Source organism: Sinorhizobium sp. GQ132 (assembly GCF_059758575.1).
Map to the genome: position 1 here is coordinate 1 of NZ_JCAXDX010000017.1, position 55,000 is coordinate 55,000.

Below are 55,000 nucleotides of genomic sequence, written 5' to 3' on the forward strand. Positions count from 1 at the left end.
GCGGATAGAGTGGGGTTTAGGGCTGCCCGCAGGGGGTCTTCCGGGCCTTGCGGAAATGCTGGCGGAACTGCGGGAACCGAGATCGCCGCGATCGCTGTCGGACGCCTGGGGAAAGCTGCCCCTGCTGAAGACCGCGTTTGCGATGCGGCCGCGAAGCGTCGCGCGACCGCCGGCGCAGGCAACGGTGTGGCGCGGCGCGGAGGCCGACCTTTCGCGGCTGCCGATCCAATGGTGCTGGCCGGGAGAGCCAGCGCCGCTCGTCACCTGGCCACTGGTGATCACCCGTGCGCCGGACGATCCGAGCGACGTCAATGTCGGCATCTATCGCATGCAGGTGCTCGGACCGAACCGGCTCATCCTGCGCTGGCTCGCGCATCGCGGCGGCGCTCGACACCATCGCATGTGGCAACAGCGCGGCGAAGCCATGCCGGTGGCGGTCGCCATCGGCGCCGACCCGGCAACGACCCTCGCCGCGGTGATGCCGCTGCCGGAAGGCATGAGCGAGCTTGCCTTCGCCGGGCTGCTGAAGGCGGAGCGGCCAGCGGTCGCGGCGGCGGTCACGGTGCCGCTGTCTGTTCCGGCCAATGCCGAGATCGTCCTCGAGGGGGTCGTCGCGGCAGACGACACCGCCGAGGAGGGTCCCTATGGCGATCACACGGGATACTACAACTCCGTCGAACGTTTTCCGGTGATGTCGTTGTCGGCGATCACAATGCGCCGCAGGCCATTCTATCTCTCGACCTTTACCGGCCGCCCGCCCGACGAGCCGTCGAAGCTCGGCGAGGCTATGATGGAGCTTTTCCTGCCGCTGGTGAAGCGGCAGTTCCCGGAGATCGTCGATCTTTACCTGCCTCCGGAGGCCTGCTCATATCGTGCGATGGTCGTCTCCATCGACAAGCGCTACCCCGGTCAGGCGAAGCGTATCATGATGGGGCTCTGGTCGATGCTGCCGCAGTTCAACTATACGAAGCTCATCGTCGCGGTCGACCCCGATATCCACGTCAGGAACTGGAGCGACGTCATCTGGGCGCTGTCGACCCGGTTCGACGCCAGCCGCGACGTGACCATCCTCCACGACACGCCGATCGACTATCTCGATTTCGCGTCTCCGAAGCCGGGGCTCGGTGGCAAGCTCGGTCTCGACGCGACGCGCAAGCTCGAGCCGGAGACAACCCGCGAATGGGGACGCGTGCTTGAGATGTCGGCGGAAGTTGTCGGGAAGGTCGATCAAGTTTGGACTGAACTGGGCCTGGGAATAACGCGATGAGTAAGAAACGGGTCGTGGTCGGCGTCTCGGGGGCATCCGGTGCCGCGCTGGCGCTCCGGGTCGTCCAGCGCCTTGCGGAAATCCCTTCCGTCGAGACGCATCTGATCGTCTCGGATTCCGCAAGGCGCACGCTGCTCCACGAGGTCGGCCCGCACGCGCTGCATCAATTGCTGACGACCGCCGATCGTAGCTATCAAATACGGGACATCGGAGCGGCAACGGCTAGCGGCTCGTTTAGGACTGCAGGTATGATTGTCGTCCCCTGTTCGATGCGGACTCTGGCGGCGATCGCTGCCGGTCTTGCGGACAATCTCATCGTGCGAGCGGCGGACGTGCACCTCAAGGAGCGGCGAAGGCTCGTGCTGATGACGCGCGAGACGCCGCTGCATCTCGGTCACCTGCGCAACATGACGGCAGTTACCGAAATGGGAGCGGTCGTGATGCCGCCGGTGCCGGCCTTCTATCAACGGCCGCAAAGCGTCGAAGAGATCATCGACCATCTTGCAGCGCGCGCGATCGATCTGGTCGGCCTGCCGTGGGAGCCACTTACAACCGAATGGGATCCGCAGTCCCACCGTCAGCACACTGCGGCGAGATAGGGTTCCGGGTGGACAAGCGCCGCATTACCGCTGGTGGCGAGCGGCATGAAGCCAAGCAAGACGGTTGAATCCGCTACGTCCGAAGTTCGGGTCGGGAGGCCACTGAGATGGACTGAGGCATGGCCAACTATTGTGCCGTCGCGAGGAGGAGAGGGTCGGCATAGAACAGGGCGGCATGGCCTCCGGCAAGCAGCCACAGGGTCAATAGTGCCGTTGCCGCGGTGGCGATGGCGATTGGCGTGTCGCCGGACAAAAGGGTGCGCCCTGAGAAGAGGGCGGCGAACGGAAGAATGGAGGTCTTCGCAGACTGGTGCTGCCATTGATCTCCAAGTCGGCGCCGGGCGCGCTTTTCGATCATAGGTATGGTGCCGAGAGCAAAAAGCGCAAAGCCGCCGAAGAGGATCAGCGAGCGCACGTCGCCGTTGGCGACGAGATGGCCGATCGCCCAGATGGCGAACCCCCAGAGAACCGGATGGCGAGTAACCGAGACGATTGAGCCCACTCTCTGTCCTTGGCGGATCGAGACCGATAGCGGATTGATACTGAAGAGACCGGCAAGCACGAGAAACACGCCGACTGGAGCGGCAATCAAGGTCACCCAGGCCTGCCAGGCGGCAGGCTGCCAGAGCGGGATATAGTCGACGTCAAGCGCTGCGTAGAGCACCCAAGCGAGTGCGAGTATGGAAGCGAGCGAATAGATCGAGAAATAGGCCGCCCTGCCGAGCAGGATCAACAGCCGCTCGCGGATGGCGGGGATCGCCGGAACCGAGTGAAGGATGAGAAAGACAAACAGTGCCAGAAGGAACTCGGCCATAGTCGTCTTCCTCAGTGCGCTGTATTCGACCGCTTTATCGCGGCGATGATTGCCTGTTCCGCTGCAACATGGTGGCGGAGCCCCTCGAGGAAAGCGTGTAGCATCAAAGCGACTGTCTCCCAAGAAACTGCGCATCGATCTGATGCGGCCGATCGGAGCGTGTCTGCGACGTGGCTACCGTCTAGGGCGACTGCTCGACCCGCACGGGTCGTACGTACATCAAGTGCCGAAGGCTGCGGCTCATTGGACGTTTGTCCAAGGCTCAATGATCGGATCTTTGCCGCGGTCGCTATGCAGAGGTCCCGGTCCATGGGGCCCCCAAGCGAATCGATGATGGACTCGACCGCATCGCAAAGCGCGAGCAACTCGCCATACTTCGCCTCAAGACGATGGAGCGGAGATGAGATAGCCACGTTGTTTCTCCCGCATTCAGCGTTCAATGAACAAGACGGCGGCGCAGGCGAGTGACGCCAGCACGGCGGCGGCCGTTCCAGTCCGTTGCAGGACACCCATGCGATAGAGCACGAGCGCGAAGATGATGATGATCGGGGTGGCTACCGAGATGCCGATCTGCGCATCAGACATGGTGATCTCCTTTTCGTCGGAACATAGCGGGTCGGCTGGACCGGTCTTTGATCGAGAGCAAAGAACCGGACGCTCCTTTCTCCTATTCCGCTTCGGCAACCGATGCGGAGATGGGGCATGGAAAACGCGATGACGGCCGGCGCGGCCGACGAAGAGGAAGCCGATACGTTCATCCTCTGGGTCCTGATCTGGAGCGAGCTCGCCGCCTTCGGGATCCTTATCGCCGCCTTCCTGGTCGCCTCGCTGATTGCTGCCGACGATTTCGCCGTCGCACGGCTGCACCTCAAACCGGCTATAGCCGCCTTCAACACGCTCGTCCTGCTAACGAGCGGCTGGCAGGCGGCGGTTGCGGCAGGAAAGGGCGCGTCAGTCGCCAGGCGGCGCCGGGCACTTGTGCTGGCGGCGCTTCTCGGCTTCGCCTTCGTTGCCATAAAGATCTACGAGTACGGCACGGAGATCCGTTTTGCTGGCGAGGTCGCGTTTCACTCATTCTTTGAACTCTATTTCCTCCTGACCGGCTTTCATCTCGTCCATGTCGGCTTCGTCGCCATCGTGCTGCTCGTCGTCGCCTGGAAGCCGCGCCGCGCCAATGTCGACCTCGTTACCACCCTCTGGCATGTGATCGATCTCGTCTGGATCGTCATGTTCCCCATTCTCTATCTGGTTTGAGCACCATGACCGACCACGACCCCCGACAGTTGCAGAGGACCTGGATGGTCCTTGTCCTGATGGTTCTCGCCGGCATGCTGCTCTCCCTCAAGGCCCAGGATCCCGCAGCTCCGCTGGTGGTCACGCTCGCCTTGCTGACGCTCGCGTTGTTGAAAGCCCGTCTCGTCGTGCTGGACTTTCTAGGCTTGCGTTCGGGACCGCGGGTCTTGCAGGTCGGCCTTATCGCCTGGCCGTTCTTCTTTGCACTCGCGGCTGCGGCAAAAGCGCTCATCGCGACCGTCTCGCCCGGCGGTTGAAGGGCTCTTCGTCACTTGTTTGCCGAAACGCAAAGAACGCCGGCGCGCAGACCTTAGAAGAGATCGCGTTTACCGGTGGGCGGGGGGATCCGCGGCCGACCGGCGGGAATTGCTCAGGCCGGCCCGCGCAATGCGGCCTGCGGGAATTGAAAGGACCACGGGATGGCAGAACGCCTTACCAAGACAGGGGCACGCAACGTCTTCTACGGCGGCTCCATCTTCTTCTTCGCGATCTTTGTCGGCCTGACGGCCCACAGCCACTACTACATGAGAACCGTATCCACCGACGAGTCGACGCTGACCGACTCCGTGGCGCGCGGCAAGCACGTCTGGGAGAAGAACTCCTGCATCAACTGCCACACTCTCCTCGGCGAAGGCGCCTATTTCGCGCCGGAGCTCGGCAATGTCTGGAAGAGGTGGGGCGGCGAGTCCGACCCGGAAGGCGCGCGCGAGACGCTCAAATCCTGGATGGCGGCGCAGCCCTCCGGCGCCGAGGGGCGGCGGCAGATGCCGCAGTTCGATCTCACCGAGCAGGAACTGAACGACCTTGCCGATTTCCTCGAATGGACGAGCCGCATCAAGACGCAGAAGTGGCCCCCGAACGAGGCCGGCTGAGACGACGGGACAAGGAGAAAAGACATGAAATATCAAACCCAGAAGGTCGCGATGCTGTATTTCTACGGTGCGCTCGGCCTGTTTCTCGCCCAGATCCTCTTCGGCGTGCTCGCCGGCATCATCTACGTGCTTCCCAACACGCTCTCCGAACTGCTGCCATTCAACATCGTCCGCATGGTGCACACCAACGCGCTGATCGTCTGGCTGCTGATGGGATTCATGGGTGCCACCTATTACCTGCTCCCGGAAGAGGCGGAGACGGAGCTCTATAGCCCGAAGATTGCGGTCGCACAGTTCTGGATCTTCCTGGTGGCCGCGGCCATTGCGGTCGTTGGGTATCTCCTCCACATCCACGAAGGCCGCGAATTTCTTGAGCAGCCCTTCGCGATCAAGGTCGGCATCGTCGTAGTAGCCCTGATGTTTCTCTTCAACATCACCCTGACCGTGCTGAAGGGCCGCAAGACCACGGTTACGAACATCCTGATCTTCGGCCTCTGGGGCGTGGCGATCTTCTTCCTCTTCGCCTTCTACAACCCGGTCAATCTCGCGCTCGACAAGATGTACTGGTGGTACGTCGTCCATCTGTGGGTCGAGGGCGTCTGGGAACTGATCATGGCCTCGGTTCTGGCCTTCCTGATGATCAAGCTCAACGGCATCGACCGCGAGGTCGTCGAAAAGTGGCTCTATGTCATCGTCGGCCTGGCGCTCTTCTCCGGCATCCTTGGTACCGGCCACCATTATTACTGGATCGGCGCACCGGGCTACTGGCAGTGGATCGGCTCGCTCTTCTCCACGCTCGAGGTCGCTCCTTTCTTCACCATGGTGGCCTTCACCTTCGTCATGACCTGGAAGGCCGGCCGCAAGCATCCGAACAAGGCCGCGCTCCTGTGGTCGATCGGCTGCTCGGTGATGGCCTTCTTCGGCGCCGGCGTCTGGGGCTTCCTGCACACGCTTTCGTCGGTCAACTATTACACCCATGGCACCCAGGTCACCGCTGCGCACGGGCATCTCGCCTTCTTCGGCGCATATGTGATGCTCAACCTCGCCGTGATGGCCTATGCCATCCCGGAAATCAAGGGACGGGCGCCCTATAACCAGTGGCTGTCGATCGCCAGCTTCTGGGCCATGTGCAGCGCCATGTCCGTCATGACCTTTGCGCTCACCTTCGCCGGTGTCGTCCAGGTCCACCTGCAGCGCGTCCTCGGCGAGAGCTTCATGGCCGTGCAGGAGCAACTGGCCCTCTTCTACTGGATCCGCCTCGGATCCGGCGTCGTCGTACTCATCTCGGCGTTGATGTTCTTCTGGGCAGTCCTTGTACCCGGCAGGAGCGCCAGCGCGGCCCTCAACCAAGCCGTCCAACCCGCCGAATGAAAGGAAATGGCCGGCCCACTTGGCCGGCCGCCTCGTTTGAAGTTCGAACTCGGAGATTGTTCATGAACATCGCCCTCAAGGCTCCGCCCATTCCGGACTCGGCTATCCCGGCCTATTCCCCTTCAGGACGGGAATGCGAGCTCTTCGAAAGCGCCTGGACGCGCCAGCTTCCGCTTCTGCTGAAGGGTCCGACCGGTTGTGGAAAGACGCGCTTCGTAGCCCATATGGCGGCGAAGCTCGGCCTGCCGCTTTCGACCGTGTCGTGTCACGACGATCTCGCCGCCGCAGACCTGACTGGCCGCTATCTCCTCAAAGGAGGCGACACCGTCTGGGTCGACGGCCCCCTGACCAGGGCCGTGCGCGAGGGCGGCATCTGCTACCTCGACGAGATCGTCGAGGCCCGCAAGGATGTCGCGGTGGTGCTGCATCCGCTCACCGACGACCGGCGCATCCTGCCCCTCGAACGCACCGGCGAGCTCCTGGAGGCGCCGCCCGGCTTCATGCTGGTGGTCTCCTACAATCCCGGCTACCAGAACCTGCTCAAGGCCCTCAAGCCGAGCACGCGGCAGCGCTTCGTTGCCATCGAGTTCGACTTCCTGCCGAGGGCGAGCGAGATTGCCGTCGTTTCCGAGGAGAGCGGGCTCGACGAGAGCCGGGTTGCCCAGCTTGTCGATCTCGCACATCGGCTACGGGGTCTTAAGGGGCATGATCTCGAGGAGGGCGTCTCGACGCGCCTGCTCGTCTATTGCTCCAGCCTTATCGACAACGGAGTGTCGGTGCGCGACGCCGTCCTGGCGACGATGATCGAACCGCTCACCGACGAGCCGGACGTCAAGGCCGCGCTCATCGAGATCGCGGACGCGGTCGTCCGCCAGGGATAAGAAAATGCTGGACTTCCTCGAACTTGAAGAAACGGTCGGCCGCGCCTGGCACCGCTTGATCGGCAATACGCGCACCTGGCCGCGCTTCCCGGACGAGGTGGTCCGGCTCGATGAGGTCCAGGCCGTGCTCGCGGTATACTTCCGCGGTCTTGGCGGCGAGCGGGCGGTGCAGATCGCACCCGCCCGCGGCCGGACCTCCGCGCATCGGCTGCGCTTGCGCCAGCGCATGGGCCTTGGCGAGGAGAAGCTCGTGCAGCCGGCGCGCGACCATGCGACGTTGATGATGCCAGCAGAGGTCGATCTCTTTCCCCTGCGGCGTCTCAATCGCGACCTGTATTTCTGGCTGGCGGCGATGATGGCGGTCATGCCGCTCAAGCCCGTCGGCGCCGCCGACCCGCTATCGCGCGATCTGGCACTCCTTTCGCGTGCCGGTGAGACGGTAAGGTCGGTGCTCGCCACCTATCCCGCCATGCGCCAACGCTATCGTCGTCTCTGCAGGGCGGTGCTCAAGGTCCGACAGCGGCGCTCGCTTCCTTCGGTCGAGCAGCATGTCGAAAACCGGATAATCTACATGCTGAGAGACGGCGCCGGCCTGAACGACGACGTGCCGCCGGTCATCTTTCCCCGGAATGCGCCACCCGGCTACCTGCCGATGCTTCCAGTGCCGCTCTGGCCCGACGCGCTCCTGCGTGAAGAGACGGAGCGGCGAAACGGCGAAGACGAGCCCGCTCGCGGTGGCGACAGAGTGGGAGGGCCGGAGACGACGCGCCATGTGGCGACACGCGAGGCACAGCGCCAGTCCGAGCGGAGCCCGTTCATCCTCAACCGCTTCGAAAAGATCCTCGCCATGGCCGAAATGGTCAATGTCGATCGTCCGGCGGACGACAGCGATGACCACGACGCCAGCGCCGCCGACGAGCTCGACGACATGACACTCGGCGAACGCAACGGGCGCCCGGCCGCTCGCTTTCGCTTCGACCTCGACCTTCCCCCGGAAGCGCTGGACCGCACGCCGCTCATGGCGGAAGTCACCTATCCCGAATGGGACTATCGCAGCGGCGGCTACCTTAAGGACCATTGCCGGGTGCTTGCGGCGCCCGCCTCGGCGGAAGGCCTGCCGGGAGAAGCGAATCCGACGACGAAGAGCCTGATCCGGCGTGTGCGTCGTCAGTTCGAGGTGTTGCGGCCGCGACACGAGATGCTGAGGGCGCAGATCGACGGCGCCGATCTCGATCTCGATGCGGTTGTCCGGGCTCGCACAGACCTGAGAGCCGGTGGGCAGGGCAGCGACCGCATCCACATGATGAGCCGCCCCCAGGCGTACGACCTTGCGGTGACGATCCTCGTGGACGTGTCGCTCTCGACCGACGCCTGGTTCGATGATCTTCGCGTCCTCGATGTCGAGAAGCAGGCGCTTCAGGTGCTGGCGCATGGGCTTTCGGCCTGTGGCGACGCCCATGAAATCCTCACCTTCACGTCCCGACGGCGGGATTGGGTGCGGATGGAGACCGTGAAGGCCTTCGACGAGGTGATGAGCGCGACGATCGAGGCGCGTATCGCGGCGCTGAAACCCGGCTACTACACCCGAATGGGCACGGCCATCCGCCACGCCGCAGCGGGGCTTATCGAACGGCCGAACCGCCGCAAGCTCCTAATCGTCCTGACCGACGGCAAGCCCAACGATGTCGACCACTACGAGGGGCGTTTCGCGCTAGAGGACAGCCGCCGCGCAGTCGGCGAAGCGCGCCGCTCGGGCATCAGCGTCTTCGGGGTGACAGTGGATGGCGAGGCGAGATCCTATCTACCGGCCATATTCGGTCAGAACGGCTACGCCGTCGTCAGTAACATCGGCAGGCTGCCTGCAGCCCTGCCGGCGATCTATCGCGGCCTTGTAAGATAGGCGGGGGCAGGCCGCGAGACGGAAGGCCCGGTATGCGCGTACATGCCGGGCCTCTCTGTTCTCAGCTTGAGGCGGCCTTCACGCCGCCTTGCTATGCGTCCGTCCCGATTGATCGATATAGGCGTCGAAGGCCGCAGCGGCGGCACGGACAAGGAAGCGTCTCCCTTCGCGCAGCCGTATGACGCCGTCGGCGATATCAAGGATGCCGTCACTTTGTAGCATTGCGAGCCTGGTATTGCCGCGGAGCAGCATCTCCGGATCGAAGCCGTGCGCGGTGGCGAGAGCGGGAACATCGACGCCGAAGTCGCACATCAGCCGCTCGATGATGCTTGCCCGCAACCTATCCTCTCGCGTCATCCGGTAGCCTTTCACCGTTGCAAGCCGACCTGAGGCAATGTGTTGCGCGTACAGGCCCGGCGGCACCTCGTTCTGCACATAGCCGTCGTCCATCCGCCCGATCGCCGACGCACCGAGGCCGATGAGAGTCTCGCAGGCATCGGTCGTGTAACCCTGGAAATTTCGGTGCAATCGACCGCTCGCCTGCGCGATCGCCAGGCTGTCGTCCGCGAGGGCGAAATGATCGAGTCCGATGCGGCGGTAGCCGGCGGCGGCAAGTGTCGCCGCTATGGCCTCGGCCTGGGCGACGCGGCCCTCCGCGTCAGCAAGCGCCTGCTCGTCGATCAGCTTCTGGTGCTTCTTGAACGAGGGGATGTGGGCGTATCCGAAGACTGCGAAGCGCTCGGGTCCCATCCGGATCGCCGCCTCGGCGGTCGCGATGCAGGATTCGACAGTCTGGTGCGGCAGGCCGTAGATGAGATCGAAATTGATGCTGTCGATACCGGACTGACGCAGGCGCGAAACGGCCTCCATCGTCTGCTCTTCGCTCTGGATCCGGTTGATCGCCTTCTGTACCACCGGATCGAAGCTCTGCACCCCGAGGCTTGCCCTACGGACACCGGCTTCGCCCAGGGCCGTCGCCATTTCCGGCTCGAGGGTTCGCGGGTCTATTTCCACGGCGATCTCAGCAGTGCTCGCGAACTGGAAATGCTTGCGCAGCAGTGCTATCAGCGCCCGGAACTCCTCCGGCTGCATGATTGTCGGCGTGCCCCCGCCGAAATGCACGTGGTCGATGCTGAGCGGCGCACACGTGTTTGCCGAGACTATACGGACCTCCTCACGAAGCATGTCGAGATAATCGAGGATTGGCTGGTCGCGCTGCGTAATTGTGGTATGGCAGCCGCAGTACCAGCACATCGATCGACAGAAAGGAATGTGCAGGTAGAGCGACGTCGGCTTTCCCGGCGCGATGGCTGCGAGCCAGTCGCCATAGGTGCTGGCGTCGACGGCGGGCGAAAAGCGGGGCGCCGTCGGATAGCTTGTGTAGCGGGGCAGGCGTGCCTCGCCGTATTTTGCGACAAGAGCCGGTTGCATGGAGAATCCTTCTGGTGGGTCGAACCTTGATTGGGGCCATTTTAGGGGCGAACCGGAGCCTCCTCTTTGAGCGATGTCAACGATGTCGACTGCATAGTGGGAACGGCCGCATTCAGCGTCGGAGCAGGTGTCGTGATCACCGAGGCGACGCCGATGTTTCCGGCATCCGTCAGCGCATCGCCGAAGCAAGGCGAGCCAGGCCGACACCGGTTCATCCAGCACCAAACCGGTCTCCGGGTGGTCGAGGCACTCGTCGGGTCGATGGGTAAGATATGCCGAAGGGTTTCGCGCAACTGAAGCACTTCCGGCGTATATTACACCATTCGAAGACTTATACCCCGCGCGCAGGCCGAGTGGACCTTGGAGCCCGGTCCGCGAGGGAGAGAGCGGCCATGTTCGATCAGCGGGAGAAGATCGCGCTCCTCATCGGCGGCAACGTTTACACAGCCTCGAAGGCGCTCGGCTTCGCACCACCGCAAGTTAACTGGCCGGACTACAACGGATACCAGGTGTCACCAAGCCGGTCAGAGAATTCACCGACAGCTCGGGCGACGCAAAATTGAAAAAATATGGATGTCGAGTTGGCGGTTGACGCCATCGGAACTGGCCAAGAGTGCGGATCATCTCCGGCGACATTAACTTCACAAGCCTTGTCGCAGCCTTGCAGCGAAAGGGCTGCAAGGTCTCGGTGGTGTCGACCATGGCGACGCGGCCGCCAACATTTTCTGCCAAACTACTGCGGAAAGCCGATCATTTCATCGACTTGGCAAACTCCGGGGCGAGATAATTCGGGAGCACGCAGAAGGCGGCCCAGTGTGGGAGAGAAATGCCATTAGGAACGTAGAAACTGAGGTGTGACTTGCCCTCAGCTCTCGCCGACCAGGAAACGTAAAGTACAAATTATCGATAGACTCTTACTTTATCGCTACAGAATTCGGATAACATCCTTTCGGCGACGGCACACCTTCCCCATATTTCTCTTAGAGCCTTCTGTTTGGCGAGGGGGGAGAAGTATTTCAGTGTCGATGCTTAGTATTTCGAAAAATGCAGTTTGAAGATGATTAAGCTCGGAACGCCAGGATCCGGGCTTCCTTCGATCCTGGATTGCCGGTGCCCTGCAGGAAATCAGTCGGTCGAGGCAAACCTGAGGTAAGGGCAGTGTTCGGCTTACCCCTTCTTTGCGCCTTCTCGTATGTATGCTGCGGGCTGTACCCGTTTCACGGGACTAAGAGGCTGGCCACTTAGGAAGACTGCCTCCAATTCCGCAGTTGTCTCCATTTCTTCAGCACTCGGATGAGGATGGCTGGTGGGATTCTTCGGTGGTCGCCCACCGTCCCCTTCCGCGCGATCGGTGCGTCAGGATCGATCAAGAATGCGATAGCAAGGCTCCGGGTCTTCGATTCTAGCAATAGCGCCCGATCGGAAAGCAGCAGACCTTGCTCGCCCTCGGCAAACGTCTGGTCCTCCGCAAGCAGCAACCCGCTGAAAACATAGAAGTAGAGGTTGCGACCTCGCATATGCGGGAATACTAACCTCGCACCTGGCTCGAGCCGGATGTCAAACAGGTCGATTGTATTACGAACGTGGAAAGGGGCGTCGCCTTCTTCAGAGCCGACCAGGTGTCGCCAGGTGTTTGGGCTCTGCGAGGGGATCGGCCCGTGCTGTATTCGGGGATCAAGATCGACTGCACGCGGCCGGACAAAGATCTGAAGCATGCGCAAGGGCGGATCGGATGACAACGTCTCTTCAGAATGCCAGAAACTGCGTCCGGCGTTCATCACCATTAAATGCCTGCTGTCCGTTACCAGGCGGCCGGTAGTCTTGTCGTCGTGGCGCATGACGCCGTCGGGCACCCACGAAATGATTTCGTCATTCCGGTGCTCGTGCATTGCGATGAGTCGTCCGGGATCAAGGCTCGATTCCACGATCATGGCAAGCGGACCGTGACCGTGATCCGTTGGCCTCGGTTTCAGCCATCCGGGCATGTTGACGCGAACGACAAAACCTCCCATGTCGCGCACAATAGACGTTCGATCGCCTTTGAGCAGCACGGAATCCTCCAGCGTGGACAACACCCCGATCATTAGCCGCCCGCCGGAAGGTCCCGTCAATCGAAAGCAGCAGCGTTTCGTCGATTGGGGCGTCCGTCGCGGCTGGTTACGGACTTCATAGCCGAATCGCTGAATGGTGCCGGACTTGCGTGTCGAGCCGAATTCGAGGCCCGGAACACAGTCTGAGACCGTTTCTCCAATTATTTGCTCCCCGTCAAAGTGTGACTGCCCTCGCAGGGATAAGGTCAGCAAGTTCCGATCCGGTTCCAGCCGCCGCCGCATCGGAATGCACGAGGGGCGGTCGACAGAGAACTCCACCACAATGACAGAAACACAGCCGAAACCATCCATCGACGTCCGCACCGTCCCGCCGCGCGAGCGTCATCCGCGCATCTTCGAAATGCTCGGAACGCTTCGGGCTGGCAGCTCTATGCTGATCACCAGCGACCATGATCCGCGCCCGCTCCACTACCAGTTGGAAACGAATTTCCGAGGCGAGTTCGGCTGGGATTATCTGGAAGAGGGGCCCGAAGTCTGGCGAGTCGAGATCGCCCGTCTGGAGAGCGGTTCCGGCTGCGAATGCTGCTGCGGGTCGGATCATTGATCCGGCCGCTGACCCGCTAGCGAACACGGTGATTTTAGATGCCAGGAACCACGCTTTCCCCATGGACGATGTCCTATTTCGCCGCCGCCTGTATTTTTCTGGTGGTCGGCCAGGGCGCGATGGTCGCGGGCTACGGCTACCCATTCGCCGCCGTCGAAGCCCCCGGCACCTTGGCGGTTGTGCACGTCGTCGCCATCGGTTGGCTCGGCCTGCTGATGGCGGGGGCGCTGTTGCAGTTCGTGCCGGTGCTGGTTGCAGCGCCACTTCGGGGCGGGCGGCTCGCACCCCCGGCTTTGGCGCTGCTCATTCCCGGACTTCTTTTGCTCGTCGGCGGCTTTGCCGCACTTGGCGGTGCTGAAGGAGTTTCGCCAGCCATGTTGCCGTCTGGCGCGCTACTTCTGGCGATGGGCTTTGGTCTCGTTATCATCATGCTCGCGACGACGCTCCTTATGGTGCGTCCGCTGCCGCTTCCCGCGCGCTTCGTGGCCGTGGGTCTCGGCGCGCTGATCGCCGCGGTCCTCGCCGGCGCCGCCTTCACGCTTGTCCTTTCGGGCACGGTCACGAATCACGCGGCGATCGCGCTTCTCCTCAATGGAGTGCCGCTGCACGCGGCGCTTGGCCTTGGAGGCTGGCTGACCTTCACCGCGATCGGCGTCAGCTATCGGCTGCTGCCGATGTTCATGCTTGCGCCGGATGACACGCGAGCCACAAGCAGGGCTGTCTGGTGGACGGGCGCCGCGGCACTGGCGATCGTCGTTGCCAGCATCGTCTCGATTGCAGTGGACAGCGACGGCATGGAAGGGGCGAGGAGCGTCGCAACATTTCTGGCCGTCTCCGCCGCCGTCCTCTATTCCGCCGACGTCTTGCGCCTGTTCCGTGAGCGCCGCCGCAAAATCGTGGAACTCAACATCCGCGCGAGCTATGCGGCCTTTGCTGCACTTTTCGCTTCCGTCGTCATGTTCGCCCTGCCAATCACACGGGCCGCGGCCGGCGAAGGCGCCGCGGCTCTCGTCTACCTTTTCGTCTTTGGTTGGTTGACCGGCCTCGGCCTCGCGCAGCTCTACAAGATCATTCCGTTCCTGACCTGGCTCGAATGCTATGGCCCCGTTCTCGGGCGGAGCGCAGTGCCGCGTGTTCAGGACTTGGTCGAGGAGAAACGTGCAAGTATTTGGTTTTTTGTCTACTATTTGGCGGTGATTGCGGCTACGCTTTCGCTCTTTGCCGAAAGTCCGGCGGCGTTCCGCGTCGCCACGCTAGCGCAACTCTGCGCGACGGTCGGCCTGATGGTGGAGCTCGTCCGCGCCCGCATGCTCTCCTACGTCGCAGCGCCCCTGCGCCTTCCCGCGGGCGCGCCAAGGCCGCATCTCTTTCTCCCCATCTCTAGACCACAGGAGTAATCAATGACTATCGAAACCCAGAACCCAGCACCAAGAGAATTCGACGTCCGACCTATACTGAGGAGCGGCGGCGAGCCGTTCCAGGCGATCATGGAGGCGGTGAACGGGTTGAGACCAGCCCAAGCGTTGCGGCTTCTTGCTCCCTTTCGTCCGCAGCCGCTATTCAAAGTCATGGAGGGCCGCGGCTTCAGCTACCAGGCACAGGAGATACAAGACGGCGACTGGGAAATCTTGTTCACGCCAAAGGCAGCAGGAGCCTCCGTCGAGGTCTCTGCAGATGCCGACAATCCGGCCTCCTGGCCCGATCCCGTCGAAAACCTCGACCTGACCGAGCTCGATCCCCCGGAGCCCATGGTCCGCATCCTCGCGGCTGCAGAGCGGCTGCAGCCGGGCGACGTGCTGTTCGCGCTTCTCTCCCGTGAGCCCATCTTCCTCTTCCCGGAGCTTTCGAATCGGGGGCACCAGTGGGCGGGCAATTTCGACGAAACACGAACCACTTTCCGTATCTTCGTCCGCATCGGTGATAAGGGGCCGAAGCTATGAACGAACGTGGGAACGCGACTACCTGCGATGCAATCCGCGATGCACTGCGCATGGTCATCGATCCTGAACTTGGCCGCAACATAGTCGATCTCGGTCTTATCTACGATGTATTCGTCGAGGAAGGCGGCATCGCCCATGTGACGATGACAACGACCACGAAGGGCTGTCCGGCCAGCGAATATCTAAAGGAGGCAGTGCGCAACTGCGTCTGGTATGTGCCGGGTGTTGAGTACGCAGAAGTCCGGCTAACCTACGAGCCGGCTTGGACGCCGGATATGATGGCCGGCTGACACGGTAGGCTTGCTGTTTGGAAAGCAGAGGCAAGTGCTAATGACGACGTCGATAACGGGCATCTACGGAAGGATGCAGAGGACGGTGAGATCGTACATCTCATCGCCCAGCGTCGTTTCGACTTCTACGCTGATCTCCGAAGCCTCGGCGATGGCGGACTTTCCGGTGCCGCATGGTCACGGCGACCAGGTCAGGCGTGGTGGCGCCCCGGATCCTCGGGACAAGGCCAACCTGCAGTGCAGGCGAGGGACATCCACCTCCCCGACCTCCCATCGCCACGCCGAAGGTACGAAGCCGGAACTCGGCCGGAAACCTGAAGTGCAATTCAAGCCTGCTCTGCGTCCAACCGCTGCGCGCAGGGAAAGAGGACATTGCTGTGCATGTCGTCAAAGGGTCACGGCAATGGCCGGACTATAGGCTCTCGGGACCGGCGGCGACTCCAAAGTGTTAGCCAGCATGGCCGCAACTCTCCGGCGCCCGTCGCGGAGAACCGCGATGTCCAGAATGAACCGCAAATCCGGCGCCAGGAGTGACCGGACCAATCTCTATTCCGAGGTCATCGACAAGATCATCACCGAGCTGGAGGCCGGGCGCGTGCCCTGGGTCCAACCATGGGGCACGGCGGCGGCGAAGGCACCGCTCGGCCTTACGAAGAACGCCTCGACCGGCCGGACCTATTCCGGGATCAACGTGCTGCTCTTGTGGGGCGCGGTAATCGAACGCGGCTTCTCCAGCCAGAGCTGGCTCACCTTCCGCCAGTCGCTGTCGTCGAGCTCGAGCGGCTGATCGAGGTCGGCAAGAGCCTCATTGAACGCCGCGACAGCCTGGAGGTCTTCCGCGAAAGTGCCGCCGAGCATTATCTACGCACCACCGGCACGCCCTGGTCACCGCGTACCGGATCACGGGTCAACCATCGCGCGCTCACGTCGGCAATGGTCGACAGCCGCGACTATATTGCTGCCCGGAAACGCGCCGACGCACAAGTGCTTCTGCCCGATGGACCGAAGGTCGCCCTCACCGGCCGGCTCGACTTCATCGACCACAGGCTGATCTGGGACAAGCTCGACCAGGTTCATACCAAACACCCCGACATGGTGCTGATGCACGGCAAGTCACCGAAAGGCGCCGAGAAGATCGCCGCCCGCTGGGCCGATCACCGCAACGTGCCCCAGATCGGCTTTGCGCCCGACTGGACGAAGCACGGCCGCGCAGCGGCGGCACGTGAGCGCCGCTTTCGGAGCGATTCGCTGTCGCCGGACACGATCGCGGCGGTCGGGTTGGCTACCGAATGGCGCTCGATCATCCCGGCAGTGTCTCGCGGCTCGCTGTTCTCGATATCCTACCGACGGCCACCGTATGGGATCGTGCCGACGTTCGTCTGACGCTCGGGTTCTTGCCGTGGAGCCTACTGGCGCAACCCGAACCCTTGCCAGAACGTCTCGTCGACGGTGCGGCCGAGGCGATTATTGCGAACGCCATCGATCAGTGGGGGTCGCGAAACGAAGCCTTTCCATCCGCAGTCCGCGAGGCCTATGTCGACGCGCTGCGAGATCCTAGCCACGTCCATGCAATCTGCGAAGAGTATCGCGCCGCCGCGAGCATCGACCGCGATCATGACGCTGCGGACGAGAAGGTGGGAAACAAGATCTCATGCCCTGTACTCGCGCTTTGGAGCGCCGAGGGAGGGCTGCAGAATTGGTACGCTGACGAAGGCGGCCCCTTAAAGCTTTGGCAGACATGGGCCGATAACGTGAGCGGCGGTCCTGTCGCCGGGGGGCACTTCTTTCCGGAGGAGTTTCCCCGGGATACCGCAGTGGCTTTGCAGGAGTTTATGGAGCGCGGCCACTAGGTTGCCGTCGAAAACGCGCCGATGTCTTGCTTGCGACCTCCCACCTGTCGCGAAGTTATGCATCTCGGCATCCTGGTCTGGAAGTTCGGAAGCGGCGGCGCATGAGCGCCGCCGTCGCCTTATCGGTCGCGCCGAGACGGGGCGGATTTCCACTCCCGCTTTCCGGCGCTTCGGCCATATGTTCAATGCGGTGGTGGTAGGCGCGGCCTTTCGATCATTCGTCAGGGAGGCACCACCATGATGATCCTCAGCATTTTTCTCGGCATAGCCGCCATCGGCTTCTGCTGCTGGCTGCTATTTATCCTTGCCATATTCGCGCTACCGGCCTTTGCCGGCGTCACCATCGGCCTATGGGCGCATCATGCCGGCGCTGGCGTTGCCGGGGGCATTGCCGTCGACGCCTTCCTCAGCCATAACTGGCGCGCAAACATGAGGCCGACCTGCAGGACCACGAACGTGGCCCTTGCCCCGGCCTTGGTGGTCTTTGCTCATCGACGTGCTGCTTGGTCTGAGGTCGCTTCCAATAAAGCGCCCGCTGGCTAGCTGGCGCTTTTGTGAGGCGGTTGGAAACCAACGCTCTACTGCACTACCCGGCGCTTGCGCGCCAGGATCGGGCCATACTCAATGCAGAACAGCGCAAAGGCCAGGATCCACGCGCTTCCGGAGACGGCATAGAGGCTCGCTGCAACGGCGGGAACTATTTCCGCCAGCGGGCGCAACAGCGCCGACGTCACGACCGCGGCGTAGGAGGCGGTCGTCAATCGCGATGCGGTAAGCGGATATCCCGTGTGGCCGCGGCTCGCACGGGTCATGACCGCTAGCATCATCGCGGCGATGGCGCCCACCGTGAGCAAATGCATGACCGAACGTTCTTCGACGAAGCCGAGCGCGCCGATGCCGATTGTGGCGAAGCCCAGGGGAACGAAGGCATAGGCGACGTGCAGTATGACGAGCAGCATTTCCGGCCAGGTAGACCAACCGCGCCAGCGGGCGAGTCGGACGGTGTGCAGCAGTGCGGCGGCAAAAGCCGCCACCGCCGTGAACGAATGGTCGGGAACAAGCGTCCATGCGCCAAGCGCCGCGATGCCCGCAAGAATGGCGACTGTGTCGAATTGGTTGTAGGGAACCGGAAATTCGGTCCGGCCGGCACGGTTCAGCCAGTTGCGGGTGAAACTCGGCAAGATCCGACCGCCGATGATGGTGACGAGTACCACATAGGCGGAAATGCCGAGGCGCATCGCGATATGGACATGGTCTCCCGTGATCACCGCGAAATGAAAGCAGGCGTTGGCGAGCGACAGTGCGAGGAGACCGCCCAGCACCTTCAGATCCTTCCATTTGCGACCGGCGATTACCTCGCGGGCGCAGATCAAGAGCAGCGCCGGGAGGAAGAGGCCGTCTATAGCCGCGGCGGGCGGGATGCCGATCATATCCGGGGAAAGCAGCGCAGCGCGTCCCGCCAGCCAAAGCGCGAACAGTCCGGCGAGCGGCCAACCGGAGACGGGGAGGCGGCCCGTCCAGTTCGGTACCGCGGTCAGCAAGAATCCGGCAAGGACAGCCGGGGCGAAGCCAAACAGCATCTCGTGCGCATGCCAGGCATGAGCCCCATAGCTGCCGGCGACTTCGAGATGACCCGCGAGGGCCGCAACCCAGAGGGTCATGGCGACGACCGCCCAAACGGCGGCGCCGAGAAAGAAGGGTCTGAATCCGTATGAAAAGAGCACCGGGCCCGTGCGGGCGAGGCCCCGCGGCACGTAGCCTTCCCGCTTGGCCACCTTTGATCCATTCATGATTCAACTCCTAATGTCTGGGTCGCCTCTGACTACCGGAGTTGAGCAATGTCTTCTTTGACAATTGGCAAAGACATGGCAGCTGGGTACCGGCGGAAACGCCGTACGGAGTTGTCGCGCTGCTGGCCAAAATGTCGCACCAGGGCAATTTGCCTGTTTGCTCCACCTCAAAGAGCCTGCCCGCCACCACCCTAGAATGAGCATGACCGGGCGATATTCGCTCCGTCTTCTCAAGGAGAGGTTCCATGTCTGAGCAATTCCAGATGACACGTCGCAGCATGCTGGCCGGCGCCGCGATCGCAGGCGCACTGACGCCGCTGGTTGGCGCCGTATCGGCCCATGCGGAAGAGGCGGTAGCCAAGGTGGCCTCCCTCGACGTCGCGTCGCTGCCGCGCGTCAAGGTAGATCTCGTCAAACCGCCCTTCGTCCACGCCCATGCGCAAAAGGCCGAAGGCGGCCCGAAGGTCGTCGAGTTCACGCTGACGATAGAGGAAAAGAAGATCGTCATCGACGAGCAGGGTACGGAGCTCCATGCCATGACCTTCAACGGTTCGGTTCCCGGTCCGCTGATGGTCGTGCACCAGGACGACTATGTCGAGCTGACGCTCATCAACGCGGACACGAACACGCTGCAGCACAATATCGACTTCCATTCGGCAACCGGCGCGCTGGGGGGCGGCGCACTGACGGTCGTCAATCCGGGCGAGACCACGGTGCTGCGCTTCAAGGCGACCAAAGCGGGCGTTTTCGTCTACCATTGTGCACCTCCCGGCATGGTTCCGTGGCACGTCACTTCGGGGATGAACGGTGCGATCATGGTGCTGCCGCGCGAAGGACTAACCGACGGCAACGGAAAGCCGCTTACCTATGACAAGGTCTACTATGTCGGTGAGCAGGACTTCTACGTGCCGCGCGACGCAAGCGGCAAGTTCAAGAAGTATGAAAGCGTCGGGGACGCCTATGCCGATACGCTCGAAGTGATGCGCACGCTTACCCCGTCCCACATTGTCTTCAACGGCGCGGTCGGGGCGCTCACCGGCGACAACGCGCTCAAGGCCGCCGTCGGCGAGAAAGTCTTGATCGTCCATTCGCAGGCGAACCGCGACACGCGCCCGCACCTGATCGGCGGCCATGGCGACTATGTCTGGGCGACCGGCAAGTTCCGCAATCCTCCCGAGGTCGATCAGGAGACCTGGTTCATACCCGGCGGCACGGCGGGCGCTGCCTTCTACACCTTCGAGCAGCCCGGAATCTATGCCTACGTCAACCACAACCTGATCGAGGCGTTCGAGCTCGGCGCTGCCGCTCATTTCGCCGTCACCGGCGATTGGAACGACGACCTGATGACCTCGCTCCTTGCTCCATCGGGTACCTGACTGAAGCAGGTCGCTCCGATGGCCCGCATCGGAGCGACCGGCACCCTCGCCGCCAGATCTCTCGGTGAGACCGGCAAGGAACGACAGTCGAAAGGAGGCCGCCATGGACGCACTTCCAAAAGGCAGAGAAGTCGCTCCCATCTCGCTTGCAATACCCTCCGCGGTCTTTCTGATACTCGCCGGAATCCTCGCAATTGAGACAGGGCTGCTGGGCAGCGCTTCGTCGGGCAGCGCCCTTGATGAACCGCCCGTCGTAACCGTAGCTCCGAGGGATTTCCGGTATCGTGCAGCCGGGGAGTTCTTCAAGAACGGCTATGCCGTCGACGGGCCGGTGGAGACTGTGCGCATGAGCGCGCCGCTCATCATCATGAAATATCAAGTAACCGCCGCAGACTACGCGCGCTGCGTCGCGGAACAGGCGTGCCCGCCCGCCGAACCCGAGCACGTACCCGCAGATCCTGGAAGCACGCCGGCAACGGGGGTCAGCTTCGACGACGCGCAAGCTTATGCCGCCTGGCTCAGCCGGCGAACCGGCACGATCTGGATGCTGCCGACGGACGAGCAGCTCGCCTTTGCGGCCGGCAGCCGTTTTCCCGACGACGCGCTCGACGTCGAGGACGACGGCTCCAATCCAGCCTTGCGGTGGATTGCCGACTACTACCGCGAGACCGCGCGCAAGGCCTCCCGCGAGCCGGAGCCGCAGCGACTCGGACATTTCGGCGAAAGCGAGACGGGCCTCACCGACTTTGGCGGCAATGTCTGGGAATGGACGACGACCTGCGTTAGGCGTGTCACGCTCGACCGCACAGGAAGCATTACCAGCGACACCTCATCCTGCGGCATCTACATAGCCACGGGCAAGCATCGCGCCGCGCTCAGTTCCTTTATCCGCAAGCCCAAGGGGGGCGGCTGCGCCGTCGGCGCGCCCCCGGACAACGTCGGCTTCCGTCTAGTGAAGAATACCCGTTGGTATGCACGCCTGCTGCAGGCGCTTCGCGAGAAGGGCCTCGACGTCTGAGGTGCATCGCATTGAAGGGTGCTTCTCAAGCACTCACGACAACCGCGTTCTGTCGCGCCGCGGATACTCTGCTTTGTTCCCTCCTTCCGCCATGATAGTGAGATCATGGTCGCGTTGGTTCCGATCCAAGGACTCTGCAGTAGGAAAATCGAATGAAGATCGACCGGAGTGTCGTACGGTCGCTTGCCCTGTTCGACAGGATGAGCGACGCGGATCTGGACAGGATGCTCGCCCATGCGACGGCAAGGCGCGTGCCCCAAGGTGACGCTGTTTTCGAGCAAGGTCAGAGAGCCACAAGCTTTTTCCTGCTCCTGCACGGGCGGCTGAAGGTGACCCAGGTCACCGAGGACGGTCAGCAGATCATCGTGCGCGTCGTCCATCCGGGTGACCTCTTCGGATTTGCAAAGGCGCTGCAGCGTTCGGATTATCCCGGTACTGCGACGGCCGTTACGGAAAGTCTTGCTCTTTCCTGGCCTACGGATCTCTGGCCGCAATTCGTCGAGCAGAATCCGCATCTAGCCGTCAGCACCATGCAGACGATCGGCCAGCGCCTCGAAGAGGCACACACGCGGATTCGCGAGATGTCGACCCAGGAGGTGGAGAGGCGCGTCGCCCATGCGGTGCTGCGCCTTTCGCGGCAGGCGGGCAAGCAGGAAAAAGGCGGTGTCCGCATAGACTTTCCGATCTCCCGCCAGGACATAGCTGAAATGACGGGAACCACACTGCATACGGTATCGCGCATTCTCAGCGCCTGGGAGCAGAAGGGGCTGGTCGAGGGCGGGCGGCAAAAGCTCATCATCTGCGACCTACCAGGCCTGGCGGCGCTCGCAGACGGCGGGCGCGACTAGGCAGATTCTCGCAGCTGTTTGACAAGCATCAAAGAGCCGGTGCTCTTTCTATTCTATCTCCTTGCCGCAAGAACCGAACAGGGTTCTGAAACCAAGGAGAATTTCAAGTGCGCATAATCGCAAAGGGCATGGCAGTCGCCGCAGTTCTTGCCGCCTTCACCGGTACAGCATTCGCCGCCGACTTCGAGGTCCGCATGCTAAACAAGGGCTCCGAGGGAGTGATGGTCTTCGAGCCGGCATTCGTCAAGGTTAATCCGGGCGACAGCGTCACGTTTGTTCCGACCGACAAAGGACATAATGTCGAGACGATCAAGGACATGATTCCCGACGGAGCGTCGGCCTTCAAGAGCAAGATGAACGAGACCTACAAGGTGACTTTCGACGCGCCAGGAGTCTACGGCGTCAAATGCACGCCGCATGTCGGCATGGGCATGGTCGCGGCAATCGTCGTTGGTGATGCGCCCGCCAATGTCGAAAGGGTGAAGGCAGTGAAGCTGCCCAAGAAGGCGCGGGAGCGCCTCGACGCCGCGCTCGCCGCGGCCCTTCAATAAAATCGGCAGAACGCCAAATCAATAACGGACCCGCCGCAGTGCAATCCTGTTTGCGACGGGTCCGTTTAGTGCTGTCATTGTTACTTTAGTAGCATCGAATAAATATACTGCGTCTTCACCTCCCTTGCCAAGTAATTGACGACGATCGATTTCTCAGAGTGTTCGAAGCCGAACCTACGAATTATCTCGGCCCCTCCCTTTATTTTTTTGCTCGAGGCACTAGACTTTCTCCAGGCCTATGCGTTTTGGCGAGGAGACGCTTGAATGCCCGATACCGACCAGCCAGCGGCGAGCCTTCCCCCCTCGCGGCGGCGAAACGAAATCATCACGTTTCTCGTGCTGGCGTTCGGTATCTGGCCGATCGTCGCGGTGGGCGTCGTCGGTGCCTACGGCTTTCTCGTCTGGATGTTTCAGATCATCTTTGGGCCACCCGGCCCGCCAGCGCATTGAGGGCGGCATGGGCGAGGGCCTCGACATATCACGGCGGAATTTTCTCCGCGGCTGCCATAAGCGGGGGAGTGGGCTTGTCTCTCCGCCGGGAGCAACCCCGCAAGGCCTCAAGGCCTGCACCGGCTGCGGACGATGCGTTGACGCCTGTCCGACTCACATCATCGGGCTGATCGCGAATCGCCCCGCGCTCGATTTCTTCATCGCGGAGTGCACCTTCTGCGGTCAATGCGCGGAACTTTGTCCTGAGCCGGTCTTCACCGGCCGGCTGAGACACTTTCCCCACGTCGCGATAATTGGCGAGAGCTGTCTTGCCAGGAACCGCACCGATTGTCAGGCCTGTCGCGACGCCTGTCCGACCGAGGCGATCCGCTTCCGTCCGCGTGCCGGCGGGCCCTTCTTGCCCGAGCTTGACGAAGAGGCCTGCACCGGCTGCGGCGCCTGCCTTTCCGTCTGTCCAGTGGCAGCGATAGGCATTCGCGAGGTCGACTGGGAGCGCGCCCATGTCTGATCGGAGCGCGTCCTATCACATCTCCAGCGCGGTCATCGTGACAATGCCGCATATGCAAGAGCGTGTCGTCGACAGTCTCGCCGAGATGCCGAACGTCGAAGTTTACGCCCATGAGGCGGGAAAGATCGTTGTCGTGATCGAGGGCACGAGCACCGGAATGCTCGGCGAAAGTCTTTCGCGTATCGCGATGCTCGAGGGCGTGGTGGCAGCGAACATGGTGTTTGAGCATGTCGAAACTCAAGGAGAGATCGGCCATGACCGGCGAACTGACGCGGCGTGATATCTTGAAGGCGCATGCGGCCGGCATCGCCGCAGCTACAGCGGGGCTCGCGCTTCCGGCGTCGGCGCAACCCGTGCCGGGCGGCGTCGAAGCACTTCAGATAAAGTGGTCGAAGGCGCCCTGCCGTTTCTGCGGTACCGGCTGCGGCGTCATGGTCGGCGTCAAGGAAGGACAGGTCGTCGCCACCCATGGCGACATGCAGGCCGAGGTTAACCGCGGCCTCAACTGCATCAAGGGCTACTTCCTGTCGAAGATCATGTACGGCGCCGACCGCCTGAAGACGCCGCTTTTGCGCAAGCGCAACGGCGCCTTTGCCAAGGACGGCGAGTTCGAGCCGGTGAGCTGGGACGAGGCCTTCGACGTCATGGCGGAGCAGGCGAAGAGGGTGCTGAAGGAGAAGGGACCCACCGCAGTCGGAATGTTCGGCTCCGGGCAATGGACGATCTTCGAAGGGTACGCGGCAACCAAGCTGATGCGCGCCGGTTTCCGCTCCAACAATCTCGATCCGAATGCCCGCCACTGCATGGCCTCGGCGGCCTACGCCTTCATGCGCACCTTCGGCATGGACGAGCCGATGGGCTGCTACGACGACTTCGAGCACGCAGACGCGTTCGTGCTCTGGGGCTCGAACATGGCGGAAATGCATCCGATCCTGTGGACGCGGCTCGCCGATCGAAGGCTGGGCCATGAGCATGTGAAGGTGGCGGTTCTTTCGACCTTCACCCATCGCAGCATGGATCTGGCCGACATCCCCATCGTCTTCAAACCGGGCACCGATCTGGCGATCCTCAACTACATCGCAAATCACATTATCCAGACCGGCCGGGTGAACGAAGACTTCGTCAGCAAGCACACGACCTTCATGGCAGGCGCGACCGACATTGGCTACGGCCTGAGGCCCGACAATCCGCTTGAGGTCAAGGCGACGCATGCCAAGGATGCGGCGAAGATGACACCGAGCGACTTCGAGAGCTTCAAGACTTTCGTGTCGGAATACACGCTCGAAAAGACCGTCGAACTCACCGGGGTCGAAGCCGGGTTCCTCGAACAATTGGCAGATCTCTACGCCGATCCCAACCGCAAGGTGATGTCGCTCTGGACCATGGGCTTCAACCAGCATGTGCGCGGCGTCTGGGTCAACCATATGGTCTACAACCTCCATCTGTTGACCGGGAAGATCTCCGAACCCGGCAACAGCCCGTTCTCGCTCACTGGCCAACCCTCGGCCTGCGGGACGGCGCGCGAGGTCGGCACCTTTGCCCATCGGCTGCCGGCCGACATGACCGTCACCAATCCGGAGCACCGCAAGCATGCCGAGGAGATCTGGCGCATTCCTCACGGGATCATTCCCGAAAAGCCCGGCTACCATGCGGTCGAGCAGGACCGGATGCTGAAGGACGGCAAGCTCAATTTCTACTGGGTGCAGGTCAACAATAACGTCCAGGCGGCTCCCAATACGCAGAACGAGACCTATCAGGGCTACCGCAACCCGGAGAACTTCATCGTCGTTTCCGATGTCTACCCGACCATCACGGCGATGAGCGCCGACCTCATCCTGCCGGCCGCCATGTGGGTGGAGAAGGAAGGCGCCTACGGCAATGCGGAGCGCCGCACCCATGTCTGGCACCAACTGGTGAATGCCCCCGGCGAAGCGCGTTCCGATCTCTGGCAGATGGTGGAGTTCTCAAAGCGCTTCACCACCGACGAAGTCTGGCCGGCCGATATCCTCGATGCCAATCCCGGCTATCGTGGCAAGACCCTCTACGACGTGCTCTTCAAGAACGGCAATGTCGACCGTTTCCCGGCAAGCGAGATCAACAAGGAATACACCAACCGCGAGGCCGAGGCCTTCGGCTTCTACATCCAGAAGGGCCTCTTCGAGGAATATGCCTCCTTCGGGCGTGGACACGGCCATGACCTGGCGCCTTATGACCGCTACCACGAGGAACGGGGGCTCCGCTGGCCGGTTGTCGACGGCAAGGAGACGCTCTGGCGCTACCGGGAAGGCTACGATCCCTACGTGAAGCCGGGGGAGGGCGTGAAGTTCTATGGACGTCCGGACGGCAAGGCGGTGATCCTCGCCGTTCCCTACGAGCCGCCGGCGGAATCTCCCGACGACGAATACAATGTCTGGCTGGTGACGGGCCGCGTCCTCGAGCACTGGCACTCCGGCTCGATGACGATGCGAGTGCCGGAGCTCTACAAAGCCTTCCCCGGTGCCGTCTGCTTCATGAATGCCGGAGACGCCCGCGATCGCGGCATCAACCAGGGCGCCGAGGTGCGGATCATCTCCCGCCGCGGCGAGATGCGCGCCCGCGTCGAGACCCGAGGCCGCAACCGCATGCCGCCGGGCGTCATCTTCGTACCCTGGTTCGACGCCAGCAGACTCATCAACAAGGTGACACTCGACGCAACCGATCCCATCTCTAAACAGACGGATTTCAAAAAATGCGCGGTCAAAATCGTCTCTGTCGCATAATGAAAAGCCCCGGTTCGTGGCTCGGAGGCCTGTTGGCGATCCTGTTCGTCGCAACGGGGGCGATTGCCCAGATGGCGGGCGAAAGGGTGCCGGAGCTTTCCGGACCGCCGCAGGAGATGGGCGAGGTAGAGGCGCACCCGATCCCCAAATGGGTCGTCGACGACGCCCGCAAGGAGCGCGCATATCCCGACCAGCCGCCGGTCATCCCGCATTCGATCGAAGGCTATCAGCTTTCGGTCAACACCAATCGGTGCCTATCCTGCCACAAGCGGGAGCTCACGCAGGAGTCCGGCGCGCCGATGATCAGCGTCACCCATTACATGACGCGGGAGGGGCAGATGCTCGCCGACGTTTCTCCGCGGCGCTATTTCTGCACCGCCTGCCATGTGCCGCAGGCGGATGTGCGCCCGCTCGTCGGTAACACCTTCCGCGACATGAGCGAGATGGGCGTCAAGCAGGCGGGGAGCGAGTAGGCCATGGCTCGGATAAAGCGCCTCCTAGTCTGGGTGTGGAAGATTCTGACCACGCCGGCCGCAACGCTCAGCCTCGCCTTTTTGACGCTCGGCGGCTTCGTGGGTGGTGTGGTCTTCTGGGGCGCGTTCAACACCGCCTTGGAGCTCACCAACACGGAGGAGTTTTGCGTCTCCTGTCATGAGATGCGGGCCAACGTATATGAGGAGCTTACGCGCACGGTTCATTTCTCCAACCGCTCGGGCGTCCGGGCGTCCTGTCCCGACTGCCACGTGCCGCATGAATGGACGGACAAGATCGCCCGCAAGATGCAGGCCTCAAAGGAAGTGTGGGGAAAGATTTTCGGGACCATCAACACGCGCGAGAAGTTCCTCGACCACCGCCTGGAACTCGCCAAGCACGAATGGGCGCGGCTCAAGGCCAACGACAGCCTCGAGTGCCGCAACTGTCACTCTTCAGCAGCGATGGACCTTTCCAAGCAGACGCAGCGTGCTGCAGAAATCCATACGCGCTACCTGCTGCCGGGCAGGGCGACCTGCATCGACTGCCACAAGGGCATCGCCCACGAGCTGCCGAACATGCAGGGCATCGAACCCGGCTGGAAGCTCCCACCCGAACTCGAAGGAGAGACGCTGCCTTCTGCTTCCGCGATCGACGAGCTGAAGCGGGTCATGGACGAGGCTCACAGCGCCGCGCTCGTGAATTAAGGCCGCTGGCCCCGAGGCATGTAGCGGGCGCTTCTGAAGTCTCCCAGCACGGGGAGAAGAAATGCTATCTAACCATCAAGACGGGCCGAACCGGTGCATCGATCATCGACTTGGTTACGCCGCCGAAAACCCTCTCGCGGATGCGCGAGTGCCCATAGGCGCCGATCACGATCAGGTCGGCCGAAGTGTCGCGTGCGTGCTGGGCGAGTACTCTTCGACCGGGCGGTCGGCACGCGCAAGCTGGTCGACTGTCACTTTGACGCGGTGTCGTGCAAGATAAGTGGCGACATCAGTACCGGGTTCTTCGCCGTTCTTGGTCTTTGGATCGACGAGCACCAGGTGTAACTCCTCGGCGTTTCGCATCATGTCCAGCGCTTCGGGGGCGGCCCTTGCGGATCGATGGTCGAGTTCCACTCAAGGAGACGTTCTTCGCAGCAAGCAGCGGGTTGGCTGTTTACGCCAGCATGGTCTATGGAAGAGTCTGGATGGTGCAAATACAGCGAAGACGCTAGACACTGCAGCGGTAAATAGTCCTTCGGTGGTAATGGGATGCCTTCAGTGAGCGTTGTTGAGAGGACTCGGTTGGGACGGTTGTTCGTCAGGTGGAGAGGCGACGGCGTCGCAGCCTATATTGTCGCCGCGATAGTCACGTCGGGCATTCTTGCCCTCAGAGTGACACTGCCGGAACCAATCGGCGAAGGCCTTCTTCTCTTCTCGTTCATCCCTGCGATCCTCGTCGCCGCGCTGGTCGGAGGCCGGAATGCGATTCTTTTCGCGGCCGGGCTGTCGCTTTTTGCGGCGGTTTTTCATCAGCAGATCACGAGTGCCGAGGGGCCGAGTGTTCTGGAACTGGTGGTCTTCGGGTCGGCAGTGCTTCTGATTGTGGCTCTGGGCGAATTGCTTGAGGCGGCAAGACGCGCCATCGACCGGACCGAGAACGTCGTAAGGGCTCGCGACGCTCATCTGAGATCCATACTGGATACAGTTCCGGATGCCACAGTGGTCAGCGCTACCGATGGCACAATCGTGTCCTTCAACGCCGCGGCCGTGCGGCAGTTCGGGTACGCAGAGGAGGAGGTCATCGGCCAAAACCTACGCATATTGATGCCGGAACCCTACCGCCGCGAACACGACGGATATATGCAGCGCTACATGACAACCGGGGAAAAGCGCATCATCGGTATCGATCGCGTTGTCTCCGGGCAGCGGAAAGATGGATCGACGTTTCCGATGAAGCTCGCCGTTGGGGAGATGCGGTCCGGCGGCGAGAGGTTCTTCACGGGCTTCATCAGGGACCTGACGGAGCGGGAGGAGTCTGCCGCAAGGCTCGAGCAGATACAGGCTGAACTGGCGCGCCTTGCCCGGCTCAACGAGTTGGGCGAAATGGCGTCGACGCTTGCCCACGAACTGAACCAGCCCCTTTCGGCGATCGCCAACTACTCGCATGGCTGTACGAGGCTGTTGCGAGACATGGACGACGCCATAGCTACGCGAATGCGCGAGGCGCTCGAAGAGGTGGCGCGCCAGTCGTTGCGGGCCGGCCAGATCATCAAACATCTCAGGGAGTTCGTCACAAAGGGGGAGACGGAGAAGGCGCCGGAAGACATCCGCAAACTGGTGGAGGAGGCCGCCGCGCTGGCCCTGGTTGGCTCCCGCGAGCAGGGGGTCAGAACGGTGTTCGAATATCTGCCCGGTGCCGAAATGGCAATGGTCGACCGTATCCAGGTCCAGCAGGTCCTCATCAATCTAATGCGCAACGCGATCGAGGCGATGCGCCTCGTCGACCGCCGAGAGCTGACGATCCGCACCATGCCGGCCGATGCGGGGGAGGTTGCCGTCGTTGTCGAAGACACGGGTGGGGGCATCCCGGAGGAAATCTCCGGCCATCTCTTCAAGCCGTTCGTCACGACCAAGGCAAGCGGAATGGGCATCGGGCTGTCCATTTCTAAGCGGATCGTCGAGGCGCACGGCGGTGAGATGACTGTCTCGAAAAATGCGGCGGGCGGAGCCACTTTCCGGTTCACGCTTCCCGCCTATGTAGATGAACGGATCGTTGCAAATGACTGATTATACGGTGCACATTGTTGATGACGAAGAGCCGGTCAGGAAGTCCCTGGCCTTCATGCTGACAATGAACGGATTCGCCGTGAAAATGCATCAATCGGCCGAGGCCTTTCTGGCGTTTGCGCCGGACATCAGAAACGGGGTTCTTGTCACGGATTTGAGAATGCCGGACATGTCCGGCGTAGAGCTTCTGCGCAACCTCGGCGATCGCAAGATCAATGTACCGTCGATCGTGATTACCGGGCACGGCGACGTTCCCATGGCGGTGGAGGCCATGAAAGCGGGGGCGGTCGATTTCATAGAGAAGCCTTTCGAGGATACCGTGATCATCGAGGCAATCGAGAGGGCATCTGAACATCTGGTCGCTCCGCAAGCCGACGCGGACGAAGTCAACGATATCCGAGCTAGGCTCCAGACGCTGAGCGAGAGAGAACGCCAGGTGCTCTCCGCAGTCGTCGCCGGCCTTCCCAACAAGTCGATCGCCTATGATCTGGACATCAGCCCGCGCACTGTCGAGGTGCACCGCGCCAATGTAATGACCAAGATGAAGGCGAGGAGCCTCCCTCATCTCGTTCGAATGGCTCTCGCCGGTGGCTTCGGTCCTTCCTGATCCGCCGAGTTGATCTCGCGCAATGCGGTGCGTTGCCGCAAGCGGCTTAATGGCGGCTCATTGCGGCAGATGCACGTCACATTGCGCGGGACTCAAATTGTTGGATGCGAAAACCATCATCGTCGTTGCAGCGGACCAGGGCCTCCGACGGTCCGTGGCGTTCGCACTTGAGGTCGAAGGATATGCGACTCAGTCTTACGACACTTTGCGGGCAGCCGAGGATGCTTCCCGGGTGGCGCTCTGCACGATTCTCGACGACGACATACTGAGATCCGAGCCTCAAGCCGCCGCGCAATTCCTTAGCAATTACGGGGGCCGGGCCATCCTGCTGGTTGACGGCCTGTCGGTCCTTCAGCAAGGTGTGGACTACGCGACATTGACGAAACCATTCACCGGTCCCGACCTGCTCAGCGTGATCAACAGCCTGATCGAGGCGGCTAAGTAGTTTCCCTTAGTGATCTAACCGAATTTCTCCAAGTCACGCGAATTGGCAATCTGTCCCCACATCGAAAAGGGGATAATCCATGTACGCCGCTGCAACCGCCAAACCACAGTCCATCGAGGTCGAACACCTTGGGCCGGCCCCAATTTCTAGGCCCCACCTTGTCGCCACTTACAAGCCCGGTCGCGAGATCTATGCCGAGGGCGATCTGAACGACAAGTGCTATCAGGTTTCGACCGGAGCCGTACGTGTCTACCGCCTCCTTTCAGATGGACGCCGACAAGTCGTATCCTTCCATCTCCCAGGCGAAATGTTCGGTTTCGAAGCCGGATCCAACCATTCTTTCTTTGCCGAAGCCATCACGGAAACAACACTGGCCATTTTCGGGCGCCGGCATATGCAGGAGCGTTCGCGGGAGCTTCTCGCGCTCGCCTTGACCGGCATGGCACGGGCTCAGCAGCATCTTCTGGTAATCGGCAGGCAATGTGCCGTGGAACGGATTGCCGCATTCCTCGTTGATCTTTGCGACCGTCAGGGAGGAGGCAGGCAGCTTCGCTTGCCCATGTCGCGACAGGATATTGCGGACTACCTCGGCCTGACGATCGAAACCGTGTCGCGCGTGGTGACAAAACTGAAGGCGCGTAGTGTCATCGCGCTCAGGGACGCGAGGACGATCGACATCGTAAGGATGGAAGCTCTGCGTTCGCTCTGCGACTGAGACTGGCCCGGGCCGCGCAGCATGCTCCTCTGATACTCCGCCGCCGCCAACCAGCGTGGTCTAGCGGGAGGAGGGAGGAGCCATGTTCGTGAGCGAAATGTCTCGTGAGGAATGCCATGGCGTAGTGGCCGCCGGAGATCTCGCGGCTGGCATGCTCCAGGGACGGCCAGCCCCACATCGTGCCGATTACCTACGCGCGCCGGGTAATAAACTCTATTCCTTTTCCATGCTTGGCCAGACCGGATGCGCAGCAGCCCAAAGTTTCGCTGCAGATTGCGGAGTTTGCCAGCAATGGCCGGTGGAAGAGCGTGGGCGTAACCTACCGGCGGCGCAAGGCTGCCATCAGAAGCGTATTCACGCCTGGTGCCTGCTCGAAAGGAGACCCGAATGGCGGGAACCAAGAGGCCTCAAACCTGTACCGTAATAAATCTCACCTGCCCAGAAGAGATCTCAGGCCGTGTGCGCATATCTTCTTCTGCGCCGAGATGCACGAGATAACGGTCCGGGCAGCCTGCCCGGGTGAGCGGTAGTTTCCCGCATGCGCAGGAGATCCCCTCCGACGGTTCTCCGCCCGAGCTTCCGCCGCTTTCCTGTGCAGCTCCGTTAGGGCCGATCCCACGAGCCAAACCGGCAAACTTCCGCGCATTGTCACGTCGCTGACCGCATCGCTGTGCGAGCGGAGGAGGTCGCATCGTTGCATAGCCATGTCTTTTCGCTCGCTGTCTGGCTCCTTTTGAACTACCGGCCGCCATGTCTCGCGAGCTCCAAAGCAACTTGATCTGGATCAAGGTGCCAAGGGCCGGGCTCTGACAATTCTCGCAATAGTGTTGCTGCCCGCGCCGCATGCGCCAGTCAGCGGTTAAAGAGAGTTGGGGTCCAACCATGAAACACACAGTCGAGATGGTCGTGCTTGCCGTCGGCGCCTTCCTTGCGCTGGTCGGAGCCGGCCTTGCGCAGGACCGCCAGTTCGGCGCGCACATGTGGGTGCTGTTCTTCGTGCTGCTCGCCGGCACCCTGGTGCTCATGCGCCGCGTTGACTTCCGTCCGGCTCGCGCGGGTCATCCGGGCCGTCGGAGCGAATACTTCGACGAGGTCGTGAAGTACGGCGTCATCGCGACGGTATTCTGGGGCGTGGTCGGCTTTCTCGTCGGCGTCGTCGTCGCCCTTCAGCTTGCCTTTCCCGACCTCAACGTAGAGCCCTGGTTCAATTTCGGCCGGGTACGGCCGCTTCACACGTCCGCGGTCATTTTCGCCTTTGGGGGCAACGCGCTTATCGCAACTTCGTTCTATGTGGTTCAGCGTACGAGTCGCGCGCGCCTATTCGGTGGCGATCTCGGCTGGTTCGTTTTCTGGGGCTATCAGCTCTTCATCGTCCTCGCGGCGACCGGCTACCTGCTCGGCATCACGCAGTCACGCGAATACGCGGAACCTGAATGGTACGTCGATCTCTGGCTCACCATCGTCTGGGTTGCCTACCTCGTCGCCTTCCTCGGCACGATCCTGAAGCGCACCGAGCCGCACATCTACGTGGCGAACTGGTTCTACCTCGCCTTCATCGTCACCATCGCGATGCTGCACGTCGTCAACAATCTGGCGGTGCCCGTCTCCTTTCTGGGTTCGAAGAGCTACTCCGCATTTTCCGGGGTGCAGGACGCGCTGACGCAGTGGTGGTACGGACACAACGCAGTGGGCTTCTTTCTCACGGCGGGCTTCCTGGCGATTATGTACTACTTCATCCCGAAACAGGTGAACCGCCCCGTTTACTCCTATCGGCTGTCGATCATCCACTTCTGGGCGATCATCTTCATGTACATCTGGGCCGGTCCCCACCACCTGCACTACACGGCGCTGCCCGACTGGGCGCAGACGCTCGGCATGGTCTTCTCGATCATGCTCTGGATGCCCTCGTGGGGAGGGATGATCAACGGCCTCATGACGCTCTCTGGCGCCTGGGACAAGATCCGCACCGACCCGGTGGTCCGCATGATGGTCATGGCCGTCGCCTTCTATGGCATGGCGACCTTCGAGGGCCCGATGATGTCGATCAAGACGGTCAACTCGCTCAGTCACTACACCGACTGGACCATCGGCCACGTCCATTCCGGCGCGCTCGGGTGGAACGGACTGATCACCTTCGGCGCGATCTACTATCTCGTACCGAAGCTGTGGAACCGGGAACGGCTCTACAGCGTGCGAATGGTCAATTGGCACTTCTGGCTCGCCACCCTCGGCATCGTCGTCTACGCCGCTGTTATGTGGGTCGCCGGTATCCAGCAAGGCTTGATGTGGCGCGAATACGACGACCAGGGCTTCCTCGTCTACTCCTTCGCGGAAACGGTCGCGGCCATGTTCCCCTACTATGTCATGCGCGCCGTCGGCGGCGCCCTGTTCCTCGCCGGCGCGCTCCTCATGGCCTTCAACGTAACAATGACGATCCTCGGTCGCGTCCGTGACGAGGAACCGATCTTCGGTGCTGCGCCGCTGCCGGCGCCTGCAGAATAGGAGGGCATCAGACCATGTCCATTCTCGACAAACACGCGATACTCGAGCGCAATGCCACGCTGCTGCTGATTGGCTCGCTCCTGGTCGTCTCCATCGGCGGAATCGTCGAAATCGCGCCGCTCTTCTATCTCGAAAACACCATCGAGAAGGTCGAGGGCATGCGGCCATACTCCCCGCTGGAGCTTGCCGGCCGGGACATCTACGTCCGCGAGGGATGCTACGTCTGTCACAGCCAAATGATCCGTCCGTTCCGTGACGAGGTGGAGCGCTACGGCCACTATTCGCTGGCGGCGGAGTCGATGTACGACCATCCCTTTCAATGGGGTTCCAAGCGAACTGGACCGGATCTCGCTCGCGTCGGCGACCGCTATTCCAACGAATGGCATGTCCAGCACCTGATCGAGCCCCGCTCGGTCGTGCCGGAATCTGTGATGCCGAGCTACGCCTTCCTCAAGGACACGCCGCTCGAGGTGAAGAATGTTGCCATAAGCCTCGAGGCGAACAGGGCGGTCGGCGTCCCCTACACCGACGAGATGATCGATAACGCGGGTGCGGACCTCAAGGCCCAGGCTGATCCGAATGCCGACGGTTCGGGCGTAGAGGCACGCTATCCCAAGGCCAAGCTCGGCGACTTCGACGGTGATCCGCAAAGGCTGTCGGAGATGGATGCGCTCGTCGCCTATCTCCAGATGCTGGGCACGCTCGTCGACTTCTCCACCTACGACGACACCACCGGCTATCGCTGAGAGGGAGGCAACATGGAAACGTACACGGCCATGCGCCATTTTGCCGACAGCTGGGGATTGCTCGCCATGACGTTGTTCTTCCTCGGCGTCGTTTTCTTCATCTTCCGCCCCGGCGCCAAGAAGGCTGCAGCTCAGGCGTCTGTCATCCCGTTGAAGGAGGACTGATCCATGACCGACAAGCACAAGCACGTCGACGAGGTCAGCGGCGTAGAAACCACCGGACACGAATGGGACGGCATCCGCGAACTCAATAATCCGATGCCGCGCTGGTGGGTCTACAGCTTCTATGCCACGATCATCTGGGCGATCGGCTATGCAATCGCCTATCCCTCGTGGCCTATGCTGACGGAGGCGACCAAGGGCATGCTCGGCTATTCGAGCCGCGCCGAGGTCAGCGTCGAACTGGCCGCAGCCAGGGCTGCCCAGGCCGGCAATCTCGAGCAGATCGCATCGAGTTCGGTCGAAGAGATCATAGCAAATCCGCAACTGCAGCAATTTGCCGTTTCAGCCGGGGCTTCCGCCTTCAAGGTGAACTGCGCCCAGTGCCACGGCTCGGGGGCTGCGGGCGGGCAGGGTTTTCCGAATCTCAACGACGACGACTGGCTCTGGGGCGGCAAGCCCGAAGAGATCTATCAGACTATTGCTCATGGGGTTCGACACGCCGGCGACGCGGAGTCGCGCGTTTCGGAGATGCCGCCCTTCGGCGACATGCTGACGCCGGCGCAAATGCAGCAGACGGCAGCCTACGTCGTGAGCCTCACCCAGGCACCGTCGCAACCGCACCTCGTCGAGCAGGGCAAGCAGGTCTTTGCCGACAACTGCGCGTCCTGCCATGGCGCGGACGCGAAAGGCAACCGTGAGATGGGAGCACCCAACCTCGCCGATGCGATCTGGCTCAAGGGAGAGGGCGAGCAGGCGGTGATCGCGCAGATGAAGACGCCGAAGCACGGCGTGATGCCCGCATGGCTGCCGCGCCTCGGCGACGACGCCGTCAAGCAGCTCGCGGTGTTCGTCCACTCGTTGGGCGGCGGCGAGTAGAGGTCCAAGATCATTCGGCCGTGAACCCGTGCGGCCGATTTTCCTGGTCACGGGCGGGGTTGGCCAGATTTCGTTCGTCTACGAGCAGGCGGGACAACCGCTCAGTTCAAAGCCCTTGGGGATGTCCCACCGCAATGTGCGGCATCCGGGCGCGGACTTGACGCAGATCAAGGTGACCTGAGTGCACATCGGCAAAGGTCGCCTCACAAGCGAAACTATCGCCGGGACCTGCCTGCATGCTCCACCAGCCAATAACTAATGGTTCAGTCGAACGGCTCGATGCGGAAGCGGTCAATGCCGCGCGTGTGCGAGGGCCGCTCTACGAGAAGCGTCGGAAGATCTTCCCGAAGCGGGCCGAGGGCCGCTTCCGCCGGTTCAAGTGGCTGGTGATGCTAGTGACGCTTGGCATCTACTACCTGACGCCGTGGATCCGCTGGGATCGCGGGGCGCATGCGCCGGATCAGGCGGTCCTTATCGACCTCGCTTCCCGGCGCTTCTATTTCTTCTTCATAGAGATTTGGCCGCAGGAGTTCTTCTTCGTGGCGGGGCTCCTCGTCATGGCGGGCTTCGGGCTTTTTCTTGTGACCTCTGCAGTCGGGCGAGCCTGGTGCGGCTACGCCTGCCCGCAGACCGTCTGGGTCGATCTCTTCCTCGTCGTCGAGCGCTTCATCGAGGGGGACCGCAACGCGCGCATGCGCCTCGACGCCGGACCGTGGAGCCTCAACAAGATACGCAAGCGCGTGGCCAAGCATGCTATCTGGCTGGCGATCGGGGTTGCGACCGGCGGCGCGTGGATATTCTATTTCGCCGATGCGCCCTCGCTCTTGTCGAGCCTGGTCGCGCTCGATGCGCCGCCGGTCGCCTATACCACGATCGGAATTCTGACCGCGACAACCTACGTCTTCGGCGGGCTGATGCGCGAGCAGGTCTGCACCTATATGTGCCCATGGCCGCGCATCCAAGCGGCCATGCTGGACGAGAACTCGCTCGTCGTCACCTACAACGACTGGCGGGGGGAGCCGCGCTCGCGGCATGCGAAGAAGGCTGCTGCGGCCGGCGAGGTCGTCGGGGATTGCGTCGACTGCAACGCCTGCGTCGCCGTCTGTCCCATGGGCATCGACATCCGCGACGGCCAGCAGCTCGAATGCATCACCTGCGCGCTCTGCATCGACGCCTGCGACGGTGTGATGGACAAGCTCGGCCGTGAGCGCGGGCTGATCTCATACGCGACGCTCAGCGACTATGCCGCCAATATGGCGCTCGCGACGAGCGGCGGGACCGCGGCGATCGATCCAAGTCGCGTGCGCGACGCCAATGGCGCCTCCCGCGACAAGGTGCGGCACCTCAACTGGCGCATCGTCTTCCGGCCCCGCGTTCTCGTATATTTCGCCGTCTGGTCGATTGTCGGACTCGGTCTTCTTTTCGGCCTGCTGACGCGCGACCGGCTGGAACTGAACGTCCTCCACGACCGCAACCCTCAGTTTGTCGTCGAATCCGACGGCTCGGTGCGCAACGGCTACATGGTCAAGCTGCTCAACATGATCCCCGAACAGCGCACCATCAGCCTGACGATCGAGGGTATGCCCGCCGCCACCATGCGGGTGGCCGGGCAGGCGACGGGCGACGGACGCAGCATCACCATCGGCGTCGAGCCGGACAAGGTCACCCCGCTTAAAGTCTTCGTCACGTTGCCGAAAGGCAGATTTGCCGAGGCGGAAGAGGGTTTTTCCCTCATAGCGGAGGATCCGTCCAGCCACGAACGCGATGTGTATCAGGCCAATTTCAATCTGCCGGGAGCAGCAAGACAATGAGCACGGCAACGAAACAGCGCGGATTCACCGGTTGGCACATGGCGGCGGTGATGGGCCTCTTCTTCGGCACCATCATCTCCGTCAATCTCGTCATGGCCTGGAACGCCAGCCGAAGCTGGAGCGGCCTTGTCGTCGAGAATACCTACGTCGCTAGCCAGCAGTTCAACGGCAAGGTGGCCGAGGGCCGCGCCTTTCAGGCCAGCGGCGTCAAGGGGCGGCTAACGGCCGGACCCGGCGCTATCCGCTACGTCCTCACCCGGAACGGCGAACCGGAGCGACAAATCGACAAGGTCATTGCCGTTCTCAAACGACCGGTTGAAGAGCATGAGGACCTTCGCGTCGAGCTCCATCCTCGGGGCGAGGGCGCTTTTGTTTTGAGTGAAGAGCTGAAGCCCGGTCAATGGATCGCCGCCATGACGGCCATGGCGGGGGATGCGGTGGTCCACCGCCAGACTATCCGCTTCATTGCAGAGGGAGGAGACAAATGAGCTGCTGCGCCGTTGGTGCGGCAACCATGGTTCCCGCAGGAGGGCAGGCGTCGCCCGCCTCCGAGGAACTTTGGCTTGCGAGCCGGGACCTCGGAGGCGGCCTGCGCCAGATCGAGTTGAGCGTCCCCGGCGCTTATTGCGGCGCCTGCATCGCCACGATCGAAGGAGCGCTGCGCGTGAAGGCCGAAGTCGAACGCGCCCGCGTCAATCTCTCCTCCCGTCGCGTTTCAATCGTCTGGAAGGAGGAGGTTGGGGGTCGTCGCACCGATCCCTGTGATTTCCTCCATGCCATCGCTGAGCGTGGCTATCAGGCACACCTCTTTTCGCCCGGCGGGGAGGAAGGCGATGACCTGCTGAAGCAGTTGATCCTCGCGGTCGCCGTTTCGGGCTTCGCCGCGACCAATATCATGCTGCTCTCCGTGTCAGTCTGGTCGGGGGCGGATGCGGCCACCCGCGATCTCTTCCACTGGATCTCGGCGCTGATCGCCGGACCGGCGCTGATCTATGCTGGCCGCTTTTTCTACAAGTCGGCATGGAACGCCATTCGCCGCGGGCGAACCAACATGGATGTGCCGATCGCGCTCGCGGTCAGCCTTTCCTATGGCATGTCTCTCTACGAGACGATCGGTCATGGCGAACATGCCTGGTTTGATGCATCCGTGAGCTTGCTGTTCTTCCTGCTGATCGGCCGAACGCTCGATCGCATGATGCGGGGCCGCGCACGAGCGGCGATCAGCGGTCTCGCACGCCTGTCGCCGCGCGGGGCCACCGTCGTCCATCCGGATGGCTCGCGCGAGTACCGCACCATCGACGAGATCAAGCCAGGCGAACGCCTGTTCGTCGCTGCCGGCGAGCGTATCCCCGTCGATGGACGGGTGGTGTCTGGGACGAGCGATCTCGATCGTTCCGTGGTCAACGGCGAGAGCTCGCCGGCGGTGGTCGCCACAGGAGATACGGTTCAGGCCGGCACGCTCAACCTCACGGGTCCGCTCACCCTGGAGGCAACCGCCGCGTCGCGCGACTCGTTCATCGCCGAAATCATCGGATTGATGGAAGCTGCCGAAGGGGGCAGGGCGCGCTACCGACGCATTGCCGACCGCGCCGCCCGCTATTATTCGCCGGCCGTCCATCTGCTGGCGCTCCTGACCTTCGTCGGCTGGATGTTGGTGGAGGGAGATGTCCACCATGCCCTGCTGATCGCCGTGGCGGTGCTCATTATCACGTGCCCCTGCGCACTCGGCCTTGCCGTTCCCGTCGTCCAGGTCGTAGCGGCCGGGCGGCTTTTCCAAGGCGGTGTCATGGTCAAGGATGGCTCGGCGATGGAGCGCCTAACTGAGATCGACACAGTGCTCCTGGATAAGACCGGCACGCTGACCATCGGCAGACCACGGCTCGTCAACGCGCACGAAATCGCACCGGGTCGGCTCGCGTTGGCGGCGGCTATCGCGGTGCATTCGCGCCATCCGATCGCAATAGCGATTCAGAATTCGGCAGGGGCAGTCTCTGCGCTTGACGGCGATATCCGGGAAATTCCCGGCGCCGGCATCGAAGTGAAGACCAACGACGGAGTTTATCGGCTCGGGAGCCGCGGCTTTGCGGTCGGCGATCCGGGGTCTGCCGCCGTGCAGTCGGAGGCAATCCTGTCGTTGGATTTTCGTGAGCTTGCCTGCTTCCGGTTCGAGGACCGGCCGCGTCCCGCTTCGCGGGAATCGATCGAAGCCCTTGGCCGCCTGGGCATTGCGACCGGAATACTGTCCGGCGACAGGGAGCCTGTGGTGGCGGCCCTCGCCAGCAGTTTGGGGATCTCGAACTGGCATGCCGAACTCTCGCCACGCGAAAAGGTCGAGGCATGCGCCGCTGCCGCCGAGGCAGGTCACAAGGCCCTGGTCGTGGGGGACGGCATAAACGACGCGCCCGTTCTGCGTGCGGCGCACGTTTCCATGGCTCCGGCGACTGCCGCCGATGTCGGACGCCAGGCTGCCGACTTCGTGTTCATGCATGAGCCCCTTTCGGCAGTTCCCTTCGCCATAGAGACTTCGCGGCATGCCGGCCGACTCATCCGGCAGAACTTCGCGCTGGCGATCGGCTACAACATCATCGCCGTGCCGATCGCAATTCTTGGCTACGCGACGCCGCTCGTCGCGGCTGTCGCGATGTCCACCTCGTCGCTCGTGGTAGTCTTCAATGCTCTGAGACTGAAGCGCACCCTCGCCGCCGGCAACGCCGCGGGACCAGCCACATTGATCCATTCAGGCGCGGTGACCTCATGAACACCCTCATCTATCTCATACCGATCGCACTCAGTCTCGGTGGTCTGGCGCTCCTCGCGTTTCTGTGGGCACTCAAGAGCGGGCAGTACGAGGACCTCGACGGAGCCTCCTGGCGCGTACTCGAAGACGGCGATAACAAGGGTGAATCAAGCCAGACTTTCTAGCTATTTGACCAAGATCAACTTACCGCAACCGACATAGCGCTAGGCTGGTGGCATGTTTATTGGGACATGCGCAATGGAGACACTACAATTGACTTCGAGCGACAGGACGACCTTCTTGCGTTCGCGCTTCTTCGTGCGGCTGCCGCGCTCCACTGTCGACGCCATTCTCGAGGACACGAGGCTGTCCACTTACGAGGAGCACGATGTCCTCTTCCACCAGGGCGACAGCATCGACGACGTGTTCTTTGTACTTTCAGGTCTGATCCGCCTCTACCGTGTTGGAAAAGATGGGCGCGAGGCCGATGTCGCGGTGTTTTCCAAAGGCGAGATGTTTGCCGAGAACGCCATGTATCTAGGGCGTGCCACCGCCAGCGCGGAGGCTGCCGAAGCATCCATAATTGCGCGAATTGACAGTGCCAAGCTTCGGCAACTCGCCGTCGCAGACCCCGATGTAGCGCAGGCTTTCATCGAGCATCTCTGCCATCGAGGCAAAATAACGGAAGACCTGCTCGCACAAGATCGCCTGCTCACCGCTGCCCAGCGCGTCGCAAGCTACATACTCGATCAATGTCCAAACGGCACTACCACAAGCTTCTCGTTCCGCTTGCCGTTCCAGAAGAACGTGCTTGCGGGGAAACTTGGCCTCGCCCCGGAGGCCCTTTCACGCGCCTTTTCGACGCTGCGCCAGTCGGGAGTGACCGTAAAGGGTCGGATGATCGAGATACATGACCGGCACGCGCTGGAGCGGTTCTGAGCCGGCGCTGCAACACGCTCATCCGAAAACAATCAGCCCCCCGACGTTCAGAGCCACGAGTTCGCCACTCAATACATCGACGGACGCTTTTCCCTCCCTCGCGCATGCCGGCAACAACCGTGTCGGTGGGGCCGTTCAATTTGATGTTACGCGTGCTGAATGCTGAATAGCCGCCTTGGTACGATTATGATATTTACCGACAACCGTTAGTTTTGCCGCACGGGAAGTTTATAAGTTCTGGCTGCTGAGACGTAGTCGGCCTTGCACGCAGAGACCTCAGGATGGCAGATATCGGCATGGCGTCGTCGAATTCATCGAATGGTGGAGCCGGTGAGCTCATCTCAACATTCGGTGAGGAGTTTAGGCTCGTCAGTTGTTCGTCGATGCTGGGGAGAACCTATCCGGCGGCCACGTCGGGCGAAGCAACGCTCTGGAACATTTATCCGGAACTCTTGTCTCCCGACCTAAAGTTGGCGGTACAATCGGTACTCGCTACCGGTTTGCCGAAAAGCATGACAGTTCCCGGTTCGTCTGCATCGGGTCGGAAGCTCTTCGTCTTTCGAGGGGAGCGGGGCGTGGGAGTCATGGAGGTCGGCGAGGCCGCCGTACAAGCGCCTGGATGCGAGACCGACGAGCGCGTTCGTCTTCTCCACCAGGCCATGCACGACGCTTTGACCGGATTGCCGAACCGGCGTCAATTCAGTCACGACTTGCACGAGAATCTGCCGGTGCAAGCCCCGCAAAATCTTGCGTTCATGCAAATCGATCTTGATGACTTCAAACCCGTCAATGACACGCTCGGGCATGCTGCGGGTGATCTAGTGCTCAAGGAGACCGCTGAGCGACTCCAAGCCGTGCTTGGCGAGGGGGAGACTGCCTATCGACTGGCAGGGGATGAGTTCGCCGTCATCCAACGAGGTGGACGGCCGGGCCAAGCCGAGCGTTTAGCCGAGTCGATCGTAGATGCCTTCAGGGCGCCCTTCAGCATCGAAGGTATCGAGGTGTTCGTCGGCGCGAGCGTCGGCATCGCCGTCGCGCCCGAGGACGGGGACGATGGCGAGCAGTTGATGCGAGCCGCGGACATCGCACTCTACGCTGCGAAGAACGACGGGCGGGGCCGTGCCAGAGCGTTCAATCGTTCCATGCTCATCATGTTGGAGCAGCGGGAGATGCTGCGGCGCAGTCTGCGCGTAGCGCTTCGGGAATGTCAATTCTTTATCGAGTACCAACCGATTGCAGAGGCCGCCGCTATCGTCGGTTTCGAGGCTCTACTCAGATGGGAGCACCCTTTCGCTGGGACTGTGCCGCCAGGGGTATTCATCCCAATAGCGGAAGCAGACGGGCTGATGGGTGAGATAGGGGAGTGGGTGCTCGAGCAGGCTTGTAGACAGGCAGTTACGTGGCCGGAGCACTTCACGGTCGCGGTGAACCTCTCACCGGCCGAATTCCTTCGAAAGGGTCTGACGGACCGGGTGGCGAACATCCTCGATGCGGTGGGTCTCCCGCCCGACCGCCTGGAATTGGAAGTAACTGAATCGGTTTTGCTGGAGCGCAGCACCAACAATCTCGACACCCTACACACTCTGGAGGTGCTGGGCGTTCGTATTTCGCTCGACGATTTCGGCACGCGCTATTCTTCCTTGGCGTATCTGAAGAACTTCCCCTTCGACACCATCAAGATCGACCGGTATTTCATCAAAGACGTCGAAACAGACGACAAGAGCCAGACCATTGTCGGCTCCATCATCTCGCTTGCTCACGGGCTGGGGATGCGAGTCGTGGCAGAGGGAGTCGAGAATGCCGCTCAGGCTGACTGGCTTAGAAGGAGAGGGTGCGACCGGCTGCAGGGAAACCTGTTGAGCGTCCCGATGCCCGCCGATTCGATCGAGACATTCCTTCGCCATACATCCATGGCGGCTTCGTAGCGCGCTCAATATTTTCGGCTTTTCGGATCTTGATGTGGACACGCGTGCTGTCGGCACACGTCCACGTTGATCAGTCAAATCCCGAACGGCTTCGTCCGGCCTCGTCGGCGCCGGGCGGAACAGCAGTCCCGGCTGGCGGCGTCGACGAAGGCGGACTACCGCAAGCCCGCAGGACGTCGCCGCGCCGTGGACATCGGATTCCCGAGCACCTTTCGGCACGTCAGGATGCGGGCGGCGGAAGCCAATCTTCGCCGCTTTGATTGTCCGATGAACATCCGCCCAGCTTCCAGCTTCGGCGGCAGTGCAAGATCCTTTCCGTAGGCCTTGCTTCCACCTTCGGCTGACGTTGGCCGTTGTTCAAGATGCGGGTGATCGCCCGGTATTCATACCTCAGCGGACACGCCGCGGATTGGCGACGCTGTCCAACCAGTGCCGCAGTTGAGCGTTGAGGTCGTCGAGGTTGCGGAACGAGCGCGCCAGGAAGAAGTCTTCCCGAATATAGCGAAACGGTCTCTCGACCTTGCCCATCGTCTTGGCCCGATAGGGACGGCATGCCCTGGGATGAAAGCCGTAGTGACGCGCGAGATCAACAAGCGCACGGTTATAGACAATACCCTCTGTCTCGCCTTCGCCGATGACTGCCGTCTTCATCCGATCGTACAGGATCTCGCGCGGAACGCCCCCAATCGCCTCGAAGGCGGCGACATGGCAACGCAGCACGGTCGGCAGGTTCTGATGCATGACGAAGCGCGCCCAGATGAGGCGGCTGTAGCCGAGCACCATGGAAAACAACCAGACGATCCTCGGCGTCGTCGGTTCATCGGTGAACACGACATGAAACTGGGCAAAATCGACCTGCGCCTGCTCGCCCGGCGGCGTCTCGAAGCGAACCTCGAACCCTTGCTCGCTCGGTGGTCGAACGTCACGCAAGAAGTCGGTCAGCGCCGTGTAGCCGCCGGAATAGCCGAGATCCTTGATCTCGCGGAAAAGCCGCCGCGCTGTCAGGCCGGGATAGGCCTGCACGCGTTCGCGAACGGGTCGATCACCGTCGCTCTCGGCTTGCGCGGGCCATAGACCGGAGCCTCCAGCCCGCGCTCGATGTACTTGCGCACCGTCTTGCGATCGATACCAGCCTGCCTGGCGATCGCTGACACCGACAGACCTTACCGATGTAGATCCAGGATCATCATCACCTCCCTCAGCTTGATCACCGAAATCCCCTTCCGACCATCGGAAGCAGTATCGGTGATGACATGTGACCGATCTTCCGGGGCGCGCGCCGGAAGACCGCTCACGGCGCAAACTGGGGAAGATTCAAACGGCACATTTGGGGAGTATTGTTCCGGTATCCACATCGCATGGAGGAGGCCCGAGACAGTTCTCGAACATGAAGGCCCATGGCTTCATCTCCGCGACGGCTCTCGCACCTTCCATGAGAAGATCGCGGGGATCGTCCTTGCCGAGGCCCTTGCCGTCCTCCGAATAAGGCTGGCAGGGCAGACCGCCGACGAGCAGGTCTATGCGCTGCTGGCGGTACGGCTTGAAGTCGACGCTCCGAAGGTCCTCCTCGATGACGTTCCACTCAGGCCGGTTAACGCGCAGCGTCGCTGCGGTGTTCCTGTCGATCTCCACCAGGGCCACCGGCTGGAAGCCGGCGGCTTCCTGGCCGAGTGCCATTCCGCCTGCACCGGCGCAAAGTTCGACAAACCTGAGTCGGCGCTCCGGCAGTTCGAAGAGCGGGCCTCGAGGCTCGGTCCAGGAAGCAATGAGCCTCAACTTGGGGGCGCTTGTCGCCGCGTGCAGGCAGTGGATCACGTCCGTCTGTCTGATTCCCTCGCGCGTACCGTCGAGCACGTATCCGCCTCGGCGGCCGAACCTGCCTTCGGCGAACTTCCGCAATGAATGGTATCCGCGAGGGGCGGGAAGGGCGGAGGATGCTGGCAGGCACTCGTTCTTCGAGTCCGAGGCTACCGAAATCGGCCTTGCCGGCATCTTGGCAAACACTTCCGATGCTGGGAATCCTATTCGGAGAGATCAGGTAACACTCGGTGCCCGAGCGGCATCGGTTCTTGAAGTCGCATGTCGAGCGTGTTGTGAGCTGCCTGCATCATGTCCATGTCATGGACGTGACTGATGGCGGCCAACTCGTTCATCAGATCACCAATGATCAGGTCAACACGGCGAGGAGCGCCCGTGGCATCCTCAATTATGACTGCCTCAAGTTGTTCGAACGATCCCCCAAGGGCACGGTAGAGCTCCAAGGCTGCCGCCAGGAAATTCCTCTGGCGCTCCACGAGATCCCTCGCGGAAGCTTCTCCAGCTCGGGCCGCCAAAAGCTGGACAGCTTTGTTTTGAAACGCGCTCATCCTTACAGATTTTCTTCACAATAAGCCTTCTTGAGGTTGCGTTTCTACTACACGCATAACGTCTAATTTTTTACTAATTCAGGAATTGACAAAATACATCTTCCGGTAAACGGGGGTCTGGATGCCGAAGCAAGTTTGACGGGTCACAGCCACAATCACGCGGTCGCTATCAATTTACCGCGGCGACAGCGGATATCTCTCCGACACCCACGGTTGTTGATCTGGAACAATGACCGGCTCCGGAGGGTCGTCTATTTGCGGCTTGATCTCCTGGTCTCCGACTTCGAGCTGGTGAAGGTTGAAGGCGAGATTGACATCCGGCGCTGAGCACACGCTCGCGGCGCGCGGCGCGGCCAAGTTTCGGGCTTAACGGAGGGCATTATTTGCTCCAGCGCAAGGAACCCTCAGCCCGACACATTTAAAAATGTGCGGACCATCTTCTGCACAAGGCATGTTGAGTTCAGGCGCCTTCGGCGCGACACCGGCTTCAGCCAGCGGGAGCCAAGCACATACTGGCAAGCATCACGGCAAGGGAACAGATCATGACGGAAACAAGCCTCGACAACACTGTCTCAGCGATCGCAGCAGAGTTGCCCGGAGCCGCGGAACTCTTCCGGAGCCATAACATCAGCTTCTGTTGCGGCGGCAACGTCCCGCTCGCGGAAGCCGCCGTCAAGGCGGGTCTCGCGCCGTCGGCGCTGCTTGCTGAGCTGGAGGCCCTCGTGGTTGCTGCAAGACGAGATGCACCCGAAGAAACATCGGACCTTATCGGACACATCCTCGACAGATATCACCAGACGCACCGTGCGGAGCTCGCCTGGCTCATCCCGCTCGCCCAGAAGGTGGAGCGGGTGCACGGAGACCACCCCTCGGCGCCGATCGGCCTTTCCCAGGTACTGGAGCGCCTGCGGGACGACCTCGAGAACCACATGATGAAGGAAGAGCAGGTTCTATTCCCAATGATGCGACGCGGCGGCAGTGCGGTGATCACCAATCCGGTCACGCAGATGCGAGACGAGCGCGAGGAAGAAGCAGGGCATCTCCGGACAGTCGAACATGTGACTCATGGGCTTTCGCTGCCGCCAGGCGCCTGCGGCTCGTGGACCGCACTCTATACGGGACTGCGCAAGTTCACCGACGATCTGGTAGCGCACATGCATCTCGAGAACGCAGTGCTATTTCCACGCTTCGAAACCACGTCCTAGGCGGCTGTTTGACGCACGAGTCAGCAGATGGGATCAATCTGGCGGATACCATACCGGCCACTCTTCTTTCTCGCGGGACTATGGGCGCTGATCGTGCCCATGGTCTGGCTCCTCCCGGAACAACTCGTGCCGGACAGGGTCGAGTGGCACAGCCGCGAGCTTCTGTTCGGCATGGGCGGAGCTGCGGCAGGGGGCTATCTCCTGACTGCCCTGCCGGCCTGGACGAAGAGCGGGGCCGTACCGCCGGCCGTCACTGTGATGGCTACCTGCCTCTGGTGCGCCGCCCGCCTAACCGGCGCGCTCTCGGAGCACCTGCCCCTTGTCGCTGCCGCGGCCGGGGTATCGGCCTATTTCGCGTTCCTGACTGCGATACTGATGCGTGGCGTCGTGGTCTCCGGGGCGTGGGATCGGTGCTGGGCGCCGATCGGAATAGGCGCGCTTGGCGTAAATGCCGTGGGTAGCATCGGCGATGGTCCGAGTCCCACGCCGCTGCTTTATGCCGCGCTGATCATCCTGATTGGCGGACGCGCCGTGCCCGCCTTCACCCGCTCCTGGCTAGACAGGACAGGGGGAGGGAAGTCCCTCCGCAATCGGCGGGCGCTCTCGCACCTGGCGGTCGCGGGCATTCTCATCGCGACCTGTCTTCGTGGCGCTTGGTCGCCGACGCTGTCAGGTCTCCTGCTGTTGTTTTCGGGCGCTCTGCTGCTGTGGCAGATGAGCGACTGGCAGAGCATCGGGACCCGCCGCTATCCTGCCTTGTTCATCCTGCATGTCGCATTCGCCTGGACGCCGACGGCGCTCATCCTGGGCGGTCTTTCAGCTATTCTAACCGACCAGATTCCAGCAGATGACGCCTTACACGCGCTCACAATGGGGGCGATGGGTACAATGATCGCCGCCTTCATGATGCGCCCTGCCATGTTCCGCAACGGCGAGTCCCTGATCCTCGGCCGGGCGATGGCTGGCGCGTTCTCGCTGGTGTCGCTCTCTGCTCTGCTGCGGATTTCCGGCGGCTGGCTGGATCAGGACCATTTCGAACCCGACGCCGCTTCCGCAATCTGCTGGATGGCGGGGTGGACGCTTTTTCTGATAGCATATCTTCCGGCCATGAGCGGCCCTGTTCCCAGACCCGCGTTCAGCGCCGCACTCGGCAGTCAGGTCGAGCGCGGCAACGGCAAGGCGGGGTGCCTCTGTCCGCAGAGCACCGAGTTGCCGATGGTCCAGGATACCCAACCGAATAGACGTATCTCGCAAGGAAAAAGTGATGCACGTGCAACGAGATCAAAATGGAGACTTCACATTCAACCCCGCCGCGCTCGCGGATCGTTTCCAGCTCTCAACCGACGACTTTCGTCGGAACATCCGCAGGGGACTGGTGACCAGCATGGTCGAGCGCGGCGAGGGCGAAGACGTCGGCACGTGCCGCTTGCGCGTGAAGATCGGAAACCGGGTGTGGACCGCAATCCTGAACAGCGAGGATCGCGTGATCACCGAAGAAATGACCATTTATCGCGCGAGCGCGCGAACATCACGAGCCAGACCATCCGTAGGGGAAAGCTGAACCCGCCGCAGACAGTCCCAAGGGCCTGCACTACGCCAAGACTAACTTGAACCTGGCCTTGGCTCCAAATCGATGCTGCCTGACCAATTGACGCTTCGTCCGGTAACCTCACTCGGCAAATAGATTGGGACCGAATACTTCGTAGTGGATGTGCGCTTCGGAAATGCCAAGACTGAGCAGCATGTCGTGCTGCATGCGCATGAACGGAACCGGTCCGCAGATATAATAGTCAGCATCTTCGAGGAGTATGCTGTCCTTGATCCTTTCGACGTCGACCAGGCCCGCAAAGTCGTAGTCACGTCCTTCGGTGTCCGTCGGCAGGGGCTCGTTGTAGAAGATGAAAAGCTTGAAATCCGGATAGGTACGGGAGGCGTCCTTCAGACGGTCGCGCATCGCATGTACCGCGCTGTTGCGTGCGCCGTGCACGAAAACGACCTTCCGCGGCGGCGCCTGAAGCGCTTTTTTCAGCATGCTGACCATCGGCGTCAGCCCGACCCCGCCGCTGATCAGAACGATCGGCGTCGTCGCTGTGACGTCGATGTAGAAGTTCCCGTAGGGAGCCGTGAGCTTGAGTTCGTCGCCGACATTGATCTCGTCGTGCAGCAAGGAAGAGACATAGCCGGGCGTCCCCAATCCGCCATCTTCTCGCTTCACCGAAATTCGATAGCTGCGTCCGTTCGGAGAATCCGACAGGCTGTATTGGCGTATCTGCTGGTACCCGAGCTTCGGCACGTGCACGGCGACACTCGTGTATTGTCCGGGCTCGAAATCCGCCACCTGTTCACCGTCCGCCGGCTCCAGCACGAATGAGGTAATGACATCGCTCTCCGGATTCTTCTCACGAACGATAAAGCGCCGCCAGCCGGTCCAGCCACCGGGGCGGTCTTGCGAGCGCTCGTAGAGCTCACTCTCCATGCCGGCCAGGATATCCGCCAGATTGCCATAGGCCTGCGCCCAGGCCGAGATGATCTCCTCTGTCGCGGCGTCTCCCAGCACCTCCTTGATAGACGCGAGCAGATGCTCTCCGACGATCGGATACTGTTCCGCTCTGACGCCAAGGCTGGCATGCTTGTGGGCGATGTCCTTCAACACCGCCGAAAGGCTCTCCGGATTCTCGATGTTGGCCGCATAGGCGTAGACGGCGCGGGCGAGCGCTTGCTGTTGCTCGCCCCTTTCCTGATGCGCCATGTTGAAGATGTTCTTAAGCTCAGGATGCGCCTGAAACATCCGCTTGTAGAAGTGCTGGATGATCGCGTAACCGTGCTGCGCCAGGACTGGGGCAGTGGCTTTGACGATTTCCTTGGTCTGCTGGGTGAGCATTTGGGGTTCTCCTTTGGCCACTGAGCGGCTCTTCAAACCACGACGCTGTGACTGCGCCGGTTCAACATACGAATGGACCGACATGCCGTGCGGTACTGTGTTTCGGCTGAGCTGAGATTCTACTCAGCAATAGAGCGGAAATGCGCGCAACCGTCATTGCGACCGGACCGAGGATCGAATTTCGTTGTTCTCGAACCACGGATCTTTGGCCCGCGAGGTCAGGCAGCCCGGCCGAACCGCTCGTGCGCACCCGAAGCGGAGATCATGTCAACCGCCAGTTCCGAGTGGTGCTCGCACGCGATGCGGACAGCCGAAGTGCCCAGAAGGCTGAAGGCGGTTGAGAAGGCGTCGGCAGCCGTCGCAGTCGGGGCTACGACGGTCACCCGCCGATGGAGTCTTGGCGTTGCCCCGCTCAGCGGGTCGAGAATGTGGCCGAAGCGGCCGGAGGCGTCGAACTGGAAACCGTCCGGGCTCGAGGTCGCGACGGCCCTGTCGACGAGATTCAGAACGCTGTCCGGCGTGCCGGCATCTTCTCGCGTCGTGAGTCCGACCCGCCACGGCTGGCCGTCCTGCTGCGCCCCGATGGCGCGTGTCTCACCCATGCTGACCAGACTGTTTGCAATGCCCGCCTCCCTGAGCAGGCCGACGATCCGGTCGGTGATGTAGCCCTGCGCAATGCCGTTGAGCGTCAACGCCATTCCCGGTCGGGCGAATACGACGCGATCGCGGTTGAACTTGAGCTTCTCGAAGCCGACGCGCGATAATGCGCGCCTCTTCGCGTCCTCGGACGGCCCCGCAGGATCGGCGTCGCTGGCGGAAAAATGCTCGGCATAAAGCGTCCACAAAGGCTGAACGGTAGGGTCGAAGGCACCACCAGTCGTCTCCCAGAAGTCACGGCTCGCCTCCAGCAGGTTCACCAATTCCGCCGGCGGAGCGGCGATCGCTCCGGTTCGGTTCAGCTCGGAGAGGGCGGAATCGCGTTGGTACAGACAGAACACCCTCTCGAGGCGCGACACCTCGGCAACGACGCGGTCTACTAGCCGCGCGGCGTCGGCCCGGCTCTCCAGGTTCAGGATCAGTGTCGCCGGAGCGCCCAGGGCACGGCCTCTCCACGTCACCGCGGCCACTGCGGCTTCGGCTCGTCCGCCAAGGCCTATGAGCGGGAGTCCCGCGGCAGCGGCCATGATGCAGATCGCCCGGCGGCGGGTAATCGGACTAGCCATGAGTTTGCGCCTCCCCATGGCTCTCAGTTTCGATTGCCGCGCCGTGCTCGGAGGCCCCGGTCCCCAGCACATAGTCCTTGGGAATTTCTTTGAATCCGGTGATCCGGCCGCCATTCTTCGCAGCGAAGTCCCGCGCAGCGCGTTCGCTCGAGAACGGCACCGCCTCCTCGGCGCCCATCCCGCCCCTAACCTTGCTACCGATGACGTAGAACGCCGTTTTCGCGTCGATCCAGTTCTCCGCTCCCGGCTCCTCCCAGCTCTGCGCCGCGCCCATGTCCGATACATAGATCGCGGCGACGTCCTTGGGTTCCTCCGGCAACAGGATGAAGGCGACGGTGTCCCGGGCCGATGAGAACCAGATGGGTTCGGGGATGTCCTGCAGGATGATCTGGCCCTTCGGCCCCGGATGCTCGAGGACGTTCATTCCGCAGTAGCGCCCCATCGCGTCGGCCGTAAGCGCATAGGGGGAGGGCATCGTCGCATCCTCCTCCTTCTGGCAGCCGGCAAGGAAAAGCGTTGCGGCGAGGATTGCAGTGGCGACCGTGAGCCTCATAGCTCCCTCCTTGAGAAGATCAACGTGGCGAAGCCGAGCGGTGCGAGCGTCCAGAACCCGAGAGCTGCGAGCAGGACGGGCGAGGAAAGGCCGGTGTGGTCGGCGACGCCACCCAGGGCCGAAAGAGCGCTTGCCCCGCCGGAGCCGAGGTTGAGCAGGCGGTAGACGTCAGTCGGGTTGGCGAGCAGGAGCAGGTTGAGCAGCCCGGTCGGAATGGCCAGCCCCTGCGCGGCAACGAGGCCGCCGAGCAGCGCCATGTCGTAGATCAGCACGAAGAACAGCCAGATACCAATGGCGATTCCCCCGGCCGTCGCGCGCTCCCTGGCCACCGAGCTTATCAGATAGCCGATCGCAGCAAACACGGCGCCAAGGAGGATCGAGGATGCGGTCATCGACCCGAAGGCCTGCCAGCTATCCGGTCCGACAGCGCTTCCCGTCGCGATCAGCGCCGCAGCAGCCGCGCCGTAGCCGAAGAGCGTTGCGAAGGCAAGTATCGCCAGATGACCGAGGAACTTGCCGAAGACGACCTCGCGTCGTCCGATAGGATAACTGAGGAGAAGCAGCATCGTTCCTCGCTCCATCTCGCCGACGATCGCGTCATGCGACAGCAGGAGCGCGATCAACGGCACGAGGAAGATGGTGAGGCTCGAGAGGCTGACGACGACGACATCGAGCTTGTCGACGCCCACGCTGCCGGTCGGCACGCTGCCAAGGAAGGACAGCGTCAGGGCGAGTGCGGTCAGTAGCAGGGTGGTCGCCAGTACCCACCGGTTGCGCATGCCGTCCTGGATTTCCTTTCTGGCGATGGTGAGGATATTGCTCATTTCGTTACCCCGCCGTTGAGAAAGTGCGCATAGAGGTCGTCGAGCGTCGGTTCGGTGATTGTCAGGCCGGAGAGCAGCGCAGCATCCGCGGTGATGTCATGCAGCAGCGCGATCTTGCGGTCCGAGGAGACTTCGGCGTCGACGACGCCGTCCGGGCCGCGGCACCATTTCATGCCGCCATTCAGCCAAGGGGGCGTGGCGTCGGCTTGCGAGAGCTTCAGGCTGATGCGCGTCGGCAGCCGGGCGATGCGACGAAGCTCCTCAAGCGTTCCGTCTACGATCTTGACGCCCTTGTTGACGATGATCACGCGGTCGGCCCGGCCCTCGAGTTCGGTAAGCGCGTGCGACGAGAGCAGCACGGTGGTGCCGTTCGCCCGCAGCTCGCTTATCAGCTCGTAGAAGTTCCGCCGCAGGGCCGGGTCAAGGCCGCTGGTGGGTTCGTCTAGCAGCAGGATCCGTGGCGTGCCGAGCAGGGCCTGCGCCAGCCCCAGGCGCTGTCGCATGCCCTTGGAATAGGTCCGGACCGGCCGGTCGACGGCTTCCTCGGCGAGGCCGACGCGCTCGAAAAGGCCTTTGGTGGCGGCACCGTCCACCCGCTTCAGCCGTGCATAGAAGCGCAGAGTCTCCCGGCCCGTAAGCGCCATGTTGAAGGAGACGCTTTCCGGCAGGTAGCCCAGGCTTTGCCGTACCGCGAAGTCGCCCGTCGCCGGATCTTCCCCCAGGACCCGCACCCGGCCTTTTGTCGGCCGGATGAGGCCGAGCATGAGCTTGATGAGGGTGGTCTTGCCAGCGCCGTTATGCCCGACGAGCGCGACGGTTTCGGCTGCTTCCAACCCGAATGACATGTCTCGCACCACGGTTGAGTTTCCGTAGCACTTGCTGACGCCGGCTATCTCGACGGTCCCGCTCATTTCACGGCCTTCCTGTCTGCCGGCACCATCAGCGGGCGGCTGTCGACGACGCCGCCGGGCAGGATTGCCGGAAACTGCGCCTGCGCCCAGCGGATGACCTGGACCGCGGGGCTGGTGGTCAGCAGCTTTGCCTGTGGTGAGGTCCATAGCACCTTGTCGATTAGATCGTTGGGCCTGTAGGGGTTGTCGCCAATTCCGTCGCCGTCCAGGTCGAACGCGGGATTGTCGCTCCAGTAGTTGCCCTGTCCTTGCGACGACCAATCGAGGTGGCGCGTTCCCACGTACTTGACCTGATTACGGTTCTTGATGAAGGAGTTACGGCTGATCAGGTTGCCTTCCGAGCCTGCCGTGAAGTGGATTCCGATCGCGCAGCCCTCGAACACGTTGTCCCGAAAGCGGTTCTTGTTGGCATTGTAGATGAAGACGCATTTTTCCGGTCCGAGGCGGCGGTCTTCACCTGCGGTCAGGTTCTCTTCGTCGCCCTTCGGAACGCCATGTCCGGAGGATCGCGCCTTCAGCCAACGGTCCGCCGGCTGAAGGCGGCCGACGACGATGTTGCCGGTGATCCGGGAGTTGTTCGCGTAGTTCAACAGAAGTCCGTGGTCGCGATCCCCTTCCGAGCGATTCCCGTCTATCTTGAGGCGGCTCGAATACATGATCGCATAGCCGACAGCGTTGCCCGTCGAGACGTTGTCGCTGATCTCGCTGTCGTTCGTGTACATGTAATGTACTGCGAACCGCAGTTCGCGAAAGCGATTGCCGCTGAAGACGTTCCGCTTGCTCGTCTTGCTGAAGATGCCGTCCCGCCCGTAGCTGACGTCATTGCCGACGACCCGAGCGCCCGGCGCGTTCCAGACCGATATGCCGTCTCCCGCCTCGCTGATCCTGCCCTCGCGCAAGCCGACGATCCGGTTGCCTAGCGCCGAGGAATCCCGTGCACCGTGCAGATAGATGCCGACGAGATTGCCGATGATCGCGTTTTTCTCCACGCGCGCTCCGGTCGCCGTCTGTGCCACGAAGATGCCGGAGTCCATTCCATAAAGGTCCTTGCCCGACCCTCTGACCTCAAGCCCGCGAACGATCGACTGCGGCGCCTTCACTGTTATCACGCTGCCTTTGCCGTTGCCCATGACGACGGCTCCGGATTCGCCTTCGAGCGTCAGCGTCTTGTTGACAGTGACCGGCCCCTGATGTTCCCCTCCTTGCAGTACAATAACGTCCCCCGACGCGGCGCGGTCGAGCACAGGCTGGAGCGGCGATCCGTCGGCAGCCTTGCGGATCGTCGCCGCCGATGCGGGACAGGCGAGGATGACGGCGGCAAGCGCCGCCATCCCGAGTGCCGATATGTTCGGACGAGCCATCAGGCGCCCTGCGCCTCCACGAGCATGCGGCCCTTCATCTCCATGTGCATCGCATGGCAGAACCATGTGCAGTAGTACCAGTAGACGCCCGGCCTGCTGGCCTTGAAGGTGACCGAAGCGGTCGCTTGCGGTGCAACCTCCATGCTGATGCCGTAGTTGACGATGCAGAATCCGTGCGTGAGGTCCTCGACCTCGTCGATATTCGTCACATAGACCGTAACCTCGTCGCCCTGCTTGACGGTGAAGTCCTCCAGCCCGAAGGCAGGGGCAGCGGACGTCATGTAAACGCGGACCTTGTTGCCGTCACGGATGACTTCCGAGTCGACCATCAGGTCGATGTTGTCGGCCTTCGCCTGGGCGACCGCATCGGCGAAGAAAGGATCGTCCCTGTTCCAGACGTGGACGGGGTTGATCTTGGAGGCATGGACGATCGTCGCGTCATGGGGTTCGGCAAAGGTCGGGTTGTCGTGCACGAGTACCATCTCTTCGCCCGAAATATCGAT

The 55,000-nt window shown here is 62.0% G+C and carries 57 protein-coding genes and 5 pseudogenes (1 of these 62 cut by a window edge); 46 read left to right on the plus strand and 16 right to left on the minus strand.

The genetic code is table 11. The features are described 5' to 3' along the window. Both AC6CIG_RS26840 and AC6CIG_RS26845 read left to right on the plus strand, forming a co-directional pair. Positions 1–1,267, plus strand: a 1,267-nt coding sequence (locus tag AC6CIG_RS26840; protein WP_498324149.1) for a UbiD family decarboxylase, incomplete at its 5' end; no start/stop codon positions are given. Then, positions 1,264–1,866 (plus strand): UbiX family flavin prenyltransferase, encoded by a 603-nt coding sequence (locus tag AC6CIG_RS26845; protein WP_102763146.1) that lies wholly within the window; start codon positions 1,264–1,266, stop codon positions 1,864–1,866. The genes AC6CIG_RS26840 and AC6CIG_RS26845, both read left to right, overlap by 4 nt. Positions 1,867–1,993: 127 nt before the next feature. Here AC6CIG_RS26845 and AC6CIG_RS26850 read toward each other — a convergent pair whose 3' ends face one another. Further along, positions 1,994–2,680 carry an NnrU family protein gene (locus AC6CIG_RS26850; RefSeq protein WP_102763145.1) on the minus strand — a complete coding sequence of 229 codons (687 nt, stop codon included), beginning with the start codon at positions 2,678–2,680 and terminating at the stop codon, positions 1,994–1,996. Between the two features lie 429 nt (positions 2,681–3,109). Then, positions 3,110–3,265, minus strand: coding sequence for a hypothetical protein (locus AC6CIG_RS26855; protein ID WP_498324150.1), 156 nt, complete (start codon positions 3,263–3,265; stop codon positions 3,110–3,112). A gap of 117 nt (positions 3,266–3,382) precedes the next feature. On the opposite strand from AC6CIG_RS26855, the gene AC6CIG_RS26860 reads away from it, so the two are divergent. From AC6CIG_RS26860 to AC6CIG_RS26885, 6 genes are all read left to right on the plus strand, one after another. Beyond that, on the plus strand, positions 3,383–3,934 hold the full coding sequence (locus AC6CIG_RS26860) for a cytochrome c oxidase subunit 3 (protein WP_102763143.1): 552 nt from the start codon (positions 3,383–3,385) through the stop codon (positions 3,932–3,934). A gap of 5 nt (positions 3,935–3,939) precedes the next feature. Continuing rightward, complete coding sequence (locus tag AC6CIG_RS26865; protein WP_102763142.1) at positions 3,940–4,230, plus strand: cytochrome C oxidase subunit IV family protein; 291 nt, start codon at positions 3,940–3,942, stop codon at positions 4,228–4,230. 162 nt (positions 4,231–4,392) lie between these two features. Then, on the plus strand, positions 4,393–4,845 hold the full coding sequence (locus tag AC6CIG_RS26870; protein ID WP_102763141.1) for a c-type cytochrome: 453 nt from the start codon (positions 4,393–4,395) through the stop codon (positions 4,843–4,845). Positions 4,846–4,869: 24 nt separating this feature from the next. After that, on the plus strand, positions 4,870–6,216 hold the full coding sequence (locus tag AC6CIG_RS26875; protein ID WP_498324151.1) for a cbb3-type cytochrome c oxidase subunit I: 1,347 nt from the start codon (positions 4,870–4,872) through the stop codon (positions 6,214–6,216). Between the two features lie 62 nt (positions 6,217–6,278). Beyond that, positions 6,279–7,097, plus strand: coding sequence for a CbbQ/NirQ/NorQ/GpvN family protein (locus AC6CIG_RS26880; RefSeq protein WP_102763139.1), 819 nt, complete (start codon positions 6,279–6,281; stop codon positions 7,095–7,097). A gap of 4 nt (positions 7,098–7,101) precedes the next feature. Continuing rightward, positions 7,102–8,997, plus strand: a complete 1,896-nt coding sequence (locus AC6CIG_RS26885; RefSeq protein ID WP_498324152.1) for a nitric oxide reductase activation protein NorD — start codon at positions 7,102–7,104, stop codon at positions 8,995–8,997. Positions 8,998–9,075: 78 nt separating this feature from the next. Here the strand turns inward: AC6CIG_RS26885 and hemN are convergent, their stop codons facing one another. Beyond that, on the minus strand, positions 9,076–10,428 hold the full coding sequence (gene hemN / locus AC6CIG_RS26890; RefSeq protein ID WP_127712397.1) for an oxygen-independent coproporphyrinogen III oxidase: 1,353 nt from the start codon (positions 10,426–10,428) through the stop codon (positions 9,076–9,078). Between the two features lie 66 nt (positions 10,429–10,494). On the opposite strand from hemN, the gene AC6CIG_RS26895 reads away from it, so the two are divergent. The 3 genes from AC6CIG_RS26895 (at position 10,495) to AC6CIG_RS26905 (ending at position 11,215) form a co-directional block, all read left to right on the plus strand. Next, positions 10,495–10,725 (plus strand): hypothetical protein, encoded by a 231-nt coding sequence (locus AC6CIG_RS26895; RefSeq protein ID WP_127712398.1) that lies wholly within the window; start codon positions 10,495–10,497, stop codon positions 10,723–10,725. A 95-nt stretch (positions 10,726–10,820) separates the two neighbouring features. Then, positions 10,821–10,991, plus strand: coding sequence for a hypothetical protein (locus tag AC6CIG_RS26900; protein WP_498324153.1), 171 nt, complete (start codon positions 10,821–10,823; stop codon positions 10,989–10,991). A gap of 50 nt (positions 10,992–11,041) precedes the next feature. Next, the gene (locus tag AC6CIG_RS26905; protein ID WP_498324154.1) at positions 11,042–11,215 is read left to right on the plus strand and encodes an NYN domain-containing protein; all 174 of its coding nucleotides are present in this window, start codon (positions 11,042–11,044) and stop codon (positions 11,213–11,215) included. Between the two features lie 454 nt (positions 11,216–11,669). On the opposite strand, the gene AC6CIG_RS26910 is transcribed toward AC6CIG_RS26905, so the two are convergent. Next, the gene (locus AC6CIG_RS26910) at positions 11,670–12,479 is read right to left on the minus strand and encodes a pirin family protein (protein ID WP_498324186.1); all 810 of its coding nucleotides are present in this window, start codon (positions 12,477–12,479) and stop codon (positions 11,670–11,672) included. A gap of 322 nt (positions 12,480–12,801) precedes the next feature. On the opposite strand from AC6CIG_RS26910, the gene AC6CIG_RS26915 reads away from it, so the two are divergent. From AC6CIG_RS26915 to AC6CIG_RS26950, 8 genes and pseudogenes are all read left to right on the plus strand, one after another. Beyond that, positions 12,802–13,083 (plus strand): DUF2249 domain-containing protein, encoded by a 282-nt coding sequence (locus AC6CIG_RS26915; protein ID WP_164867084.1) that lies wholly within the window; start codon positions 12,802–12,804, stop codon positions 13,081–13,083. A 38-nt stretch (positions 13,084–13,121) separates the two neighbouring features. After that, complete coding sequence (locus AC6CIG_RS26920) at positions 13,122–14,480, plus strand: hypothetical protein (RefSeq protein WP_102763134.1); 1,359 nt, start codon at positions 13,122–13,124, stop codon at positions 14,478–14,480. A 3-nt stretch (positions 14,481–14,483) separates the two neighbouring features. Beyond that, on the plus strand, positions 14,484–15,023 hold the full coding sequence (locus AC6CIG_RS26925; RefSeq protein WP_102763133.1) for a DUF2249 domain-containing protein: 540 nt from the start codon (positions 14,484–14,486) through the stop codon (positions 15,021–15,023). Beyond that, entirely contained in the window at positions 15,020–15,313 is a 294-nt protein-coding gene (locus tag AC6CIG_RS26930; RefSeq protein WP_102763132.1) for a metal-sulfur cluster assembly factor, read from the plus strand. The genes AC6CIG_RS26925 and AC6CIG_RS26930 overlap by 4 nt, the downstream gene beginning before the upstream one ends. A 496-nt stretch (positions 15,314–15,809) precedes the next feature. After that, positions 15,810–16,082, plus strand: a pseudogene (locus AC6CIG_RS26935) (ArdC-like ssDNA-binding domain-containing protein); the annotation flags it as partial. Further along, positions 16,073–16,528: pseudogene (locus tag AC6CIG_RS26940) on the plus strand (DUF2493 domain-containing protein); the annotation flags it as partial. The pseudogenes AC6CIG_RS26935 and AC6CIG_RS26940, both read left to right, overlap by 10 nt. Before the next feature lie 212 nt (positions 16,529–16,740). Continuing rightward, complete coding sequence (locus tag AC6CIG_RS26945) at positions 16,741–17,163, plus strand: alpha/beta fold hydrolase (RefSeq protein WP_498324155.1); 423 nt, start codon at positions 16,741–16,743, stop codon at positions 17,161–17,163. A 237-nt stretch (positions 17,164–17,400) separates the two neighbouring features. Next, positions 17,401–17,706: a hypothetical protein gene (locus AC6CIG_RS26950; protein ID WP_102763130.1), complete on the plus strand. Its 306-nt coding sequence runs from the start codon at positions 17,401–17,403 to the stop codon at positions 17,704–17,706. Positions 17,707–17,741: 35 nt separating this feature from the next. Here the strand turns inward: AC6CIG_RS26950 and AC6CIG_RS26955 are convergent, their stop codons facing one another. Continuing rightward, positions 17,742–18,953, minus strand: coding sequence for an NnrS family protein (locus tag AC6CIG_RS26955; protein ID WP_102763129.1), 1,212 nt, complete (start codon positions 18,951–18,953; stop codon positions 17,742–17,744). A gap of 245 nt (positions 18,954–19,198) precedes the next feature. Between AC6CIG_RS26955 and nirK the strand changes: the two genes are divergently transcribed. The 10 genes from nirK to AC6CIG_RS27005 all read left to right on the plus strand — a co-directional run bounded on the left by nirK (position 19,199) and on the right by AC6CIG_RS27005 (position 27,641). After that, a complete protein-coding gene (gene nirK / locus AC6CIG_RS26960) occupies positions 19,199–20,329 on the plus strand; it encodes a copper-containing nitrite reductase (RefSeq protein WP_498324156.1) in 1,131 nt (376 codons plus the stop codon). Positions 20,330–20,432: 103 nt separating this feature from the next. Beyond that, positions 20,433–21,347 carry an SUMF1/EgtB/PvdO family nonheme iron enzyme gene (locus AC6CIG_RS26965; RefSeq protein WP_498324157.1) on the plus strand — a complete coding sequence of 305 codons (915 nt, stop codon included), beginning with the start codon at positions 20,433–20,435 and terminating at the stop codon, positions 21,345–21,347. 152 nt (positions 21,348–21,499) lie between these two features. Continuing rightward, entirely contained in the window at positions 21,500–22,195 is a 696-nt protein-coding gene (locus AC6CIG_RS26970) for a Crp/Fnr family transcriptional regulator (RefSeq protein WP_498324158.1), read from the plus strand. A 107-nt stretch (positions 22,196–22,302) separates the two neighbouring features. After that, positions 22,303–22,746, plus strand: a complete 444-nt coding sequence (locus AC6CIG_RS26975; protein ID WP_498324159.1) for a pseudoazurin — start codon at positions 22,303–22,305, stop codon at positions 22,744–22,746. A 264-nt stretch (positions 22,747–23,010) separates the two neighbouring features. Then, positions 23,011–23,196, plus strand: coding sequence for a periplasmic nitrate reductase, NapE protein (napE, locus tag AC6CIG_RS26980; RefSeq protein WP_010967656.1), 186 nt, complete (start codon positions 23,011–23,013; stop codon positions 23,194–23,196). Positions 23,197–23,203: 7 nt separating this feature from the next. Continuing rightward, a complete protein-coding gene (locus tag AC6CIG_RS26985) occupies positions 23,204–23,704 on the plus strand; it encodes a ferredoxin-type protein NapF (protein WP_498324160.1) in 501 nt (166 codons plus the stop codon). Next, positions 23,697–23,984 (plus strand): chaperone NapD, encoded by a 288-nt coding sequence (locus AC6CIG_RS26990; protein ID WP_498324161.1) that lies wholly within the window; start codon positions 23,697–23,699, stop codon positions 23,982–23,984. The genes AC6CIG_RS26985 and AC6CIG_RS26990 overlap by 8 nt, the downstream gene beginning before the upstream one ends. Continuing rightward, complete coding sequence (gene napA, locus AC6CIG_RS26995) at positions 23,959–26,463, plus strand: periplasmic nitrate reductase subunit alpha (protein ID WP_498324162.1); 2,505 nt, start codon at positions 23,959–23,961, stop codon at positions 26,461–26,463. Before AC6CIG_RS26990 ends, napA begins: the two co-directional genes overlap by 26 nt. Beyond that, on the plus strand, positions 26,433–26,936 hold the full coding sequence (locus AC6CIG_RS27000; RefSeq protein ID WP_102763121.1) for a nitrate reductase cytochrome c-type subunit: 504 nt from the start codon (positions 26,433–26,435) through the stop codon (positions 26,934–26,936). The genes napA and AC6CIG_RS27000 overlap by 31 nt, the downstream gene beginning before the upstream one ends. Positions 26,937–26,939: 3 nt before the next feature. Next, positions 26,940–27,641 carry a cytochrome c3 family protein gene (locus AC6CIG_RS27005; protein ID WP_102763120.1) on the plus strand — a complete coding sequence of 234 codons (702 nt, stop codon included), beginning with the start codon at positions 26,940–26,942 and terminating at the stop codon, positions 27,639–27,641. A 64-nt stretch (positions 27,642–27,705) separates the two neighbouring features. Here AC6CIG_RS27005 and AC6CIG_RS27010 read toward each other — a convergent pair. Continuing rightward, positions 27,706–28,063, minus strand: a pseudogene (locus tag AC6CIG_RS27010) (universal stress protein); the annotation flags it as partial. A gap of 127 nt (positions 28,064–28,190) precedes the next feature. Here AC6CIG_RS27010 and fixL point away from each other — a divergent pair. The 14 genes from fixL to AC6CIG_RS27080 all read left to right on the plus strand — a co-directional run bounded on the left by fixL (position 28,191) and on the right by AC6CIG_RS27080 (position 43,173). Then, positions 28,191–29,708 (plus strand): oxygen sensor histidine kinase FixL, encoded by a 1,518-nt coding sequence (gene fixL, locus AC6CIG_RS27015; RefSeq protein WP_498324163.1) that lies wholly within the window; start codon positions 28,191–28,193, stop codon positions 29,706–29,708. Continuing rightward, positions 29,701–30,315 (plus strand): response regulator FixJ, encoded by a 615-nt coding sequence (gene fixJ / locus AC6CIG_RS27020; RefSeq protein ID WP_411933407.1) that lies wholly within the window; start codon positions 29,701–29,703, stop codon positions 30,313–30,315. Before fixL ends, fixJ begins: the two co-directional genes overlap by 8 nt. 22 nt (positions 30,316–30,337) lie before the next feature. Next, positions 30,338–30,760, plus strand: coding sequence for a response regulator transcription factor (locus AC6CIG_RS27025; RefSeq protein ID WP_280951632.1), 423 nt, complete (start codon positions 30,338–30,340; stop codon positions 30,758–30,760). A 79-nt stretch (positions 30,761–30,839) separates the two neighbouring features. Next, positions 30,840–31,475: a helix-turn-helix domain-containing protein gene (locus AC6CIG_RS27030; RefSeq protein ID WP_102763116.1), complete on the plus strand. Its 636-nt coding sequence runs from the start codon at positions 30,840–30,842 to the stop codon at positions 31,473–31,475. Positions 31,476–32,357: 882 nt separating this feature from the next. Continuing rightward, a complete protein-coding gene (ccoN, locus tag AC6CIG_RS27035) occupies positions 32,358–33,977 on the plus strand; it encodes a cytochrome-c oxidase, cbb3-type subunit I (RefSeq protein WP_102763115.1) in 1,620 nt (539 codons plus the stop codon). 14 nt (positions 33,978–33,991) lie between these two features. Then, positions 33,992–34,723: a cytochrome-c oxidase, cbb3-type subunit II gene (ccoO, locus tag AC6CIG_RS27040; RefSeq protein ID WP_498324164.1), complete on the plus strand. Its 732-nt coding sequence runs from the start codon at positions 33,992–33,994 to the stop codon at positions 34,721–34,723. A 12-nt stretch (positions 34,724–34,735) separates the two neighbouring features. Continuing rightward, the gene (locus AC6CIG_RS27045; protein ID WP_102763113.1) at positions 34,736–34,888 is read left to right on the plus strand and encodes a cbb3-type cytochrome c oxidase subunit 3; all 153 of its coding nucleotides are present in this window, start codon (positions 34,736–34,738) and stop codon (positions 34,886–34,888) included. Positions 34,889–34,891: 3 nt separating this feature from the next. Next, positions 34,892–35,761 (plus strand): cytochrome-c oxidase, cbb3-type subunit III, encoded by an 870-nt coding sequence (ccoP, locus tag AC6CIG_RS27050; RefSeq protein ID WP_102763112.1) that lies wholly within the window; start codon positions 34,892–34,894, stop codon positions 35,759–35,761. 236 nt (positions 35,762–35,997) lie between these two features. After that, on the plus strand, positions 35,998–37,572 hold the full coding sequence (gene ccoG / locus AC6CIG_RS27055) for a cytochrome c oxidase accessory protein CcoG (RefSeq protein ID WP_498324165.1): 1,575 nt from the start codon (positions 35,998–36,000) through the stop codon (positions 37,570–37,572). Then, the gene (locus AC6CIG_RS27060) at positions 37,569–38,060 is read left to right on the plus strand and encodes a FixH family protein (protein ID WP_411933406.1); all 492 of its coding nucleotides are present in this window, start codon (positions 37,569–37,571) and stop codon (positions 38,058–38,060) included. Before ccoG ends, AC6CIG_RS27060 begins: the two co-directional genes overlap by 4 nt. Next, the gene (locus AC6CIG_RS27065; RefSeq protein WP_498324166.1) at positions 38,057–40,330 is read left to right on the plus strand and encodes a cation-translocating P-type ATPase; all 2,274 of its coding nucleotides are present in this window, start codon (positions 38,057–38,059) and stop codon (positions 40,328–40,330) included. Before AC6CIG_RS27060 ends, AC6CIG_RS27065 begins: the two co-directional genes overlap by 4 nt. Then, positions 40,327–40,494, plus strand: coding sequence for a cbb3-type cytochrome oxidase assembly protein CcoS (gene ccoS / locus AC6CIG_RS27070; protein WP_102763108.1), 168 nt, complete (start codon positions 40,327–40,329; stop codon positions 40,492–40,494). The genes AC6CIG_RS27065 and ccoS overlap by 4 nt, the downstream gene beginning before the upstream one ends. A 73-nt stretch (positions 40,495–40,567) precedes the next feature. Further along, positions 40,568–41,248, plus strand: a complete 681-nt coding sequence (locus AC6CIG_RS27075) for a Crp/Fnr family transcriptional regulator (RefSeq protein WP_102763107.1) — start codon at positions 40,568–40,570, stop codon at positions 41,246–41,248. 281 nt (positions 41,249–41,529) lie between these two features. Further along, the gene (locus AC6CIG_RS27080) at positions 41,530–43,173 is read left to right on the plus strand and encodes a putative bifunctional diguanylate cyclase/phosphodiesterase (RefSeq protein WP_498324167.1); all 1,644 of its coding nucleotides are present in this window, start codon (positions 41,530–41,532) and stop codon (positions 43,171–43,173) included. Positions 43,174–43,572: 399 nt separating this feature from the next. Here AC6CIG_RS27080 and istA read toward each other — a convergent pair. The 3 genes and pseudogenes from istA to AC6CIG_RS27095 form a co-directional block, all read right to left on the minus strand. Then, positions 43,573–44,333, minus strand: a pseudogene (gene istA, locus AC6CIG_RS27085) (IS21 family transposase); the annotation flags it as partial. 154 nt (positions 44,334–44,487) lie between these two features. Then, positions 44,488–45,072: a DNA cytosine methyltransferase gene (locus AC6CIG_RS27090; protein WP_245425211.1), complete on the minus strand. Its 585-nt coding sequence runs from the start codon at positions 45,070–45,072 to the stop codon at positions 44,488–44,490. 122 nt (positions 45,073–45,194) lie between these two features. Continuing rightward, positions 45,195–45,539 carry a hypothetical protein gene (locus AC6CIG_RS27095; RefSeq protein ID WP_102763103.1) on the minus strand — a complete coding sequence of 115 codons (345 nt, stop codon included), beginning with the start codon at positions 45,537–45,539 and terminating at the stop codon, positions 45,195–45,197. 542 nt (positions 45,540–46,081) lie between these two features. On the opposite strand from AC6CIG_RS27095, the gene ric reads away from it, so the two are divergent. The 3 genes and pseudogenes from ric (at position 46,082) to AC6CIG_RS27110 (ending at position 48,305) form a co-directional block, all read left to right on the plus strand. After that, complete coding sequence (gene ric, locus AC6CIG_RS27100) at positions 46,082–46,744, plus strand: iron-sulfur cluster repair di-iron protein (RefSeq protein ID WP_102763102.1); 663 nt, start codon at positions 46,082–46,084, stop codon at positions 46,742–46,744. A 27-nt stretch (positions 46,745–46,771) separates the two neighbouring features. After that, positions 46,772–47,985: pseudogene (locus AC6CIG_RS27105) on the plus strand (NnrS family protein). A gap of 23 nt (positions 47,986–48,008) precedes the next feature. Beyond that, positions 48,009–48,305, plus strand: coding sequence for a DUF6522 family protein (locus AC6CIG_RS27110; protein WP_102763173.1), 297 nt, complete (start codon positions 48,009–48,011; stop codon positions 48,303–48,305). 108 nt (positions 48,306–48,413) lie between these two features. On the opposite strand, the gene hmpA is transcribed toward AC6CIG_RS27110, so the two are convergent. The 7 genes from hmpA to nosZ all read right to left on the minus strand — a co-directional run. After that, positions 48,414–49,625: an NO-inducible flavohemoprotein gene (gene hmpA / locus AC6CIG_RS27115; protein ID WP_102763101.1), complete on the minus strand. Its 1,212-nt coding sequence runs from the start codon at positions 49,623–49,625 to the stop codon at positions 48,414–48,416. 218 nt (positions 49,626–49,843) lie between these two features. Beyond that, complete coding sequence (locus tag AC6CIG_RS27120) at positions 49,844–50,848, minus strand: FAD:protein FMN transferase (RefSeq protein ID WP_498324168.1); 1,005 nt, start codon at positions 50,846–50,848, stop codon at positions 49,844–49,846. Further along, complete coding sequence (locus tag AC6CIG_RS27125; RefSeq protein ID WP_498324169.1) at positions 50,841–51,401, minus strand: nitrous oxide reductase accessory protein NosL; 561 nt, start codon at positions 51,399–51,401, stop codon at positions 50,841–50,843. Before AC6CIG_RS27125 ends, AC6CIG_RS27120 begins: the two co-directional genes overlap by 8 nt. Further along, a complete protein-coding gene (locus tag AC6CIG_RS27130; protein WP_102763098.1) occupies positions 51,398–52,225 on the minus strand; it encodes an ABC transporter permease in 828 nt (275 codons plus the stop codon). The genes AC6CIG_RS27125 and AC6CIG_RS27130 overlap by 4 nt, the downstream gene beginning before the upstream one ends. Next, entirely contained in the window at positions 52,222–53,136 is a 915-nt protein-coding gene (locus AC6CIG_RS27135) for an ABC transporter ATP-binding protein (protein WP_498324170.1), read from the minus strand. The genes AC6CIG_RS27130 and AC6CIG_RS27135 overlap by 4 nt, the downstream gene beginning before the upstream one ends. Then, complete coding sequence (locus AC6CIG_RS27140) at positions 53,133–54,497, minus strand: nitrous oxide reductase family maturation protein NosD (RefSeq protein WP_102763096.1); 1,365 nt, start codon at positions 54,495–54,497, stop codon at positions 53,133–53,135. The genes AC6CIG_RS27135 and AC6CIG_RS27140 overlap by 4 nt, the downstream gene beginning before the upstream one ends. Then, positions 54,497–55,000 carry the final stretch of a TAT-dependent nitrous-oxide reductase gene (gene nosZ, locus AC6CIG_RS27145; protein ID WP_102763095.1) on the minus strand. Its footprint extends 1,416 nt past the window's final position, so the window shows 504 of its 1,920 coding nt (coding positions 1,417–1,920); its start codon lies off the right edge, out of view; it ends in the stop codon at positions 54,497–54,499. Before nosZ ends, AC6CIG_RS27140 begins: the two co-directional genes overlap by 1 nt.

Excerpts from the sequence above, each read along its gene's own strand:
- AC6CIG_RS27060 (WP_411933406.1), top strand. The coding sequence starts at position 37,569 with ATGAGCACGGCAACGAAACAGCGCGGATTCACCGGTTGGCACATGGCG.
- napA (WP_498324162.1), top strand. The coding sequence starts at position 23,959 with ATGACCGGCGAACTGACGCGGCGTGATATCTTGAAGGCGCATGCGGCC.
- AC6CIG_RS26870 (WP_102763141.1), top strand. The coding sequence starts at position 4,393 with ATGGCAGAACGCCTTACCAAGACAGGGGCACGCAACGTCTTCTACGGC.
- AC6CIG_RS26850 (WP_102763145.1), bottom strand. The coding sequence starts at position 2,680 with ATGGCCGAGTTCCTTCTGGCACTGTTTGTCTTTCTCATCCTTCACTCG.
- AC6CIG_RS27110 (WP_102763173.1), top strand. The coding sequence starts at position 48,009 with ATGCACGTGCAACGAGATCAAAATGGAGACTTCACATTCAACCCCGCC.
- AC6CIG_RS26950 (WP_102763130.1), top strand. The coding sequence starts at position 17,401 with ATGATGATCCTCAGCATTTTTCTCGGCATAGCCGCCATCGGCTTCTGC.
- fixJ (WP_411933407.1), top strand. The coding sequence starts at position 29,701 with ATGACTGATTATACGGTGCACATTGTTGATGACGAAGAGCCGGTCAGG.
- ccoO (WP_498324164.1), top strand. The coding sequence starts at position 33,992 with ATGTCCATTCTCGACAAACACGCGATACTCGAGCGCAATGCCACGCTG.
- AC6CIG_RS26925 (WP_102763133.1), top strand. The coding sequence starts at position 14,484 with ATGACTATCGAAACCCAGAACCCAGCACCAAGAGAATTCGACGTCCGA.
- AC6CIG_RS26900 (WP_498324153.1), top strand. The coding sequence starts at position 10,821 with ATGTTCGATCAGCGGGAGAAGATCGCGCTCCTCATCGGCGGCAACGTT.
- AC6CIG_RS26915 (WP_164867084.1), top strand. The coding sequence starts at position 12,802 with ATGACAGAAACACAGCCGAAACCATCCATCGACGTCCGCACCGTCCCG.
- ccoS (WP_102763108.1), top strand. The coding sequence starts at position 40,327 with ATGAACACCCTCATCTATCTCATACCGATCGCACTCAGTCTCGGTGGT.
- AC6CIG_RS27065 (WP_498324166.1), top strand. The coding sequence starts at position 38,057 with ATGAGCTGCTGCGCCGTTGGTGCGGCAACCATGGTTCCCGCAGGAGGG.
- AC6CIG_RS27030 (WP_102763116.1), top strand. The coding sequence starts at position 30,840 with ATGTACGCCGCTGCAACCGCCAAACCACAGTCCATCGAGGTCGAACAC.
- ccoN (WP_102763115.1), top strand. The coding sequence starts at position 32,358 with ATGAAACACACAGTCGAGATGGTCGTGCTTGCCGTCGGCGCCTTCCTT.
- AC6CIG_RS26860 (WP_102763143.1), top strand. The coding sequence starts at position 3,383 with ATGGAAAACGCGATGACGGCCGGCGCGGCCGACGAAGAGGAAGCCGAT.
- hemN (WP_127712397.1), bottom strand. The coding sequence starts at position 10,428 with ATGCAACCGGCTCTTGTCGCAAAATACGGCGAGGCACGCCTGCCCCGC.
- AC6CIG_RS26985 (WP_498324160.1), top strand. The coding sequence starts at position 23,204 with ATGGGCGAGGGCCTCGACATATCACGGCGGAATTTTCTCCGCGGCTGC.
- AC6CIG_RS27075 (WP_102763107.1), top strand. The coding sequence starts at position 40,568 with ATGGAGACACTACAATTGACTTCGAGCGACAGGACGACCTTCTTGCGT.
- AC6CIG_RS26865 (WP_102763142.1), top strand. The coding sequence starts at position 3,940 with ATGACCGACCACGACCCCCGACAGTTGCAGAGGACCTGGATGGTCCTT.
- ric (WP_102763102.1), top strand. The coding sequence starts at position 46,082 with ATGACGGAAACAAGCCTCGACAACACTGTCTCAGCGATCGCAGCAGAG.
- AC6CIG_RS26990 (WP_498324161.1), top strand. The coding sequence starts at position 23,697 with ATGTCTGATCGGAGCGCGTCCTATCACATCTCCAGCGCGGTCATCGTG.
- AC6CIG_RS26930 (WP_102763132.1), top strand. The coding sequence starts at position 15,020 with ATGAACGAACGTGGGAACGCGACTACCTGCGATGCAATCCGCGATGCA.
- ccoP (WP_102763112.1), top strand. The coding sequence starts at position 34,892 with ATGACCGACAAGCACAAGCACGTCGACGAGGTCAGCGGCGTAGAAACC.
- AC6CIG_RS27120 (WP_498324168.1), bottom strand. The coding sequence starts at position 50,848 with ATGGCTAGTCCGATTACCCGCCGCCGGGCGATCTGCATCATGGCCGCT.
- AC6CIG_RS26920 (WP_102763134.1), top strand. The coding sequence starts at position 13,122 with ATGCCAGGAACCACGCTTTCCCCATGGACGATGTCCTATTTCGCCGCC.
- AC6CIG_RS26855 (WP_498324150.1), bottom strand. The coding sequence starts at position 3,265 with ATGTCTGATGCGCAGATCGGCATCTCGGTAGCCACCCCGATCATCATC.
- AC6CIG_RS27140 (WP_102763096.1), bottom strand. The coding sequence starts at position 54,497 with ATGGCTCGTCCGAACATATCGGCACTCGGGATGGCGGCGCTTGCCGCC.
- AC6CIG_RS26955 (WP_102763129.1), bottom strand. The coding sequence starts at position 18,953 with ATGAATGGATCAAAGGTGGCCAAGCGGGAAGGCTACGTGCCGCGGGGC.
- AC6CIG_RS26885 (WP_498324152.1), top strand. The coding sequence starts at position 7,102 with ATGCTGGACTTCCTCGAACTTGAAGAAACGGTCGGCCGCGCCTGGCAC.
- AC6CIG_RS27135 (WP_498324170.1), bottom strand. The coding sequence starts at position 53,136 with ATGAGCGGGACCGTCGAGATAGCCGGCGTCAGCAAGTGCTACGGAAAC.
- hmpA (WP_102763101.1), bottom strand. The coding sequence starts at position 49,625 with ATGCTCACCCAGCAGACCAAGGAAATCGTCAAAGCCACTGCCCCAGTC.
- AC6CIG_RS27095 (WP_102763103.1), bottom strand. The coding sequence starts at position 45,539 with ATGAGCGCGTTTCAAAACAAAGCTGTCCAGCTTTTGGCGGCCCGAGCT.
- AC6CIG_RS27045 (WP_102763113.1), top strand. The coding sequence starts at position 34,736 with ATGGAAACGTACACGGCCATGCGCCATTTTGCCGACAGCTGGGGATTG.
- AC6CIG_RS27130 (WP_102763098.1), bottom strand. The coding sequence starts at position 52,225 with ATGAGCAATATCCTCACCATCGCCAGAAAGGAAATCCAGGACGGCATG.
- AC6CIG_RS26845 (WP_102763146.1), top strand. The coding sequence starts at position 1,264 with ATGAGTAAGAAACGGGTCGTGGTCGGCGTCTCGGGGGCATCCGGTGCC.
- AC6CIG_RS26965 (WP_498324157.1), top strand. The coding sequence starts at position 20,433 with ATGGACGCACTTCCAAAAGGCAGAGAAGTCGCTCCCATCTCGCTTGCA.
- AC6CIG_RS27080 (WP_498324167.1), top strand. The coding sequence starts at position 41,530 with ATGGCAGATATCGGCATGGCGTCGTCGAATTCATCGAATGGTGGAGCC.
- AC6CIG_RS26875 (WP_498324151.1), top strand. The coding sequence starts at position 4,870 with ATGAAATATCAAACCCAGAAGGTCGCGATGCTGTATTTCTACGGTGCG.
- AC6CIG_RS27005 (WP_102763120.1), top strand. The coding sequence starts at position 26,940 with ATGGCTCGGATAAAGCGCCTCCTAGTCTGGGTGTGGAAGATTCTGACC.
- fixL (WP_498324163.1), top strand. The coding sequence starts at position 28,191 with ATGCCTTCAGTGAGCGTTGTTGAGAGGACTCGGTTGGGACGGTTGTTC.
- AC6CIG_RS26970 (WP_498324158.1), top strand. The coding sequence starts at position 21,500 with ATGAAGATCGACCGGAGTGTCGTACGGTCGCTTGCCCTGTTCGACAGG.
- AC6CIG_RS27125 (WP_498324169.1), bottom strand. The coding sequence starts at position 51,401 with ATGAGGCTCACGGTCGCCACTGCAATCCTCGCCGCAACGCTTTTCCTT.
- AC6CIG_RS27000 (WP_102763121.1), top strand. The coding sequence starts at position 26,433 with ATGCGCGGTCAAAATCGTCTCTGTCGCATAATGAAAAGCCCCGGTTCG.
- ccoG (WP_498324165.1), top strand. The coding sequence starts at position 35,998 with ATGCTCCACCAGCCAATAACTAATGGTTCAGTCGAACGGCTCGATGCG.
- napE (WP_010967656.1), top strand. The coding sequence starts at position 23,011 with ATGCCCGATACCGACCAGCCAGCGGCGAGCCTTCCCCCCTCGCGGCGG.
- AC6CIG_RS27025 (WP_280951632.1), top strand. The coding sequence starts at position 30,338 with ATGCGGTGCGTTGCCGCAAGCGGCTTAATGGCGGCTCATTGCGGCAGA.
- nirK (WP_498324156.1), top strand. The coding sequence starts at position 19,199 with ATGTCTGAGCAATTCCAGATGACACGTCGCAGCATGCTGGCCGGCGCC.
- AC6CIG_RS26880 (WP_102763139.1), top strand. The coding sequence starts at position 6,279 with ATGAACATCGCCCTCAAGGCTCCGCCCATTCCGGACTCGGCTATCCCG.